Raw genomic sequence first — 54,939 nt, 5'->3', positions numbered from 1 at the left:
CAACGGTCCTGCGTCGCCCGAAATGACTGATCCCCCTGCGCCGGCAGGGGGATCAGTCATATCGGTATTCCGGGGCTTTTCTCAGTCGGTGGGCCGCTTCAGACGGGCCACGAACTTGTACCGGTCGCCGCGGTACACCGAGCGGACCCACTCCACCGGCTCGCCGTCCCCGTCGATCGAATGCCGGGACAGCATGAGCATCGGCAGGCCGACGTCCGTACCGAGCAGTCCCGCCTCGCGCGGGGTGGCGAGAGAGGTCTCGATGGTCTCCTCGGCCTCGGCGAGCCGGACGTCGTAGACCTCCGCCAGCGCCGTGTAGAGAGAGGTGTACTTCACCAGCGAACGGCGCAGCGCGGGAAAGCGTTTGGCCGAAAGGTGGGTGGTCTCGATGGCCATGGGCTCACCGCTCGCGAGCCGGAGCCGTTCGATGCGCAGGACCCGTCCGCCCGCCGTGATGTCGAGCAGCCCGGCGAGCGTGTCGTCCGCTGTGACGTAACCGATGTCCAGCAGTTGGGACGTGGGCTCCAGACCCTGGGCGCGCATGTCCTCGGTGTACGAGGTGAGCTGCAGCGCCTGGGACACCTTCGGCTTCGCGACGAACGTGCCCTTGCCCTGGATGCGCTCCAGCCGGCCCTCGACGACCAGTTCCTGCAGGGCCTGGCGCACGGTGGTGCGCGAGGTGTCGAACTCGGCCGCCAGGGTCCGTTCGGGCGGCACCGGCGTGCCGGGCGGCAAGGTGTCGGTCATGTCGAGGAGATGGCGCTTGAGCCGGTAATACTTCGGGACGCGCGCCGTTCGCGTACCCGCGCCGGTCTCGCTCGTACTGCTGGCCCCGTCGGCACCCATGGCCCGCCTTCCCGACTGCTGCGTTGCTGCCGTCACCGGCTCCTCCGTCTGTCGCGGCTCACATGGTGGCACGGTCCGGTCACGGGTCGTCGCCCTCCCTTAGATGTCGGTCCTATAACGGACGCGAGTGCACTTCTTATACACCCTTGACACCCCTAAAGGTCTAGGCCAAGCTCCCGGTACTGGTCTAAACCATTAAAGACCAGGTCCCAGACCCACAGGCAGTACTGGTCGTACATTTCCGCGGTGGGCGGGGGGTTGCTGGTATCCCTGAGGAGGGTGTGGCATGAAGCGCAAGCTCATAGCGGCAGTAGGCGTCGCAGCGATGATGACCGGTATCGCGGCGTGTGGTGGGGACAGTGGCGACAACGCTTCGAAGGACCCGAAGGACCGTACCGAGAGCCTGACGGTCTGGCTCATGGTCGACGCGCAGAGCACCTGGCCGGAGCTGGTCAAGGATGTCAACGCCCAGTTCAAGGCGAAGTATCCCAAGGTCAAGGTCAACGTCCAGTACCAGCAGTGGGCGGACAAGGCCAAGAAGCTCGACACCGCCCTCGGTGGCGACAAGTTCCCGGATGTCGTCGAGCTCGGCAACACCGAGACGATGCAGTACATCCTGAACGGCGCACTCGCCGAGATCGACCCCAAGAAGTACGACAACTCGGACACCTGGATCAAGGGTCTGAAGGACACCTGCACCTTTGAGGGCAAGCAGTTCTGCGTGCCTTACTACGCCGGCGCCCGTGTCGCCATTTACAACAAGGACATGCTCAAGAAGGGCACCGGCAGCGACGTGCTGCCGCAGACCGAGGACGAGCTGTTCACGGCCCTGGACAAGGTGCAGGCCGAGTACGGCAAGAAGGACAAGCGCTTCTCGTCCCTCTACCTGCCGGGCCGTTACTGGTACGCGGCCGCCTCCTACGTCGCGGCGTACGGCGGCTCCATCGCCGAGTACGACGAGGGTGCGAAGGAGTGGAAGGGCAACCTTTCCTCCGCCGAGTCCCAGAAGGGCATCGAGCACTTCATCAACCTGGTCAAGAAGTACAACAAGGCCGACCAGACGAAGGACGAGCAGGACCACGCCAACGTCATGGCCAACGAGAAGGCGGCCCTGCTGTACGGCAACGGCTGGGAGGCCGGGTCCGTCGTCGACGGTGCGAACAACGGCAACCCGAAGCTCAAGGACAAGATCGGGACGGCCGGCATGCCCGGCCCGAACGGCAAGGCGCTCCCGTCCTTCATCGGTGGTTCCGACCTCGCGGTGACCTCGAAGTCGAAGGTCACCGACCTGGGCCAGGAGTGGATCTCCCTCTTCACCAGTGAGAAGTCGCAGGAGGTGCTCGCCTCCAAGAACATCCTCCCGAACAACGAGAAGCAGCTCGAGCCGCTGAAGGCCAAGCCGGAGACCGCCGCCGTCGCCAACGCGGTGCCGGACGCCTGGTTCACGCCGATCGCGCCGGGCTGGACCTCGATCGAGAAGGAGGAGGTCCTGGAGAACATGCTCCTGGAGATCCTCAAGGGAGCCTCGGTCGCCGACGCCGCCAAGAAGGCCGACGGCAAGATCAACGAGCTGATCAACAAGTAGTCCCTGAGCCTTCGGCTCTCCAGGCGGGGGCCCGCGACACCGGGTCCCCGCCCCCTTTCTTTCTTAGGTAGAGAACGCCGTGATTTCCGGGTGCGCACCCCCGGAATCCCGATGGAAGGTCAGCCACGTGACTGCTGCCGACACCCAGGCCGCCGGTCCACCGGTATCCGTACCGAGTGCCCCGGAGGAGATCGGGACCTCACCCTCCAAGCAGGATGCTGCCGGGCCGCGCCCGAAGAAGCGGCGGAAGAAGGGCGAGCTCCTCCCCTACTTCCTGATCCTGCCGGCGATCCTGGCGATCGCCGCCGTCTACGTCTACCCGCTGATCAAGACCGTGATCATGTCCTTCCAGGACCTGGGGCGCGCGGCTCTGTGGGGCAACGGCGAGACGCCGTGGGTCGGCTTCGAGCAGTTCACCAACATCCTCGGGGACCCCGAGTTCTGGTCGGTCACCGGCCGGACCGTCGTCTTCATGACCATCTGTGTCGTCCTGACCATGGGCATCGGCCTGCTGATCGCCCTGATGATGCTGCGCCTGTCCACCTGGGTGCGGCTCGTCCTGACGGTGGCACTGATCGCCGCCTGGTCCATGCCGCTGATGGTCGCCGCGTCCGTCTTCCGCTGGCTCGCCGACTCGGACTACGGCCTCATCAACACGCTGCTCGCCGACCTCACCGGCGACGAGGGCTGGCTCGGCCACAACTGGTTCCTCGACCCCTGGCAGGGCTTCGGCATCATCACGCTGCTGGTCGTCTGGGGCGCCATCCCGTTCGTCGTCATCACGATGTACGCGGCCCTCACCCAGGTCCCCAAGGAGCTGGAGGAGGCGGCAGCTCTCGACGGAGCCTCCGCGTTCGGTGTCTACCGCTTCGTGACGTGGCCCGTCATCAGGCCGGTCTTCACGATGGTCGCCACCCTGTCGGTCATCTGGGACTTCAACGTCTTCGGCCAGATCTGGCTGCTGCGCGGCAACAAGCCGGAGCCGGACTACGAGACCCTCGGCCTCTACTCCTTCTCCAAGGCGTTCGAGTCCACCTCCTTCAGCCAGGGCAGTGCGATCGCTCTGATCACCGTCCTGATGCTCTCCGGTGTCGCCGTGTACTACCTGCGCCAGCTGATCAAGACGGGAGAGGTCGAATGAGCACCTCCGCACCCTCGAACGCTCCTGCCCAGGTCCTGCGGCCCGACCGCAAGAAGAACCGCCTCGGCTACAACATCCTGGCGCTGGTCACAGCCGGCCTCATGGCCTTCCCGGTCTACTGGCTGATCGTCAGCTCCCTGCGCCCCAACCACGAGATCCGGTCGTACGACCAGACCCTGTGGCCCTCCTCCCTCACCTTCGACAACTTCGCGCGCGCGGTGAAGCAGGACAACTTCGCCACCGCGATCCAGTCGAGCCTGATCGTCTCGGTCACCGCCGTGCTCGGAGGCATGATCATCGCGACGCTCGCCGCGCTCGCCATCGGACGCTTCCGCTTCTTCGGGCGGAAGGCGCTGATGATGATCATGATCCTGGTCCAGATGCTGCCGCCGACCGCGATGCTGATCCCGATCTACCTGCAGCTCAACGCCCTGGGCGGCATCGACGAGTACTGGGGACTCATCGTCGTCTACCTGGTGTCCACGCTGCCGTTCGCGACCATCATGATCCGCGGCTTCGTGATCAACATCCCGGTGGAGCTCGAGGAGTCGGCGATGGTGGACGGCTGTACCCGCATGGGGGCCTTCCGCCGGGTCATCTTCCCGCTGCTGGCCCCGGGGCTCGCGGCCGCGTCCATCTTCGCGCTGGTCAACGCGTGGAACGAGTACCTCTTCGCGTACATCCTGATCAACGACAACTCCAAGTACACGCTCAACGTGTGGCTGATGACCTTCACCACCGAACGGGGCACGGACTACGGCGCGCTGATGGCGGCCTCCACGCTCATCTCCATCCCGGTGGTCATCTTCTTCATGATCATTCAGGGGAAGATGGCCACGGGGCTCACGTCCGGCGCAGTGAAGGGATAACGCGCGCGATGACCACCCTCGTATCCACCACGGACACCGTCACGCGCGATGCCCTCGCCGTGCTGCAGCCCGGGTTCACCGGCACCACCGCCCCCGACTGGCTGCGGCGCAGGGTCGGCGAAGGCCTGGCCTCCGTCGGCCTGTTCGGCCGGAACATCGAATCGCCCGAACAGCTTGCCGCGCTCACCGCGCAGCTGCGGGCCGAGCGGGACGACGTACTCGTCGCGATCGACGAGGAGGGCGGCGACGTCACCCGCCTCGAGGTCCGCAACGGCTCGTCCTTCCCCGGCAACAACGCCCTCGGCTTCGTCGACGACGTGGACCTGACCCGGGCCGTTGCCCGGGAGCTCGGGCGCCGGCTGGCCGAGTGCGGCGTCAACCTCAACTGGGCGCCGTCCGCGGACGTCAACTCCAATCCCAGCAATCCGGTCATCGGCGTCCGGTCCTTCGGCGCCGACACCGCCCTGGTCGCCCGGCACACCGCGGCGTACGTCGAGGGCCTCCAGGCCGCCGGCGTGGCCGCCTGCACCAAGCACTTCCCCGGGCACGGCGACACGGCGGTCGACTCGCACCACGCGATGCCCCGCATCGACGTGGATCTGGACACGCTGCACGCCCGTGAGCTGGTGCCTTTCAGGGCGGCCATCGCAGCGGGTTCCAAATCAGTGATGAGTGCACATATCCTGCTTCCCGCGCTCGACCCGAACCGCCCGGCGACACTGAGCCCCCAGATCCTCACGGGTCTGCTGCGCCAGGAGCTGGGCTACGAGGGGCTGATCGTCACCGACGGCATGGAGATGGACGCCATCGCCGGTACGTACGGCATCGAGCGCGGCTCCGTCCTCGCCATAGCCGCCGGCGCCGACGCCATCTGTGTCGGAGGCGGGCTGGCCGACGAGGAGACCGTGCTGCGGCTGCGCGACGCCCTGGTGGCGGCGGTACGGAGCGGTGAACTTCCCGAGGAGCGGCTGGCCGACGCCGCCGCACGGGTACGGGCTCTCGCGTCCTGGACGCAGCGGGCCAGGGGGGCTGCCTCGGAGCCGGGCGCGGACATGCAGGAGGGGACCGCGCCCGGCACCGGAGCCGACAGCGGCATCGGGCTCGTCGCGGCCCGCCGCGCCGTGAAGGTCACCGGCAGCGCCGAACCGCTCACCGGGCCCGCGTACGTTGCCGCGTTCACCCCGGTCGCCAACATCGCGGTCGGCGACGAGACCCCGTGGGGCGTCGCCGAGGAGCTGGCCCGGTTGGTGCCCGGGACCGGGACGGACACGTACGGCGACGGGACGCAGGCGGCCACGAACCAGGTGCTCAAGGCGGCGGGGGAGCGGCGCATCGTGGCGGTCGTCCGTGACGCGCACCGCCATGCCTGGATGGGGGAGGCGCTCGACGCCCTGGTGGCGGCGCGTCCCGACACCATCGTGGTCGAGATGGGCCTGCCGAAGGCGCCGCCGAGGGGGGCACTGCACATCGCCACCCACGGTGCGGCACGGGTGTGCGGGGTCGCGGCGGCCGAGGCGGTCACGGGCGTACGGAACGTGTGAGGGCGGTCCCGGTCGACGGGCGGAGTTCCGCCGACCGGGACGCGGCCTGTCGGAACGCGAGAGGGCCGGACACCCGCTGGGTGTCCGGCCCTCTTCCGTCGGGGTGTCTCAGATGCCCTGCCACGAGGGCTTCGCCGCATACGTGGCCCGGAAGTAGTCGGCGAGCTTCAGCTTGGACGCCGCCGCCTCGTCGACGACGACCGTGGCGCGCGGATGCAGCTGCAGTGCGGAGGCCGGCACGATCGAGGCGACCGGTCCCTCCACGGTCTGGGCGACCGCGTCGGCCTTGCCCTCGCCCGTGGCCAGGAGGATCGGGTGGCGCGACTCCAGGATCGTGCCGATGCCCTGGGTGATGACGTGGCGCGGCACCTGTTCGATGTCGTTGTCGAAGAAGCGCGCGTTGTCGACGCGGGTCTGCTCGGTCAGGGTCTTGATCCGGGTGCGGGAGGCGAGCGAGGAACACGGCTCGTTGAAGCCGATGTGCCCGTCGGTGCCGATGCCGAGCAGCTGGAGGTCGACTCCGCCGGCCTCGGCGAGCGCCTTGTCGTACGCCTCGCAGGCGGCCTGGACGTCCTCGGCGGAGCCGTCCGGGCCCATGAAGGACGCCTCGGACAGGCCGAGCGGTTCGACGACCTCGCGCAGCACCACGGAACGGTACGACTCGGGGTGGCCGACAGGCAGCCCGACGTACTCGTCGAGCTGGCAGATGCGGGCGCGCGAGGCGTCCACGGCGCCGGAGCGGACCTTGGCCGCCAGGGCCTGGTAAATGGGCAGCGGGGTCGAGCCGGTGGCAACGCCGAGCAGGGCGTCAGGCTTGCGGCTCAGCAGGGCGCCGATGGCACCCGCGATGAGTTTGCCGCCTGCCTTGGCGTCCGGGACGATGACAACTTCCACGCTGTGCCTGCCGATCTGGAGAGTGGCGTCATGTGGTATAGACCAATCGAAGTCCAATCTAGCAGAAGCGGGTAGTCCGGAGGTGAACTGTCCGCGCACGGAAACCCTTGCGTCGCCCCGCTGGCGGAGGTCCGGTTTGTCGTGTTCGACTCGTGCGAGCCAGCACCGACCGGGAGGTACCGTCATGTCCGATCGTCCGGGTGTGATCATGTCCGCAGAGATGTCCGAGCAGCCCGAGGTGCTCAGGCGCATCCTCCGCCGGGGGGCCGGCCCGATCGCTGCCGTGGCTGCCGAGATCGCGGCGAGGAAGCCGCGCTTCGTCCTGCTCACCGCGCGCGGTACGTCGGACAACGCGGCGCTCTACGCGAAGTACCTCCTGGAGATCCGGCTCGGCCTGCCGTGCGGGCTGGCCTCGATGTCCACCACGACGGCGTACGGCGCGAAGCCGGATCTGACGGACGTCCTGGTGATCACCATCAGCCAGTCGGGGGGCTCGCCGGACCTGGTCGCCTCGACGAAGGCCGCGAGGGAGGCCGGTGCGGTCACCCTCGCGGTCACGAACAATCCGGACTCGGGGCTGGCCGCGGTCTCCGAGCACCACATCGACATCCTGGCGGGCCCGGAGCGGGCCCTGCCCGCCACGAAGACCTACACCGCCTCCCTGCTGGCGCTCTATCTCTTCGTGGAGGCCCTGGGCGGTGGTGACGGGGCGGCCGCGGCCGCGGTGCTGCCGGACCTGGCCGACGGGATCCTGGGTCGCAGGGCCGAGGTGGCGGGGCTGGCCTCGCGCTACCGCTTCGCCGAGCGCATGGTCATCACCTCGCGCGGTTACGGCTACCCCACGGCCAAGGAGGCCGCACTCAAGCTGATGGAGACCAGCTACATCCCCGCTCTGTCCTACTCGGGCGCGGATCTGCTGCACGGTCCGCTGGCCATGGTCGACAACATCTCCCCGGTGATCGCCGTGGTCACCGACGGCCGGGGCGGAAAGGCCCTGCAGCCCGTCCTGGACCGGCTCCGTGGCCGCGGCGCCGACCTCTTCGTCGTCGGCCCCCAGGCGCAGGTGGAGGCGGCGTCCGCGGGCTTCGTGCTGCCGACGGCGGGAGTGGCGGAGGAACTGCAGCCGGTTCTGGAGATCCTGCCGCTGCAGATGCTGGCGTACGAGGTGACGATCGCCCGGGGGCAGGATCCGGACGCGCCGCGCGCCCTCGCCAAGATCACCGAGACGAGCTGACGTCCGGGAGCGGCTTCCGGGCGGCTTCCGGGCGGCTTCCGAGCGGTTCCGGGGCGGCTTCCGGGCGGTGCCGGTCCGGTCCGTCGGGCCCCGGAGACACCCGCGGGCCGCGGCGCCGGGACGGGACCCTCAGCCCGTCCGGCACCGCAGCCCGGAGCTACCTGGCCGGCGGTGTGCGGTGCCTCCGGCCACTGGAGACACCGGCGCAGTCAGGGCAGAGAGCGCCGGGTGTCTCGATCCGCTCTCCTGTGCGGGGAGAGCGGAGGTCTGTCTTGTACATGATGCTCTAGTTCCATCATGTGCATACCTGCTGCATTGTGGACTAGACCAATAGTCCGTGTCCATCCGCGGTCGCGGACATTTTTCTGAGCGCGACCGCACTGCACAGTGTCACGCATCGGCGGGCTGATCGGTTCGGAACCTGTCCGTATCCACAGGTACGCTCGCCCTGTGCCCTCCATGAACGACCTTGTCCGCCAGCACACAGCCCTGAGTGACACCGACCTCGAGTGGCTCCATCTGCTGGTCTCGGAGTGGCAGCTGCTCTCCGATCTGTCCTTCGCCGACCTCGTCCTGTGGGTGCCCACCCGCGACGGGACCCGCTATGTGTCCGTGGCGCAGATGCGGCCCAACACCGGGCCCACCTCCTACCAGGACGACATGGTCGGCCATCTGGTGCCGCGGGGCCGCCGGCCCCTGCTGGACGCCGCCCTGGACGAGGGGCGGATCGTGCGCGAGGGCGACCCGGAGTGGCGCGAGGAGGTCCCCGTACGGGTCGAGTCGATCCCCGTACGCCGTGAGGGCCGGGTCCTCGGGGTCATCGCCCGCAACACGAACCTCCTCACCGTGCGTACGCCGTCCCGGCTGGAGCTCACCTACCTCCAGTCCGCCTCCGACCTGGCCCAGATGATCGCCGCCGGGTCCTTCCCGTTCCCGGGCCAGCAGGTCGACATGGATGCTTCGCCGCGCGTCGGCGACGGGCTGATCAGGCTCGATGCCGACGGCGTCGTCCAGTACGCCAGCCCCAACGGCCTCTCCGCCTACCACCGTCTCGGCCTCGCCTCCGATCTCGTCGGCCACCACCTCGGCGCGACGACGGCCGAGCTCGCGCCCTCGCGCGGCCCGGTCGACGAAGCCCTGGTCAAGGTGGCGAGCGGGTACGCGCCCAGGGAGTTCGAGGTCGAGGGCGAAGGCGGCGTGATCCAGCTGCGAGCGATTCCGCTCAAGCCCAAGGGTGTCCGCATCGGTTCGCTGGTCCTGCTCCGTGACGTCACGGAACTGAGGCGTCGTGAGCGGGAGTTGATCACCAAGGACGCCACCATCCGGGAGATCCACCACCGGGTGAAGAACAACCTCCAGACGGTGGCCGCCCTGTTGCGCCTCCAGGCCCGCCGCATGGACTCGGAGCAGGGCCGCGAGGCGCTCAACGAGGCGGTGCGGCGCGTCGGTTCGATCGCCATCGTGCATGAGACGCTGTCCCAGAATCTGGACGAGCGGGTCGAGTTCGACGAGATCGCCGACCGCGTGATCGCGATGGTCTCCGAAATCTCGCCCGGCAAGGTCACCTGCCGCCGCACGGGCCGCTTCGGAGTCCTCGATGCGGAAGTGGCCACTCCGCTCTCGATGGTGCTGACCGAGGTGCTGCAGAACGCACTGGAGCACGCCTTCACCCCGGCCGAGTCCGGCACGGTGGAGGTGTCCGCGGTACGGGGCGGCTCACCCACCGAGGGGCGGCTGCTGATCACCGTGACGGACGACGGCCGCGGCCTGCCCGAGGGATTCGACCCCCAGCGGGCCGGCAACCTGGGTCTGCAGATCGTGCGGACGCTGGTGGAGGGCGAGTTGGGCGGCACCTTCGGCATGGTCCCGGGGCCGGGGCGCGGCACACAGGTCATCCTCGACATCCCGGTCACCAACGACAAATAGAGCGGCACCGCACAGAGCAGTGGGCCCGGACCGTGGTAACGGTCCGGGCCCACTGTGTGGTGCTCACGGTGCGATGCGCTTCGGGGGTACTGCGCGCTGCGACTCGAAGGCGGGGCTGTGCGTACGCTCTGTACGCGCCGCCTGGCTGAGGCTCGTCGTGCGGGGGGCGTCGGTCAGGCGCTGGCGTTACGCGCCCGGTTGCGAGCGGCGCGGCGCTTCATTGCGCGGCGCTCGTCCTCGCTGAGGCCACCCCAGACGCCGGAGTCCTGGCCGGACTCGAGCGCCCACTGCAGGCACTGCTCCATGACGGGGCAGCGACGGCAGACGGCCTTGGCTTCCTCGATCTGCAGCAGCGCAGGACCGGTGTTGCCGATGGGGAAGAACAGCTCCGGGTCTTCCTCACGACAAACGGCGTTGTGACGCCAGTCCATGGCTGCTACCTCTCCTTGGTATTACATGCGGATGCTTGTGAATGTGAACGCTTTCACGAATCCCCCCGCAGACGAAGGTCCGACTCCCAGATGAACTGGTTGTGGTCCTGTTGTGGTGAGGAGGGGTTCTGGCTCTCAGTGGAGGCCGATGTTGCGGGCCGTCCCGATCGCCATGTAGAGATTCGCAAACCTCGGCGGCGGATACAACCCCTTCTGGAAAGTTTTTTTTGATTCCTCGGTGTCGACTAGGTCACAGCCGTACTTCTAAGGGGTGGGGGCCAGCCCAAACGTTCGAGTTAAAGGACTTTGAGCCCTTCCACTCACACAATCACACGCAGTGCACGGCGTACGCCTGTGAACGTCACGCTCGTACGCAGTCCCAGGTGGTCACCGTCCATCTGGAAGGGCAGTGGAGCCTTTGAATGCAAGGTGAAGTCGGTGAGGTCATGGAGGGAGACTGCGTGCTTGCCGTGTGGGCCCTTCTCGGGGCTCGAAGTGAGCAGCTGGGTGGCATACCTCGCCACCGCGGGCGTCGTGAGGCGCTTCAGACCGAGGATGTCCAGGCCGGTGTCGAAGGATGCCTTCGGGGCGGCGTACATCGGACGATTCCCCAGGTAGGTCCAGGGTGCGGTGTTGCAGATTATGGACAGCGCGAGGTCCGTGACGGGGTCCCGGCCGGGCACGTCCAGGGTGATCAGGCCCTTGCGCCGGTGCGGTTCCTCCAGGAACTGGCGGATCACCTGGCGCACGTACAGCGGATGGGTCGAACGCTTGCCCCGCTCGCGTTTCTGTTCGACCCGGCCGAGGACGCCCGCGTCGAATCCGAGTCCGGCACAGAAAGTGAACCAGCGTTCCGGAACGGCTTCGTCCGCCGTGCCCGGGGTGCCGGCCGCCAGGCCGAGGCCGACCGTCCGTTCGCTGCGGTCGGCTAGTGCGTCCAGGATGGCGCCGGTCGCTTCCACGGCGTCGTTGGGAATGCCCAGGGCGCGTGCGAACACATTGGTGGAGCCGCCCGGAACCACGGCGAGACTCGGCAGGCTGTCCACATCGGGCCCCTTGTGCAGCAGGCCGTTCACGACTTCGTTGACCGTGCCGTCGCCGCCGAGGGCGACCACGAGGTCGATGTCGTCGGAGTCGGCCGCGCGTCGTCCCAGGTCCCGGGCGTGGCCGCGGTACTCCGTGGTCACGGCCTCGAGTTTCATCTCGCTCGCGAGGGCGTGGATGAGGACATCACGGGTCCGCGCACTGGTAGTGGTGGCAGCTGGGTTGACCACGAGAAGTGCGCGCATGCACGCCAGACTACCTACCGCGTTGTACCGGCCTGAAGTCCTGATCCGCTCGGTCCGCCGCCCGTAACGGAAAGTGACGACGTCCCGGGTCCGGTTCCGTTCCGGCTCGACCCCGGCTTCGCGTTCGGCGGGCCGGGATGCCAACCTGAATGGCGTGAGTACTCAGCAGAACGCGCCCTCCCCGTCGCCCTCGGCCGGCCCGGAGAGGCAGGGCCGGATCGCCGTCGTGGCCGCACTCAGTGCCCTGGAAGGGGCGGCGCTCGCCATCGGCGGGATCTACATGCTGGTCATGGGGCTGCTCGGCCGGCCCGAGAGCCCCCAGCAGGCCGAGATGGGCGGACTCACGCTGCTGGCACTCGGGCTGATTCCGCTGTTCGCCGCCCGCGGGCTGCTGCTGCGGCGCAGCTGGAGCCGCGGCCCCGCGCTCATCACCCAGCTCATGGCCCTGCCGGTCGCCTGGACGCTGCTGCGTGCGCAGGGCGCCCTGATCCCGGCCGGGATCGTCCTTGCCGCCGTCGCCGTGACAGCGCTCGTGCTGCTGCTCAACCCGGCGACCACGCGGGCGCTGGGCATCCGCGGGCCGCGGGCGACCCCCGAGGCCTGAGCCCGGGGGTGACCCCGGGGCGGAGCCCGAGGGTGACCCCCCGAGGCCCGAGCCCCGGGTCGTTCGTCCCCCGGCGCCCGCTCCGCCTACTCCTCGACGAGCAGCCGCTCGCGCAGCTGTGCGAGCGTGCGCGCCAGCAGTCGGGAGACGTGCATCTGGGAGATGCCGACCTCCTGCGCGATCTGCGACTGCGTCATGTTGCCGAAGAACCGGAGCAGCAGAATCCGCTTCTCGCGCGGCGGGAGGTCCTCGAGGAGCGGCTTGAGCGACTCCCGGTACTCGACACCCTCCAGCGCCTCGTCCTCGGAGCCGAGCGTGTCCGCCACCGCGGGGGACTCGTCATCCGTGTCCGGGACGTCCAGGGAGAGCGTGCTGTAGGCATTGGCCGATTCCAGGCCCTCCAGGACCTCCTCCTCGGAGATGCCCAGGCGCTCCGCGAGCTCGTGCACCGTCGGGGAGCGGCCGTGCTGCTGGGAGAGCTCCGCGGTTGCCGTGGTCAGCGACAGCCGCAGCTCCTGGAGGCGGCGGGGTACCCGTACCGCCCAGCCCTTGTCGCGGAAGTGCCGCTTGATCTCGCCGACGACCGTAGGGGTCGCGTACGTCGAGAACTCGACACCGCGGTCCGGGTCGAACCGGTCCACGGACTTGATCAGTCCGATCGTCGCGACCTGGGTCAGGTCGTCCAGTGGCTCGCCCCGGTTGCGGAATCTGCGGGCCAGGTGCTCGACGAGCGGGAGGTGCATGCGCACCAGCCGGTTGCGCAGCTCCGCCTTCTCCGGCGAGCCGTCGGCGAGCTCGCGCAGCTCGATGAAGAGTGCCCGCGCCCCGCTGCGGTCATGTGGATCGTGGTGCCTGTGCTCGCTCATCTGGCCCGCCCGCTCTGCCTGCGACTGCTTCACCGCGACCGTGCGGCCTTGGGTCCCGTCCGCACCGTCCACCGGGTGCGGCCGGGCCTGTTGCTCCGGGACGGCTGCTGGGCGCACCACCCCGGATCGGATCGTCTCGTCCCGCACAGGACCGTCCCCGTTCCCGTCGCTCACGCCGGCCCGGGTCCCGCGCCGCGCTGTTTGTAGAGGCTGATGCTGACCGTACGGTCGTCGGCGACCGTGGAGTCGACCTTGCCGGCCAGTGCGGAGAGCACCGTCCAGGCGAAGGTGTCGCGCTCGGGAGCGCGGCCGTCCGTGGTCGGGGCCGACACGGTCACCTCGAGGGAGTCGTCCACGAGGCGGAAGACGCAGCTGAGGACGGAACCCGGCACGGCCTGCTGGAGCAGGATCGCGCAGGCCTCGTCGACCGCGATGCGAAGATCCTCGATCTCGTCGAGAGTGAAGTCCAAACGCGCTGCGAGACCGGCCGTGGCCGTACGCAGCACCGACAGGTAGGCACCCGCAGCGGGCAGCCGGACCTCTACGAAGTCCTGATTCCCGGGCTCGCCTGCGATCTGGGACACCCTCACCTCCAAGGTGGCACAAACTCATTCGAGGCTCCGGGACGAGTGCCCGGAGCCATGCGGTCTTCGTCGGTTCTGTGGTTCGGCGACGCTATCGCGATCCATGATGCCGTGTCGCCGAGCCCCCATCCCCTGACCGTCACTCATGGTAAGCCCATGAGTACGCACAGTGGCTAGAGGTCTGCGGTGGTCAATTGCGAAGAACCGGCGCCGGTTTGACGTACCCAGACGTCAGACGATCGAACCGTCCTCGAAGCACCAGCGCCAGTTGTCGCCGCATTCGTAACTTCGCATGACCGGATGACCTGTCTCGTGGAAGTGCGCCGTGGCGTGCTTCAGGGGCGACGAGTCGCAGCAGCCGACGTGGCCGCAGGTGAGGCAGAGCCGCAGCTGCACGGGATGGCTGCCCGCGGCCAGACACTCGAGGCAGGTTTCGCTGAGCGGGGCGGGCTCGGGGCGCGGCATTTCGAGAACATGCAGGCACTCACTCATGATGGCCACGTTACGACGGATGCGAGGACGGTGAGATGGACGCGTTGCCGCTGGTGGCACTCGTAGCGGCCAGCGCGGCGGTCGCGGGGGCCGCGCGGCGGACCCCGGTGCCGGCCCCGTTGGTTCTGGTGGCCGTGGGCCTGCTGGCGGCGTACCTGCCGGGCGTACCGGACTACACGCTGGACGCGCACGTCGTGCTGCCGCTTCTGCTGCCCCCGCTGCTGTACACGGCCGCGGTCGACAGCTCGTACCTCGATCTGCGGGCCAATCTGCGGCCGGTCGCCCTGCTCTCCGTGGGGTACGTGCTCTTCGCCACCGTCGCGGTGGGCTGGCTGGCGTACCTGGTCGTGCCCGACCTGCCGCTGACCGCCGCGCTCGTGCTCGGCGCGGTGGTCGCCCCGCCGGACGCCGTCACGGCCGCCGCGATCGCCCGGCGGGTCGGGCTGCCCGCCCGGGTCACGACCATCCTCCAGGGCGAGTCCCTGGTGAACGACGCCACCGCGATCACCGCGTTCAGGGTCGCCCTTGCCGCCGCGGTCGGCGAGGGCGTCACCTGGGCCGAGGGGATCGGCGAGTTCCTGCTCGCGGCGGTCGGCGGAGTCGGTGTCGGCCTGCTGCTGATGGTGCCGCTGCACTGGCTGCGCACGCACCTCAAGGAGGCGCTGCTGCAGAACACCCTGTCGCTGCTGATCCCTTTCGTGGCGTACGCGGCAGCGGAACGGGTGCACGCCTCCGGAGTCCTCGCCGTGGTCGTCGTCGCGCTCTACCTGGGACACCGCTCCTGGCAGGTCGACTTCGCGACACGGCTCCAGGAAGCAGCCGTCTGGAAGATGGTCGCGTTCATCCTGGAGTCCGCGGTCTTCGCGCTCATCGGGCTGCAGCTGCCCTTCGTCCTGAGAGGGCTCGGCACCTACGGCGTCATCGAAGCCCTCTGGTACGCGGCCGCCGTGTTCATCGCAGTGGTCGTGGTGCGCTTCGTCTGGGTCTACCCCGCGAGCTACCTCCCCCTGTGGCTCTCCCGGCGCATCAGGGAACGCGAACCCGACCTGCCGTGGACCTCGCCGCTGATCGTGAGCTGGGCGGGGATGAGAGGCGTCGTCTCGCTGGCCATCGCGTTCTCCATCCCGCTCGTCACACACGACGGGGAGGACTTCCCGGCCCGCAACCTGGTCCTCTTCCTGACCTTCACGACCGTCATCGCGACCCTGGTCATCCAGGGCCTCACCCTGCCGCTCCTCGTGCGGGTGCTGAAGCTCCCGGGGCGTGACCCGCAGACCGAGACGCTGGCCGAGGCCCAGGCGCAGAGCGAGGCCTCCACGGCTGCGGAGACGCGTCTGGAGGAGTTGCTGTCCGATCCGCGCAACGCACTGCCCGACCCGCTCACCGAACGTCTGCGGACCGTCATGGAACGGCGCCGCAACGCGGTGTGGGAACGGCTCGGCGCGGCCAATCCGGTCACCGGGGAGTCGGCGGACGAGACCTACCGGCGACTCGCGCGGGAGATGATCGGCGCCGAGCGCGAGGTGTTCGTGCAGCTCAGGGACGAGCGCCGGATCGATGACGAGATGCTGCGCGCACTGCTGCGCCGGCTCGACCTCGAAGAGGCAGCGGCCTACCGGGAGTCGGACGGAGACTGAGTGTCCCAGGGCCCCGAGGACTCCCGGGGCCCTGTCGGCCCGGCTGCCCCGTCAGTCCGGCCGCCCGGTGATCACGGCGGTCACCGTGGATCCCCGGGCGAAGGCTCCCTCCTGGGCCAGTGCGGTCAGGGCGTACAGCAGCTTGGCCACGTAGAGCCGCTCGACCGGCAGGCCGTGGCGGTCCTCGAAGTCGTCGGCGAACGCGTGCAGCTCCGGGGTCGTACGCGCGTAGCCGCCGAAGTGGAAGCGCTCGTCCAGGGACCACTGCCCGGCCCGTGCGCCGAACGCCTCGTGCTGCAGGTTCAGCACGACGTCCTCCAGGAAGCCGCCGCGCAGCACAGGAATGCCCAGGGCGCGCTGCCCCGGACCGAGTCCGGCAGCAAGCCCCGCCAGGGTGCCGCCGGTCCCGCAGGCCACCGCGACCGTGTCGCCCCGCCCGCGCAGCTCGTGGCCGAGCGCTGTGCAGCCCTGTGCGGCGAGAGCGTTGCTGCCACCCTCCGGGAGGACGGTGCACGCCCCGAAGAGGCCCAGCAGCCCGTCCAGGACCTCGGGAGCGGCCTTCGAGCGGTACGTCGCCCGGTCCACGAAGTGCAGACGCATGCCGTCGGCCGCACACCGGGCGAGGGAAGGGTTGAGAGGGCGGTCGGCAAGTTCGTCGCCGCGTACGACCCCGACCGTGGGGAAGCCGAGCAGCCGTCCTGCGGCGGCCGTGGCGCGCAGGTGGTTGGAGTAGGCCCCGCCGAAGGTCAGAACGGTGCGTCCGGCGGCCGCCCGGAGATTGGGGGCGAGCTTCCGCCACTTGTTGCCGGGCAGGTCGGGGTGGATCAGATCGTCGCGTTTGAGGAGCAGTGTCACGCCGTGACGCGCGAAGCGCTCGTCCTCGGCCGGCTGCAGGGGCGAGGGGAGAGCCGGCTGCAGCCGGGAGAGGTCGAGCGCTTCGTGGTGCATGCACTCATTGTGCTGCCGGTGCGGCCTGTGCGGATGGCCGGCCGCTACTTGAGCCGGTCGTGGATCCGGGTGCGCATGCCCGTCATCGAGAAGCCGCGCGGGTCGACCTTCCCCGGCTGCCACTCCAGGTGGCCGATGACCGAAGGCGCGTCCCAGTGGTGGAAGCGGCAGACGGCCGCTGCCGCCTTCTCGACGGCTTCGAGCTGGACGGCGGGCCAGGGGTCCTTCCCGTCGCCGAGGTTCTCGCACTCGAACCCGTAGAAGTGCCGGTTTCCGTCGGTGTTGGCCTCGTTGTCCGTCGGGAGTCCCTTCTCCGCGATGACTGCGCGCAGGACGTCGTCGTCGCCGAGGCCGGCGTGGTTGGCGCGGCCGTAGCCGACCAGATGGACCCGGCCGTCCTTGGCGATCACGCCGTGGCAGAGCGGGCCGGGCAGGCCCGAGTAGCCGTCACGGCAGATCTCGACGGTGCGGGCGGTGCCCTTGGTGACGGTGTGATGGATCATCACGCCGTGCACCGGTCCCCAGGGACCTTGGTGATTGCGGTTGTGAGTACGCCAGTCGCCGACCTGGACGACGGTGAGCCCCTCGTCCTTCAGGGCTTTGAGGAAGTTGCTCGCGGACATGGGTGAGGACATGGCCGACTCCTTTGGTGCGTGGGGAGTGTGTCCGTACAGCGCTTGTACCGGAACGCGGGCCTCCGGGCCACCTGTTCGGGCAAAGTGCGAGTCGTTCCGGACAGTTCCGCGAGCTGCGGGGCGCCGCATCCGCCGGTGGTCAGCCCCGGGCGAGCCAGAGGTCGGGGCCGAACACCTCGTAGTGGATGTCGGCCGCGCGCACATCCTTGGCGAGCAACTGGGAGCGGACGGCGCGCATGAAGGGCAGCGGGCCGCAGAGGTAGGCGCGGGTTCCGGAAGCGACCGGAAGGGCGGTCAGGTCGACCGTACCGGTGCGCTCCCGGGGGTGGCCCGGCTCCGGGTGCTCGTACCAGAAGTGCGCGGTGGCGTCGTGGAGCCTGCCGGTGAACAGGGCGTGGTCCCTGCGCAGGGCGTGGTCGGCGGCCGAACGGTCGCCGTGCACCACGGTGACGGGGGAGCGGTGGTCCTTCGCCGCCAGGTGCTCCAGCATCGACAGCATGGGGGTGCAGCCGATGCCCGCCGACGCGAGGAGCAGCGGGGCGCCGCTGTCGTCGAGCACCAGGTCGCCGTACGGGGCCGAGACGCGCAGCCGGTCGCCCTCCCTCACGTGGGTGTGCAGGTACTGCGAGACCTCGCCGTCGGGAGTGCCTTGGCCCCGTACCCGCTTGACGGTGAGCGAACGCAGGGCGGAGCCCGGCGCGCGGGAGAGGCTGTACTGGCGTATCTGGTGTGCGCCGTCGGGGAGTGCGACCTGTACGGAGACGTACTGGCCCGGGTGGAAGTCCGGAGCCGGAGTGCCGTCGGAGGGGGTGATCCCGAACGTGGCGACGTCCTTCGTCTCCTCGGTCCGTGAGGTCACCGTCCACTCACGCCACACGTCACCTGCGACAACGCCCTGCTGGGCGTACAGCCGGCTCTCGATGGTGATCAGGGCGTTGGCCATCAGCCAGTAGACCTCGTCCCAGGCGGCGGCGACCTCCGGCGTGACGGCGTCACCGAGTACCTCGGCGATGGCCGCGAAGAGATGGGTGTGCACGACCTCGTACTGCTGTGGCGTGATGCCGAGCGATGCGTGCTTGTTGGCGATGCGGATGAGCATCGCGTCGGGGCGGACGTCCGGGTGTTCGACCAACTGGGCGGCGAAGGAGGCGATGGAGCCCGCGAGAGCCTGGCGCTGTGCGCCCGACGCCTGGTTGCCGCGGTTGAACAGGTCGCGGAGCAACTCGGGCCGGGCGTCGAACAGCTTCCGGTAGAAGAGGTCCGCGATGTCGTCGATGCCTGCCCCGACGGCGGGCAGGGTGGCACGGACGGTGGCGGTCGACGTCTCGGAGAGCATCGGGTGACTCCTCAGGTGTGGGTGGAGCAGGACGAGCAGGCAAGGGATAGAACTGGTATTTAAGATGCGTATTTCAGGGCGACGAAATCGGCGCACGGTGGAACGTGCGCGGATCAGTCCGGCGCGGGACGGCTGCCGCTGATGCCGATCAGCAGGGGACCGGTGGGGGAGGAGACGAGATCGGTGACGGCGATGGGGTCGAGCGAGGCGTAGAAGGCCTCTTCCGCCGCCCGGAGCGCGGAGCGCAGCCTGCAGGCGGAACGCAGCGGGCAGGGGGTGGCACCCTCGCACTCGACCACCTCGCCGGGCCCTTCCAGCTGGCGCACGAGAGCGCCGACCGATGCGGACCGGCCGGCTCCGGTGAGGGTGAGACCGCCGCCTCGGCCGCGGCGCGCGTCGACGAGGCCGAGGTGCTGGAGCCGGGCGACGACCTTCGCGGCGTGGGTGTACGGCACCTGCATGGTGGCCGCGACCTCCCGGGTGGTCGGCGGGTCCTCGTCCCCCGTCGCGACAGCCAGGCGCATGAGCACGCGGAGTGCCACGTCGGTGAATCTCGTCAGGCGCATGGGCTCAGCGTAGGTATGTTGCATGAAGGATGCAAATTAAAGACGACGCGCGGCGACGCAGAGCAACGTGCCCCGACGCGAGCCCGAATAGTCACACTCTTTTGTGTAATAGCGCGCGGTGTCCTTCTGCTGAAAGGCTTCTTCTCGCAGGTCAGTCCATGATCGAGAGGATGTCGGATGTCCGTTGGTGAAGAGGTTCGCGACACGCAGCCGCCGCCGCAGCAGAGTCTCGGCACAGCGGCTGCGCGGAACCTCGCGACAACGACCAAGTCCGCCCCGCAGATGCAGGAGATCACCTCGCGGTGGCTGCTGCGCATGCTGCCGTGGGTGCAGGTGCAGGGCGGGACGTACCGGGTGAACCGCCGGCTCAGCTATTCGGTCGGAGACGGCCGGTTGACCTTTGTCCAGACCGGCGACCGGGTCACGGTCATCCCCGCGGAGCTCGGCGAACTGCCCGCCCTGCGGGACTTCGGGGACGAAGAGGTGCTGGGCGAGCTGGCGCGCAGGTGCGAGCAGCGCGACGTGGCGGCCGGGGAGGTGCTCGCCGCTTCGGGGGACGCGGCGGACCGCGTCTTCCTGCTGGCCCACGGCAAGGTCGAGAAGGTCGGGTCCGGCCCGTACGGCGACGAGACGGTGCTCGGAGTCCTCGCCGACGGCGCCTACTTCGGCGACCAGGCGCTGATCGACGGCGACGCGGCCTGGGAGTACACGGCCCGGGCCGTCACCGCCTGCACGCTGCTGACGCTGCGCCGTTCGGACGTGCTCAACCTCGCGGCCCGCGCCGACTCGCTGCGCGACCACCTCGCCGGACTGCTCTCCATCCCGCACCAGCGCACCAACCGCTACGGCGAGGCGGAGATCGATCTGTCCGCCGGGCACGTGGGGGAGAGCGTCGTCCCGCACACGTTCGTCGACTACGAGTCGGCCCCCCGTGAATACGAGCTGAGCGTCGCCCAGACCGTGCTCAAGGTGCACAGCAGGGTCGCCGATCTCTACAACCAGCCGATGAATCAGACCGAGCAGCAGCTGCGGCTCACCGTCGAGGCGCTGAGGGAGCGCCAGGAGCACGAGCTGGTCAACAACCGCGAGTTCGGACTGCTCAACAACTGCGACTACGGGCAGCGGCTCCAGCCCCACGACGGGGCCCCCGGCCCCGACGACATGGACGAACTGCTGTCGCGCCGGCGCGGGTCGAACCTGTTCCTGGCCCATCCCCGGGCCATCGCCGCCTTCGGGCGCGAGTGCAACAAGCGCGGTCTGGTGCCGGAGAGCGTGGAGGTCGGCGGGCACCATGTGCCTGCCTGGCGCGGAGTTCCGATCTTCCCGTGCAACAAGATCCCGGTCACCGATGCCCGCACCACATCGATCATCTGCATGCGTACCGGTGAAGCCGACCAGGGCGTCGTCGGACTTCAGCAGAGCGGCATCCCGGACGAGATCGAGCCGAGCCTGTCGGTCCGCTTCATGGGCATCGACGAGCAGGCGATCATCTCGTACCTGGTAACGGCCTACTACTCCGCCGCCATCCTGGTGCCGGATGCCCTCGGTGTCCTGGAGAACGTCGAGGTCAGCCGCTGGCGGTGATCCGCCCGGGGCCCGGGCGACGCCCGCCCGGGCCCCGTACGCGCAGGGCCACGACAGAGGTGCCTCCGGGGCACCCGGAAGGAGTGACCGTGACCATGACGAGTACGGATGCCGCGACGGAAGGCCACGAGGCCGCCGCGCTCCTGGAGCGCACCCGCGGCGTCGTCGACCCGCATCTGCGAGCTGCCGTGGAATCGCTGCCCGGAGGCATACGCCAGGTCGCGATGTACCACTTCGGCTGGCAGAACGCGGACGGAAGCCCGGCTTCGGGACTGGCCGGCAAAGCCATCAGGCCCGCACTGGTCCTGGCCGCCGCCCGCGCGCTGGGCGGCGATCCGGACCACGCGGTACGGGCCGCCGTGGCCGTGGAACTGGCGCACAACTTCACCCTGCTCCACGACGACGTGATCGACGAGGACGCCACCCGCAGGCACCGGCCCACGGCGTGGGCGGTGTTCGGTGTGCCGGACGCCGTCATCACCGGGGACGCCATGCTCGCCCTCGCGCAGCGGCTGCTGTCCGACGACCCGCACCCGGCGTCCGCACGTGCTTCGGCCCGGCTGTCCACCTGCATCATCGAACTGTGTGCGGGGCAACAGGCCGACTGCGCCCTGGAGAAGCGCGGCCCCGACGACGTCACGCTGGACGAGTGCCTCACCATGGCCACGGCCAAGACGGGTGCGCTGCTCGGCTGTGCCTGTGCCCTCGGCGCCCTGTACGCGGGGGCCGGGGAGCGGGCTGTGGGGGCCATGGACGGCTTCGGGAGGGAGGCGGGTCTCGCTTTCCAGCTCATCGACGACCTGATCGGGATCTGGGGGGACACGGACCGTACGGGCAAACCGGTCGGGGCGGACCTGTCGGCCCACAAGAAGTCCCTGCCGGTGGTGGCCGCTCTCACCTCGGGCACGCCCGCGGCCGCCGAACTGGCCGCGCTCTACCGGGGAGCCATGAACACTCCGGACGAGGTGAGCAGGGCGGCCGGCGCGGTGGACCGGGCGGGCGGGCGTGACTGGGCGCAGATGTGCGCGGCGGACCGGATGGCCCGGGCGGTCCACCATCTGTCCCGTGCGGTGCCCGATCCGGCCGCCGCCGGGGACCTGCTCGCCCTGGCCGAGTTCGTGACCCGCAGGACGCACTGAGCCGAGGCCTCCGTGACCGGCACCCCGGTTCAACTCTAGGATCCCGAAGGTCGGTTGGGACCATCACATCGGGGACGAAGGGGCGGGGCCGGTCATGGGTGTACGCATACGGCAGGCGGACGAGCGGGACAGGGACCAGGTCGTACGGATCCTGGACGAGGCGTTCCACAACGACCCGGTGAGCGGATGGGTCTTTCCGGACGAGGAGCACCGGCGCTCGGTGCACGGGAAGTTCCTCGGTGTCTTCGCCGACATCACGCTCGCGGGCGGCCGGATCGACATGCTGGAGGACGGCACGGCCGTGGCCCTCTGGCTCTCGGTGCCGGCGGGGGCACCCGAGGGGGACGACGGCACGCCCGCACTCATGAGGGAGACCGCGGACCCCGACAACGAACGGGCCGAACTGATCGGCCGGCTGACGGGCGCCGTCCATCCGCACGACCGCGCCCATGAGTACCTGCTGATGATCGGCGTCTCGCCGGAGCGCCAGGGGGAGGGGATCGGGGAAGCGCTCATCACCGAGGTGCTGGAGCGGTGCGACCGCGATGGAGTCCCGGCCTATCTGGAGGCGAGCAGCGAGCGCAGCCGAGGTCTCTACGAGCGGCTCGGGTTCACCTTCATGGGGCGGACCGTGGACCTTCCGGACGGTCCCTCCATGTGGCCCATGTGGCGTGATCCGTACACAGTCTGAACAGCGGTCAGGGCGCGGTACGGGAGAAGGGGAGGGTGCCACCGGGGCGGCACCGGGCACGGGCTACAGTCCCTGCACATGACAGATGAGTCGTGGGCAGGCTGGTACCGGGACCGTCACGGTTCCGAGCCGGTCATCCTCACCACGGACGGGCAGCAACTCCGGATCCGCGTCAGGGGTTCCGCCTTCGAGGGCGAGAGCTTCGACAGCCTGAGCCCCGTGGCCGCCGTGCCGCCCGAAGACGGGGCGTTCGACCTGGTGGACGGTGCGCTCAGCGACTGCGTCCTCGAGTGGGACCTGCCGCTTCCGGTCCTCGTCTCCGGCACGCTCCGCCAGGTCACGCTCAGTTGCCTGCTGTCGCTGCGCCGCGCCGACCCGGATCTGTACCTCGTCCTCCACCTGGACGGTGCGGCGTACGAATCGAACCGGGCCGAGAGCGACTTCGCGTCCGCCCTGGCGACCATCCAGCGCATCCTGCCGCCCGGGATCCGTCTCCAGACGTGCATCGCCTGCGCCTTCTCGGACTATTTCCCCGCACCGGTCCGCGGGCTCTCCGGCGGGCTCGCCTGCTTCCGCGGGGCGAAGGACGCGTACCGCGACGCGGCGGGCGGCGGAGATGTCGCCGACCTGTGGGACAGGCGGACGGGACTGGTCCAGGAGATCTGGAGCTGCCCGGAGTTCGAGCCGCGTCCAGCCGAGGGGGCGGGGACCGGCCATCGTGGCGCCTTCCCGCTGGAACTTGCCTGATTCCCGACGTCGGGCATGCGCGTAGGGGCCGCTCCGGAGCGGCCCCTACGGCAAAGGATCCGACGGTGTCAGGAGGCGGTGCGGGCGAGCGCCGCCGCGAAGCCGTTCTGCCACAGGGTGTTCACCCGCGAGCGCTCGGTCGCGTTCGGGTAGGCGTTCGTGCAGGACGTGCCGGGGCCTCCGCCCGACATGAGCTCACTGCACGGTCCGGTGTAGTGGTCCGGCAGACCGAGCACGTGCCCGGTCTCGTGAGCGGTCACACGGGTCGAGTTGTACTGCTGGTTCTGGGCGTAGTCGAGGAAGATGTAGCCGCTGCCGTGCCCGTCGGTGCTCGCGTACGAGCCCCGTGAGTCGTTGCCCTCGTAGTAGCTGAAGTCGGCGTTGGAGCCCTCCTGCAGCTTGACGTTGCTGACGGAGCTGTTCCAGATGCTGGTGCTGCTCGCTATCTGGCTGCGGAAGCTGGGGGCGTTGGCGGTGCTGTAGATCACGGTGACGGCCAGGGCGCCCGGCTTGGCGGCGCGCTTCTCGGCGACCGACTTCATGACGGCGTCGAAGAAGGCCTTGTTCGCTGCGGCGTTCTCGCTGGAACCGGCGTACGCGGCGTAGCCGGCCTGAGCGGTCGTGACGGAGGTGGAGGGAGCGACAGGGGCCGGGGCCGCGGCGGCGGGCGTGGCGCCCAGTGCGGCGGCGAGGGTGAGGCCGAGACCGGCCACAGCCGACATGATGGCTGTCCTGGGGTGTCTCATGGGGGGTTCTCCTACCTGTCCGATGAACCCTGTCCGGTGGGCCGGACAGGGAACGGGTGGGGGGTACGGAGAGAGTGTGTTGCGCGGCCGGGCCGCAGCGGATGATGTCAACCGGCGATAACGCCGCCCTATCGCCCCCACAGCACCAGCACAGCAACCGCACATACACGGCGCCCCAACAGTCCCTGAATTGAGGCTGTTTAGTGGGGTTGAGCCGTCTGGTGCACCGCGTACGGACAGCCATACGCTCCTCGCCATGGAGCTCGAGGTGAGACACCTCAAGGCGCTCTGCGCCATCGCCGACACGGGCAGCCTGCACCAAGCTGCCCGACGGCTCGGCGTGAGCCAGCCCTCCCTGACGACCCAGCTGCAGCGCATCGAGAAGTCCCTGGGGGCGGAGCTCTTCCGGCGTGAAAGGACCGGCTGCCGGCCGACCTTGCTCGGACGCGCCGTCCTCAGCAGGGCCCGCCCCCTGGTCGACGGCATGACCGCCCTGGTCGGAGCCGCCCTGGCAGAGGCCGAGGCGGCCCGCGCGGAAGGCCCGCGGCTCCGCATCGGATCCACCGCGAGCCGGGTCATCGGCGGCTGGCTGCGCAGGCTGCGGGTGCGGCTGCCCGGCACGGACATCTCGCTGCGCGTCGACGTCTCTGCCCGGACGCTGCTGCGCACGGTCGCGGCGGGCCGCCTCGACGTCGCGTTCGTGCACGAGGTGGAGGGCTTCCCGCTGGACATTCCGGAGGGCCTGGACCGGCGCGTACTCCTGGACCGGGAACCGCAGTTCATCTCGTTGTCCCGCGACCATCCCGCGGCGGGCAGCTCCGTGGTGGACCTCGGCGACCTGGCGGCCGACCGCTGGATGGTCGACCCGTCGGTGGACGGCGAATGGGACGGCGTACGCCGGGTGCTCGGCGCCGCAGGCCTCGACCCGCCCGTCCTGCACGGGGACTACCTCACGGCGGCCTCCCTGGTCGTACTGGGCGAGGCGGTCGCTCCCTGCCAGCCCACCTCGGGCCCGCGCGACGACATGGCGATCCGGCCCCTGCGCGGCGATCCCCTGGCTGTGCGGCTGATCCTGGTCTCCCGCCCGGGTGCCGACACGGACGTGGTCTACGGGGAGCTGGAAGCGGCGTACCGCGAGGCGGCCCAGCGGGCGGCGGGCTACCACCAGTGGCTGCTGCGCAACCGCAGCCCGCTCGCGCATACGCTCTGAACCGCGGAGAGTTCCCGGTTCTGCCGACAGCGAGGCACCGTTTCCCGCAGGCGTCACGACGGGCAAGGTCATCCCATGAAGATCCTGATGCTGGGCGGCACCGAATTCGTCGGCCGGGCCGTGACCGACGCGGCGCTCACCCGTGGCTGGCAGGTCACTGTGTTCCACCGCGGCCGCCATGCGGCACCGCCGGGTGTGCGGGTACTGACCGGCGACCGTACGACGGGCGGGGACGGCCTCGCCTCCCTGGCCGATGGCACCTGGGACCTGACCGTCGACACCTGGAGCGACGCCCCCTCCGCCGTACGGGACGCGGCCCGTCTGCTGGCCGGCCGGACCGGGCACTACACCTATGTCTCCAGCCGTTCCGTGTACGAATACCCCACCCCTGCCGGGCTGCCCGAGGACGGCCCGCTGGTCGCCGGTGCCTCTCCCGACGCGGGCGCGGACGTCCCCTACGCCCTGGCCAAGCGCGGCGGTGAGCTTGCGGCGCTCGACGCCTTCGGCGACCGGGCGCTGCTGGCCCGGGCCGGCCTGATCCTCGGTCCCGGCGAGAACGTGGGCCGGCTGCCGTGGTGGCTGGAGCGGACGGCCCGCGGCGGCCCCGTCATAGCCCCGGGGCCACGGGACGCCGCTCTCCAGTACATCGACGCCCGCGACCTGGCGAGCTGGATCCTGGACGCCGCGGCGAACGGCCTGGGCGGCGCCTACAACACCGTCAGCCACCCCGGGCACACTACGATGGGCGAGTTGCTCGACACCTGTGTCCGGGTCACCGGCTCCCGTGCCGAACTGCGCTGGACCGACCCGGACGTGCTCCTCGCCGCAGGAGTCGAACCCTGGAGCGATCTGCCGGTCTGGCTGCCCGCCGGCGAGCTCTACGACTCCTTGCACCGGGGCGACGTCGCCAAGGCCCATGCCGCCGGGCTGCGGTGCAGACCCGTGGGCGAGACGGTGGCGGACACCTGGGAGTGGATGCGCGAGCGGGGCGGCAAGGCCCCGCAGCGGCCGGACAGGCCCCTGGTCGGCCTCGACGCGCGGACCGAGGCGAAGCTTCTGGCGGCAACCGACAGCCCTTAGCGTGGCCCGATGACCGAACAGTTGCTGCACCTCGCCGAAGAGCCCCTGTGGCAAGCGGCCCGCGGGACCGGGACGTACGAGATGTCCACCCGCGGCCGCACCCTGCGCGAAGAGGGCTTCATCCACTGCTCACTGCCGCACCAGCTCCCCGGTGTCGCGCGGATGCTGTACGGCTCCGACGACCGGGACCTGGTGGTGCTGGTCATCGACCCGGACCGGCTCCAAGTCCCCGTGCGCTACGAGGCCATGAAGCCCGGCGGTGAGGAGTTCCCGCACATCTACGGACCGCTTCCGGTGTCCGCGGTCGTGGAGGTACGCCCGTGGTCCCACGCCGCGGCACAGAAGGAGGGCGAGGCGCTGTGATCGGCCCCCTCATCGCGGTGACCGGGGCGAGCGGAGCGGTGGGCGGCCGGGTCGCCGAGCGGCTCGCCCGTACCGGCGGCCCCGTACGGCTGCTCGGGCGCGACCCGGCACGGCTGCCCCGGCTGCCGGGTGCGGTCCTCGCGCCGCCCGCCCCGTACGGTGACGGGGAGGCCATGCGCCGCGCGCTGGACGGCGCGCACACGCTGTTCCTCGTCTCCGCCCACGAGGGACCCGACCGGGTCGGCGAGCACATCACGGCCGTCGACGCGGCCGTGGCCGTAGGGGTCGAGCGCATCGTGTACGTGTCGTTCCTCGCCGCCGCGCCCGCCGCGACGTTCACCTTCGGGCGCGACCACTGGCACACCGAGGCGCACATCAGGATGACCGGGGTGCGGTACACCTTCCTGCGCGACAGCTGGTACCTGGCGGCGCTTCCCGCGATGACGGGAACCGACGGGATCCTGCGCGGTCCGGCAGGAGAGGGCCGGGTGTCGGCCGTGGCGCACGAGGACATCGCGGACGCCGCGTCAGCCGTCCTGCTGGACCAGGGAGTCGGCCACGACGGTGCGACGTACGACCTCACGGGTCCGGAGGCCTTCACCCTCGCCGAGGCGGCCCAGGAGCTGAGCCGCAGCACGGGCCGCACCATCCGCTACGTCCCCGAGACCAGGGAAGAGGCCTATTTCTCGCGCGCGCACTACGGGGCCGAGGACTGGGAAGTGGCCGGCTGGGTCACGTCGTACGAGGCCATCGCGGCCGGCGAGATGGCCGCGCTCTCGGACGCCGTGCCCACCCTCACGGGGCACCCGGCCAAGAACCTGGCCACCTACCTCCGGGAGAACCCGGACAGCTACCGCCACCTCCTCCCCGGAGCCTGACCCGGGCAGGCGGGCGGGGAAGGGGGTCGGGATGTCGGACCCCCGCGTTACGTTGACGCCATGGCGAACTTCGTACTGGTGGCGGGAGCATGGCTCGGAGCGTGGGCGTGGGACGAGGTGGTCCCGGAGCTGCGCGCCGCCGGCCACGGCGCCCATGCGTTGACCCTCTCCGGCCTCGGAGAAAGGCAGGGCCTGCCGGCCGGGCAGCAGACCCATGTCAGGGACATCGTCGACGAGGTGGAACGCCTCGATCTGCGCGATGTCGTCCTTGTCGGCCACAGCTACTCGGGCATCCCGGTCGGCCAGGCCGCCGAGCGGATCGGCGACCGGCTGGCCCGGGTGGTCTTCGTCGACGCCGGCATCCCGGCGCAGGGCGAGTCGTTCGCCTCCGCCTGGTGGCAGGGCAGCGGGGTCCTGGAAGCCGCGATCGAGGCGAACGGCGGTTTCTGGGCACCGCTGACCGCCGAGGGCTTCGACGGCCAGGGACTCACCGACGAGCAGGTCGGACGCATCGTGAAAGGCGCCGTACCGCACCCCGGCGCCACGCTCACCGAGCCGGCCGCGCTGGAAAGGCCCCTGGGCGAGCTTTCGGCGACGTACATCAAGTGCCTGCTCGACGGGCCCGAGCCGACCGACGACGTGGCCGCACTGCTGACCGGCGCACGCTGGGAACTGGTCGAGATGAACACCGGGCACTGGCCGATGCTCTCCGAGCCGCGCGAGCTGGCGCGGATCCTCGACCGTGCGGTCGCGGAGGCCTGAGCCCCCGGAAACGCCCGCACCCGGTCCGCAGGGCCTCCCGAGGGGAAGCCGAGCGGACCGGGTGCGGACACATCGGTCCTGCTGATCCGAAGACCGCAGATCAAGCCTTCTTGGTCTCCCAGAAGATCTTGTCGATCTGGGCGATCAGGTCCAGAGCCTTCTGGCCCGTGGCCGGGTCGTTCGAGCCCTTGGCCGCGGAGAGCGCCTTCAGGGTGTCGTTGACCAGCTGGTGCAGCTCCGGGTACTTCTCGAAGTGCGGGGGCTTGAAGTAGTCGCTCCAGAGCACCGAGACGTGGTGCTTCGCGAGCTCGGCACGCTGTTCCTTGATCAGAACGGCGCGCGTGCGGAAGTCCGCGTCCTCATTGGCCTGGTACTTCTCCTGGACGGCCTTGACGGACTCCGCCTCGATGCGGGCCTGGGCCGGGTCGTACACACCGCAGGGCAGGTCGCAGTGGGCGCTGACCTTCACCTTGGGGGCAAACAGGCGGGAAAGCATGGAGCTGTCCTTCCTCGTGATCGTCTTCTCAGGTGGGACATTACTCCGTGGGGGGCGGGTTTTTGCGGCTGCCCCCATGGGCTTAGGTCAAAAGTCCAGGGTGACGATGGGACCAGTGGCCGAATGTACGGAGCGGTGCGCGGCGGTGTACTGGAGGACGGACCGGGAGGTGCCACAGATGCCGGAACTGACGCAGGATCCGGGAAACGGGCGGGCGGCGCGGGGCTCGTTCCAGGTGGTGGAGGTGACGGGGCCCTCGATGGTGCCCACCCTCTACCACGGGGACTGGCTGCTCGTGCAGCACGGGGCGCCGGTGCGCCCGGGGGACGTGGTGATCCTGCGTCACCCGTTCCAGCAGGACCTGCTGGTCGTGAAGCGGGCGGCCGAGCGCCGCGGCAGGGGCTGGTGGGTGCTGGGTGACAACTCGTTCGCGGGCGGGGACAGCACGGACTACGGAACGGTGCCCGAGGAGCTCGTACTCGCCCGGGTGCGCGCCCGTTACCGGCCGCTGAAGAAGGATCAGAGGTCCGTGTTCGGCGTGCTGGGCTGGGCGGTGTCCGCGCTGCGGCCGGTCTCCTCGGACCGTTCCGTCTCCAGGCGCTTGCGGGCCCGGTAGGCCGCCACGTTGGCCCGGGTCGCACAGCGGTCCGAGCAGTAGCGCCGCGAACGGTTGGTGGAGGTGTCGAGGTAGGCGTTGCGGCACGGCGCCGCCTCGCACAGGCCGAGCCGGTCCACGCCGTGCGAGGTGAGGTGGAAGGCCAGGCCCATCGCCGCGATGGCGGCGAAGCCGGCCGTCGCGTTCGACGGATGGTCGGCCAGGTGCATGTGCCAGTCCGGCTTGTCGTCCTCGTCGCGGATGTCGTGGCCGGAGATCTGCGGGCTCACCGGGAACTCCAGCAGCAGTGAGTTGAGCAGGTCCACCGCGAGGGTCTCGTCGCCGCCGTCCGCCGCCTCGAAGACCGCGCGCAGCCGTGCCCGTACCGACCGGAAACGGGTCACGTCCGCGTCGGTGGCGCGGCGGGCGGCCTGGGCGTTGGCGCCGAACAGGTCGCGGACGGACTCGACGGTGGTGAGGGAGTCCTTGTTGCGGGCCGGCTCCTCGGTGTTGACCAGACGCACGGCGTAGTCCGAGTAATAGGCCAGTTCCACTTGTAGTCCTTACGGCGTCGGTCTATGGTCGATGTGTCCGCCAGTGTAATGGGTGGACGCGATCATTGGGTATTACGGCATTACGTGGAGGTTCGTGTGACGGAGACGGCGACGGGCACCGACTGGCAGTCCTGGCAGGAGAGCTGGGACCGTCAGCAGGAGTGGTACATGCCGGACCGCGAGGAGCGGTTCCGGGTCATGCTGGACATGGTCGAGGCCGTCGTGGGGCCCGAACCGAGAGTGCTCGACCTGGCGTGCGGTACGGGAAGTATTACGGACCGGCTCCTCAAGCGGTTCCCGAAGGCCACCAGCACCGGTGTCGACCTCGATCCCGCGCTGCTCGCCATCGCCCGCGGCACCTTCGACGGCGACGACCGGGTCACCTTCGTCACCGCCGACCTGAAGGACCCCCGCTGGACCGAGCGGCTCCCGCACGCCTCGTACGACGCCGTCCTCACGGCCACGGCCCTGCACTGGCTGCACAGCGAGCCGCTCGCCGCGCTGTACGGGCAGGTCGGGCAACTGGTCAGGGAGGGAGGCGTGTTCATGAACGCCGACCACATGATCGACACCGACACGCCTCGGATCAACGCCGCCGAACGCGCCCATCGGCACGCCGCGATGGACCGCGCCCGGGCGGGCGGCGCGCTCGACTGGACGGAGTGGTGGGCCCTCGCCGCCAAGGACCCGGTCCTCGCCGGACCGACGGCGGAGCGCTTCACGATCTACGGCGAGCACGCGGACGGAGACATGCCCTCCGTCCGGTGGCACGCCCGCACGCTGCGCGAAGCCGGTTTCGGGGAGGCACGTGCGGTCTGGTCCTCACCGTCGGACTCCCTGGTGCTCGCGGTGAAGTAGGCGAGAAGCAGTACCAGCAGCAGAAGAAGAGGGGCGGCCGCGGCCGCCCCTCTTCCGCGCTGTACGCCTTCGTCGAGGACCGACGCACCGCCGCACACAAGCGGAAGGGCGGTACGGGCCCTGGGGCCCGTACCGCCCTTCCTTCGCAGAGCGAGGCTCTACAGAACCTTGGACAGGAACGACTTCGTTCGGTCGTGCTGCGGGTTCGTGAGGACGTCCCGCGGGTGGCCCGATTCGACGACGACGCCGTCGTCCATGAAGACCAGCGCGTCGCCGACCTCACGGGCGAAGCCCATCTCGTGGGTGACGACGATCATCGTCATGCCGTCCTCGGCCAGTCCGCGCATCACGTCCAGGACGTCGCCGACCAGCTCCGGGTCGAGCGCCGAAGTCGGCTCGTCGAAGAGCATCAGCTTCGGCTCCATGGCCAGGGCGCGGGCGATGGCCACCCGCTGCTGCTGTCCGCCGGAGAGCTGGGTCGGGTAGTTCTTGGCCTTGTCGGACAGGCCGACCCGGTCCAGGAGCCGCTCCGCACGGGCCCTGGCGACGGCCTTGGCCTCGCCCTTGACCTGGATCGGCGCCTCCATGACGTTCTCGAGGGCCGTCATGTGCGGGAACAGGTTGAAGCGCTGGAAGACCATGCCGATGTCCCGGCGCTGGAGCGCGACTTCGCTGTCCTTGAGCTCGTAGAGCTTGTCGCCCTTCTGCCGGTAGCCGACCAGGTCGCCGTCGACGTACAGCCGCCCGGCGTTGATCTGCTCCAGGTGGTTGATGCACCGCAGGAACGTCGACTTGCCGGAACCGGACGGGCCGATCAGACAGAAGACCTCACGCGGGGCGACCTCCAGGTCGATGCCCTTGAGGATGTGCGCGGCGCCGAAGGACTTGTGTACGCCTTCGGCCTTCACCATGGCGGTCATGCGGAACCACCCTCCGAGGGACGATTGCTGAAGGAGGCGAGGTTGACCTTGACCCGCTGCCACGGGGTGAGCGGCAGACTGCGCAGGCTGCCCCGGGCGTAGCGGCGCTCCAGGTAGTACTGGCCCACGCTGAAGACGCTGGTCATGATGATGTACCAGATCGAGGCGACGAAGAGCATCTCCATCACCGCGTAACTGGTCGAGCCGATCTGCGACGTGGAGCGCAGCAGTTCGTTGTAGGTGACCGCGTAGACCAGGGACGAGGTCTTCAGCATGTTGATGAACTCGTTGCCGGTCGGCGGGATGATCACCCGCAGCGCCTGCGGGAGCACCACACGGCGCATGGTCTTCGCCTGGGTCATGCCGAGCGCGTGCGAGGCCTCGGTCTGGCCCTCGTCGACCGACTGGATGCCGGCCCGGACGATCTCCGCCATGTACGCGGCCTCGTTGAGGGCCAGCCCCAGCAGGGCGCACATGAACGGGGTCATCACATCGGTCATCTCGTCCTTGTAGATGAACGGGATGTTGAGGACCGGGAAGATCAGCGCCAGGTTGAACCAGAGCAGCAGCTGCACGTAGACCGGAGTGCCGCGGAAGAACCAGATGTAGAGCCAGGCGACCCAGCTGGTCACCGGGTTCTTCGAGAGGCGCATGACGGCGAGCACCACGCCCAGGATCACGCCGAGGACCATCGCCAGCACGCTGATCAGCAGCGTGCGGCCGGCGCCCGCCAGGACGGTGTCGTCGAACACCTTGTCCTGGACCGCCTGCCACTGGATGTTGCCCTGCGAGAAGGCGTACACGACGGCGGCGAGCAGACCTACGACGACCACGCCGCTGATCCAGCGGCCGTAGTGCCGGACGGGAATGGCCCTGATGGTCTCCGGTGCGACGGTGGTTGCCTTGGAGACGGGTGCGGCGACGGCTGATGTGCCGCCGGGCACCTTGTCGATACTGTCAGTCACGGTGACTGCCCTTCGGTGGTGCGACGGTCACTTGCCGCCGTTGACGGCGGCCTTGTCGATCGCTCCGGTGCCGGCGCCCCACTTGTCGAGCACCTTCTTGTAGGAGCCGTCGGCGATGATCGCGTCGACGGCCTCCTTGAGCACGTCACGCAGTTCGGTGTTGTCCTTGTTGACCGCGATGCCGAACGGGCCGGCGTCGACCTGCTCGCCGACGACCTCGAAGTCGTTGCCGCCACCGGCCTTGCGGGCCAGGTCGACCGCGACCGGGTAGTCGTTGACACCGGCGACGGCGCCGCCCGACTTCACGCGGGTCTGGGCCTCGGTGTCGTTCTCGAAGGACTCGATCTTGATGGCCTTCTCACCACCGGCGGTGCAGGCCTTGGACTGCTTCTTCAGGGCCTCCTCGTACGTGGTGCCGCGCTGGACCGCCGCGACCTTCCCGCACAGGTCCTCGATGGACTTGATGCCCTCGGGGTTGCCCTTCTTGGTGTAGACGGCGGTGCCGGCGAGGAAGTAGTCGACGAAGTCGACGCCCTTGCCGAGCTTCTTGCCCTTGTCGTCCAGGCCCTCCTGACGCTGCTTGTTGTCCGTGATGGACGACATGGCGATGTCGTGGCGACCGGTGTTCAGGGCGGTGATCAGACCGTCGAAGGAGCCGGAGGTGAACTCGAACTTCACGCCCAGCTGCTTGCCGAGCGCCTCGGCGATGTCGGGGTCGACGCCGACGATCTTGCCGTTCTCGACGGACTCCATCGGGGCGTACTCGGCGTTCGTGCCGACCTTGATGACGCCGGACTTCTGGTACTTCGCCGGGAGCTTGTCGAACAGCGGGGCACCGCTCTTCGACGCGGTGCCGTCGCCGGCCTTCGTCGAGCCGCTCTCTGTCTGGTCGCCACAGGCGGTCAGCAGCAGGGTGCCCGCGACCGCGACAGCGCAGACCGCGGCAATCCGGGACTTCGCGGTCGTACGACGCGTGGTGCTTGCGGTCATGGTCGGAATCCTCCGGCGGTGAGAAGAACGCTGGTCATCGGGTTGGCACGCACCATCGGGTGTCGCAACCTTGTGTGATTACGGCATCTTGCCATTCGGACTAGCCCATTCAGGGGACCCGGCATGTCAAAATCGGGTAACGGGCGACCCCCGAACCCCAACGGGCCGGTACTGCAAGGCCGGACCATCTGTTGGAAATCGAGCATTCTTCCGGAGAATCTCCGGTGCGTCTCGACCGGCGGACGACCTTTATGACCCTTAGTGGACTTGTCCAGATATTCGACTATGAGTCATGTCACCGAGGCGGTATGGACTCGTCCGGGGCACCGTCCGTCAGGTAAGAAAGACCTTTACACCCCTCATCCGGGGCCCAGGGCGCGTGTGCGGCGCGCCCGCGCGTACGTACCTCCCTTGCGGAGCGGGCCAACCGCTCAGTGCCGGGAACGTACGCGGTGCCCGCCCACCCCTCCTCAACCAGGAGTGGCCACCCTCAAACGATGAAGACTTAAGGGGTCAACACAATGGCAGCGGAGATCGTCAATCCTCGCAGCGACGAAAGCAAGACGCACGGTGCGGCCAGTGCGAACGACATCAGCGGTGCGGACGAGCTCTTCGATCCGGCCTTCGCCCTCCACCGCGGCGGGAAGATGGCCGTGCAGGCCACCGTGCCCATCCGCGACAAGGACGACCTGTCCCTCGCGTACACGCCCGGCGTGGCCAAGGTGTGCAGCGCCATCGCCGAGAATCCCGAGCTCGTCCACGACTACACCTGGAAGTCGCAGGTCGTGGCCGTCGTGACGGACGGCACCGCCGTGCTCGGCCTCGGGGACATCGGCCCCGAGGCATCCCTCCCGGTGATGGAGGGCAAGGCGATCCTGTTCAAGCAGTTCGGCGGCGTCGACGCGGTTCCGATCGCGCTCGCGACCACCGACACGGACGAGATCATCGAGACCGTGGTGCGCCTCGCGCCGTCCTTCGGCGGGGTCAACCTGGAGGACATCTCGGCCCCCAGGTGCTTCGAGATCGAGCGCAAGCTCCAGGAGCGCCTGGACATTCCGGTCTTCCACGACGACCAGCACGGCACGGCCGTCGTGACGCTCGCGGCACTGCGCAACGCCGCGAAGCTCTCGGGGCGGACCCTCGGTGATCTGCGCGGCGTCATCTCCGGCGCCGGTGCGGCCGGAGTGGCGATCGCGAAGTTCCTGCTGGAGGCGGGCATCGGTGACGTCGCCGTCGCTGACCGCAAGGGCATCGTCAGCCGGGACCGCGACGACCTCACGGACGTCAAGCGCGAGCTGGCGGAACTGACGAACAGGGCGGGCCTCTCCGGTCCGCTGGAGACGGCCCTCGCGGGCGCGGACGTCTTCATCGGGGTCTCCGGCGGTACGGTCCCCGAGCCGGCCGTCGCCTCGATGGCGCCCGGCGCGTTCGTCTTCGCCATGGCGAACCCGAACCCCGAGGTCCACCCCGACATCGCGCACAAGTACGCGGCTGTGGTGGCGACCGGGCGCTCGGACTACCCGAACCAGATCAACAACGTGCTGGCGTTCCCCGGCATCTTCGCGGGCGCGCTACAGGTCCGGGCCTCCCGGATCACCGAGGGCATGAAGATCGCCGCGGCGAACGCCCTGGCGGACGTCGTCGGCGACGAACTGGCGGCGGACTACGTGATCCCCTCGCCGTTCGACGAGCGGGTCGCTCCGGCGGTCACGGCCGCGGTGGCCGCGGCCGCGCGGGCCGAGGGCGTGGCACGCCGCTGATGCGGTGAGGCGGGGGTGGGTCGGGGAGCGGGTCCGCTGCGCGGGTCTGTTCCCCCACCCGCCCCTGTTCCGCCTGTGGCGTGTGGGGCGAGCCTGTTGGGGCGAGCGTCACACCATCGGACAGTTACGTCACGGCGCGTCACCGCCTATCGTCGGGGCCATGTTCGCCGCCTACGCCGCACGCATCGACCGGGACCAGCCCCTCAACGGACTTGAGCTGGGCGAACGCCCCGCTCCCGAGGCGCGACCCGGCTGGACCACCGTCTCCGTCAGGGCCGCCTCCCTCAACCACCACGATCTCTGGTCCCTGCGGGGCGTCGGTCTCGCGGAGGACAAGCTGCCCATGATCCTCGGCTGCGACGCCGCCGGGATCGACCAGGACGGCAACGAGGTCGTCCTGCACTCGGTGATCGGCCAGACCGGGCACGGGGTCGGCCCCCGGGAGCCCCGCTCCATCCTCACCGAGCGCTACCAGGGGACGTTCGCCGAGCAGGTCACGGTCCCGAGCTGGAACGTGCTGCCCAAGCCGAAGGAGCTCACCTTCGAGGAGGCCGCCTGCCTGCCGACCGCCTGGCTCACCGCGTACCGGATGCTGTTCACCAACGCGGGCGTCCGGCCCGGCGACTCCGTCCTCGTCCAGGGGGCGGGTGGCGGTGTGGCCACCGCGGCGATCGTGCTCGGCAAGGCCGCCGGACTCAGGGTGTACGCCACGAGCCGTGACGAGGCCAGGCGCAAGCGGGCCGTCGAGCTGGGTGCGATCGAGGCGTACGAGCCCGGCGCCCGGCTGCCGCAGCGCGTCGACGCCGTCATCGAGACCGTCGGCGCCGCGACCTGGTCCCACTCGGTGAAGTCCCTCCGTCCCGGCGGCACCCTGGTCATCTCGGGTGCGACCAGCGGCGACCGTCCCGCGCATGCGGAGCTGACCCGGATCTTCTTCCTGGAGCTCAAGGTCGTCGGCTCGACCATGGGCTCCAAGGACGAGCTGGAGGACCTGCTGTCGTTCTGCGCGGCCACCGGCGTACGTCCCGTCATCGATGAGGTCCTTCCGCTGGACCGGGCCCGTGAGGGCTTCGAGCGGCTCGCTGCCGGAGATCAGTTCGGGAAGATCGTGCTGACCACCACGTGACCGGCGGGACCGGGCCGTACGCGGGGGAGGGGCTGTCGCTGCGCCCCTGGCAGCCGTACGACGCCCCTGCCGTCCTCCGGGCCTTCGCCCCGGCCGAGATGTCGCGGCAGTCGGGCCGGCCGGTCACCTCCCCGGCCGAGGCACTGGACTGGATCGCCGACCGTGAGAAGGAGCGGGCGGCCGGCACCGGGTACGCGTGGGCCGTCGTCCGGGACGACGTGGTGCTCGGGTGCGTTGCCGTGACCGCGGTGAACCATGTCCACGACACCGGCTGGGTCTCGTACTGGACGGTCGAGGGGGCGCGTGGCGGGGGTGTCGCCGCCGCGGGCGTACGGGCGCTCGCCCGCTGGGCCTTCGACGACCTGGGGCTCCACCGGCTGGAACTCGGACACCGGACGAACAATCCGGCCTCCTGCAAGGTGGCCGAGCGGGCCGGCTTCGCGGTGGAGGGCCTCGAACGGGGGAAGCTCCGCTACGGCGAGGTCCGGTACGACGTGGAGCGTCACGCCCGGCTGGCCACCGATCCTGTCAACTTTGATTGACGTTGCCCGGGTGTCAATGTAGGTTGACATCATGACCGAAGCAACGGATCTCGCCGCACGTGCCGGTGATCACGACCCGCGCGTGGGGTTGCGGGCCGTCGCCGCGCTGCGGCGGCTGCTTGAGCAACTCGAAGCCGTGCAAGTGAGAAGTGCCCGCGCCCAGGGCTGGTCGTGGCAGGAAATCGCTGCCGAGCTGGGTGTCAGCCGGCAGGCCGTGCACAAGAAGTACGGGAGGCATTGATGTTCGAGCGATTCACCAAGGGTGCCCGGGCCACGGTGACGGGCGCCGTGGTTCATGCCGAGCGGGCCGGCTCGGACTCCGTCAGCGAGGAACACCTGCTGCTCTCGCTGCTGGACCGGACGGGCAGCCGGGCGGCCTTCGCCGTCGCCTCCCTCGGACTCGTCGACCGACGCTCCTCCCTGGAGTCGGCTCTCGCCGAGGCCAGGCGTCGCGGCGGCCTCACCAAGGCCGATACGGAGGCGCTGGCCGGCCTCGGCATCGACGTCACCGAGATCGTGGCCAGAGTCGAGGGCGCCCACGGCGAGGGAGCCCTGGAGGGTGACCGCAGGAGCCGCCGGTGGTGGTCGGCGCAGCGCCCGTTCACCGGGGGAGCGAAGGGCATCCTGGAGAAGTCCCTGCGCGTCGCCCTCGGACGAGGCGACAAGTTCATCGGCGAGGAGCACGTCCTTCTGGCGCTGACGGCCTGCCCCGGAGTGGTCGCCGACGTGCTCGCGGATCACGGCGCGACGTACGCCACGGTGGAGCGTGCCCTGTACGGGGACGAGGGAGAAGGCCGGGCCAAGGCGGGCTGACCCACACCGGGCTTGTCCCGGCCTGCGCGCCGGGCCGCAGGGCCGGGACGGACCCGGTCGGTCTTCCCCTGCGGCCCGGACAGCCTGGGCGGTCAGCCCTTCCTGGTGTTCTCGGCCTTGCCGTCGGCGTTGCCTCGGAGCAGCGTGCCGATGTGTGTCGCAGCCGTCGCGAGGTGGCGGCGGGCCTCCGTCAGCTGGTCCTCGGTGACTCCCCGGTCCCGTGCCGCGTCCCGGATGTCGTCGCGGAAGCGGTCCAGCAGGCGGTCCAGGTCACGGGACGGGTCACCCGTGGCCGCCGCGTCGGCGGCCCACTCGACGTCGGGAGCGGCGGGGTCGGGCCTCGTGTACGAGGGCCAGCTGCCGGTCTTGGCGAAGTTGCCGAGCTGGCCGGTGATCTCGGCCAGGCCTTCGCGTACGCCCGTGGGCCAGTCGCCCCGAGCGAAATGCTCCTGCACCTGGCGTGCGGCGTTCTGCATCTGCTCGCGCGCCTTCTCATGGGCCTCCCGGGCCTGGCGGCGGGCCTGCTCGGCGTCCTCGCGGGCGCGGCGGGACTCGTCCTTCGCCCGGCGGGCCTGTTCCTTCCACTCCTGCTTGGCCTTGCGGAGCTCCTCCTTCGCCGTGCGCCACGTCTCGCTGTCCCCGAAGTCGGCGTCCCAGCCGCTCCGGGCACCGCCCGTGGCCTGCCGCGACTCGGACGCCGCCGCCCGCATCTCGCTGCGCACCTTGCCCGCCGCGCCGCGTACGTCGTCGCGGATCTCCGCGGCCAGCTCGGAGACCGATTCGCGGATCTCCAGCTCCAGGTCGGCCAGCTCGCCGCCCCGGCCCGCCAGCTCGGCGCGCCCGGCGTCGGTGATCGAGTAGACCTTGCGGCCGCCTTCGGTGGCATGGGTGACCAGGCCTTCGGCCTCCAGCTTCGCCAGGCGCGGGTACACGGTGCCGGCCGACGGCGCGTACAGCCCCTGGAAGCGTTCCTCCAGCAGACGGATCACCTCGTAGCCGTGCCGCGGGGCCTCGTCCAGCAGCTTCAGGAGGTACAGGCGCAGGCGGCCGTGGGCGAAAACGGGGGGCATGTCAGAGCACCTTTCCGGTCGGCTCGGCGTCGTACTGGTCGTCCTCGGCCGGTGGGCGGCGCAGCAGGGCGATCGAGCCGGAGACGGTCGTCGCCTTCAGTTTCCCCGTCCCGGCGCCGAGCGTGCCTGTGATCTTCTTCGCCCCCCACTGGCCGCCGACCCGCAGGTCCTCGAAGGCGTTGGAGACCGCGCCGCTCGCGGTGTTCGCCTCGACCTTCGCGTCCGCCGGGTGCGGCAGCCGGATGGCGATCTCTCCGGAGACCGTGGTCAGTCTGATGTCCGTGGGCTTCGGGGACGCATCGACGTCCAGGACCATGTGGCCGCTGACCGATTCCGCCCGTACGGACGTCCCGGCACCCTCGACGACCGTCAGGTCACCCGACACGGACTGGAAGCGGAGGTCGCCGGTGACGGCCTGGGCCTCCAGGTTGCCGGAGACGGTCTCCGCGCGGACCACGCCGGCGAGTCCCACGAGGGTCGTGTCACCGGTGACACCCCGCAGCTCCGTGCGGCCCCGGATCCCGGAGACGACCGCCCCGGCGCCGACGACGCCGACCTCCACCGCCGCACCGGAGGGCACGGCGAGCGAGACGACGGCGTGACGCCGCGGCGTCTTCCGGTCGAGCCAGCTGAGGAACCCCTTCCACGGCAGATCCTCGTAGGTCACGGTCAGGGTGCCGTCGCGTTGGGTCACGATCAGCGGGGGGCCCTCGATGCCGGAGACCTCCAGGCGTGCGGTGGCCTCCTCGGTGCCGACGACATTGACCGCCCCGTTGACGATGCGCACACTCAGCGCCGTCACGGGGGCGTCGAACGTGAGCCTCTGGGGCTCGGCGACGGACCACGTCGACTCAGGCATGGATCGGACCTCCCGGAGAACGTGACGCAACATATCGCGTCTCTTGAGAACACGATATATCGCGGATTGCGGAAGTCAAGGGGCTGCGCATGGGCGGCGGGAGTGGGCAAATCGAGTCATGTACGGGCGAATTGCCCTAGCGTATGGACCATGACCGCGACATCCGTGGGCGCTCTGCTGCTGTGCCGGGCCGACCCCGAGACCGTACGGCCCCTGGCGCATCTCCTGCGTGAGCCGATGGTGCTCACCCCGGCCGGCGACGGGTGGACCGCCGTCGTTCCCGAAGGGAAGCCCTGGCGCAGTGAGGGCGGCGAGCCGGTCGACCGGGTCCTCGGCGGCTGGGCGACCGCGCTCGCGGTGGGTTCGGCCTGGCCGGTGCTCGCCCTGTGGTGGGACGGCGACCGCTCCGGCTACACCCTCGCCTCGGGCTTCCGCCGCCCGGTCGGCTACATCTGGCTGGCCGACGGCACCCCGGCGGGCGAGGACGAGGCCATGCGGACGTTCGCGGTACGGCTGGGCCTCGATCCGGTCCTGGACGTCCAGGAGCTGGAGGCGCTGACCCGGCCGGATCCGGAGGCGGACGCCGACGCCCGGCTGCGCGGACTTCTCTCCGTCCTCACCCGTACCGGAGTCGCGCTCCCGGCCGGCCTCACCCCCGGAGAGTCCGCCGACCGGCTGCGCAGCGTGGCCGGGGCGCACCCCCGAGCGGAACAGATCGAGTGGGCCGGCTGGCGCGATGCCGTACGGGTGGAGCTCGACGCGGTCGAGAGCGGGAGCCTCGGGCCGTGGGTGCTCGGTCCCCGGGCCCGCGCGGCGGCCGCGGCGCAGGTCGCGGTAGGAGTGCCGCTCACCCTGTGGGGTGCCGGCCGGCGCAGCGGGGGCTGGGTCGCGGCGGGCCTGATCCTGCTGGTGCAGGGTGCCCTGGGGCTCGCCTACAACCGGTTCAGACGCGAAGCGGAGGCAGCGGGAACGCCCCGGCGGTGACTACTCGTCCTCGTCCTCGTCGTCCAGCCGGGCCAGCCAGGTCGCCAGGCGCTCGACAGGAACCTCGAAGTCGGGGTTGAGGTCGACGAACGTACGCAGCTGCTCGGCGAGCCACTCGAAGGTGACTTCCTCCTCGCCGCGCCGCTTCTCAAGTTCCTCGATGCCACGGTCCGTGAAGTACATGCGACCAGAATAACGAGGCCGGAACGCCGCGGTGCCCGGCCCCGCGATGATCTCGCGGGACCGGGCACCGACGGTGCGTACAGCAGCCGGTCAGGCCTCGAAGACCTCGTTGACCAGCTGGGTCTGCTCGGCCTGGTGACGCTTGGCCGAACCGACCGCCGGGGACGAGCCGTGCCGGCGCGAGATACGGCGCAGGCGCTCACCGTGCGGCACATCGGCGCCGACGGCCAGGTCCAGGTGGTCGATCAGGTTGAGCGCGATGAACGGCCACGCACCCTGGTTGGCCGGCTCCTCCTGGGCCCAGAGGTACTTCTCCGCGTTCGGGTACTTGGCGATCTCGGCCTGGATCTCCGCACCCGGCAGCGGGTACAGGCGCTCCAGACGGATGATCGCCGTCTCCGTGTCGCCACGCTTCTCGCGCTCGGCGTCCAGGTCGTAGTAGAGCTTGCCGGCGCAGAAGACGACCTTGCGGACCGCTTCGGCCTTGACCGACTCGTCGCCGATCACCGGACGGAAGCCGCCGGTGGTGAACTCCTCGGCCTTCGACGCCGCCGCCTTGAGACGGAGCATCGACTTCGGCGTGAAGACGATCAGCGGCTTGTGGTGCGGGTTGTGCACCTGCCACCGGAGGAGGTGGAAGTAGTTCGACGGCAGGGTCGGCATCGCGACCGTCATGTTGTCCTGCGCGCACATCTGCAGGAAGCGCTCCGGGCGGGCGGACGAGTGGTCCGGGCCCTGGCCCTCGTAACCGTGCGGCAGCAGCAGCGTGACGCCGGACGTCTGGCCCCACTTCTGCTCGGCCGAGGAGATGAACTCGTCCACGACCGTCTGCGCGCCGTTGACGAAGTCACCGAACTGGGCCTCCCAGATGACCAGCGACTCCGGGCGGGCCAGCGAGTAGCCGTACTCGAAGCCCATCGCCGCGTACTCGCTGAGCAGCGAGTCGTAGACGTTGTAACGGGCCTGGTCGTCGGAGAGGTAGAGCAGCGGGGTGTAGTCCTCGCCGGTCTTCTGGTCGACGAGGACCGCGTGGCGCTGGCCGAACGTGCCGCGGCGGGTGTCCTGGCCGGCGAGCCGGACCGGAGTGCCCTCCATCAGCAGCGATCCGATGGCCAGGGTCTCGCCCATGCCCCAGTCGATCGTGCCGTTGTCCACCGAGGCCGCGCGGCGCTGCATCTGCGGCATCAGACGCGGGTGGACGGTGATCCCGTCGGGGATGTTGACCTGGGACTCGGCGATCAGCTTCACGACCTCCGAGGAGACCGCGGTGTTCACCGCCACCGGGAACTCGGCCTGGACGTCCGGGACATGCGGCTGGGACGGCGCGGAGGTGGCTTCGCGGACCTCCGCGAAGACCTTCTCCAGCTGGCCCTGGAAGTCCTGGAGCGCCTGCTCGGCCTCCTCCAGCGTGATGTCGCCGCGACCGATGAGGGACTCGGTGTAGAGCTTGCGCACCGAGCGCTTCTTGTCGATCAGGGTGTACATCTGCGGGTTGGTGAACTCCGGGTTGTCGCCCTCGTTGTGACCGCGGCGGCGGTAGCAGATGAGGTCGATGACGACGTCCTTGTTGAACGTCTGCCGGTACTCGAAGGCGAGCCGCGCGACGCGGACCACGGCCTCCGGGTCGTCACCGTTGACGTGGATGATCGGCGCCTCGATCATGCGCGCCACGTCAGTGGCGTACATCGAGGAGCGCGACGCCTCCGGGGCGGCGGTGAAGCCGACCTGGTTGTTGATGACGACGTGGACCGTGCCGCCGGTGCGGTAGCCGCGCAGCTGCGACATGTTGAGCGTCTCGGCGACGACGCCCTGGCCCGCGAAGGCCGCGTCGCCGTGGAGCGCGACGGGCAGGACCGTGAAGTCCGTGCCGGCCTTGTTGATGATGTCCTGCTTGGCGCGGGCGATGCCCTCGAGAACCGGGTCGACCGCCTCCAGGTGCGAGGGGTTGGCGGCCAGCGAGACCTTGATCTGCTCGCCGTCCAGACCGGTGAAGGTGCCCTCGGCGCCAAGGTGGTACTTGACGTCGCCGGAGCCGTGCATCGACCGCGGGTCGAGGTTGCCCTCGAACTCCCGGAAGATCTGCGCGTACGACTTGCCGACGATGTTCGCCAGGACGTTCAGCCGGCCGCGGTGGGCCATACCGATGACGACCTCGTCGAGGCGCGCCTCGGCGGCCGAGTCGATGACCGCGTCGAGCAGCGGGATGACGGACTCGCCGCCCTCCAGCGAGAACCGCTTCTGGCCGACGTACTTGGTCTGCAGGAACGTCTCGAAGGCCTCCGCGGCGTTCAGACGGCGCAGGATCCGCAGCTGCTCCTCGCGCTCCGGCGCGGGGCGCGGACGCTCCACCCGGTCCTGGAGCCACTTGCGCTCCTTCGGGTCCTGGATGTGCATGAACTCGATGCCGGTCGTGCGGCAGTACGACTCACGCAGCACACCGAGGATGTCGCGGAGCTTCATCAGCGTCTGCCCGGCGAAACCGCCGACCGCGAAGTCCCGCTCCAGGTCCCACAGGGTGAGGCCGTGCTCGTTGATGTCCAGGTCGGGGTGCTTGCGCTGGCGGTACTCCAGCGGGTCGGTGTCGGCCATGACGTGGCCGCGGACCCGGTAGGAGTGGATCAGCTCGAAGACCCGTGCGGCCTTGGTGACGTCGTCGTCGTGCGAGGCGTCGATGTCCTTGAGCCAGCGGACCGGCTCGTAGGGGATGCGCAGCGCCTTGAAGATCTCGTCGTAGAAGTCGTTCTCGCCGAGCAGGAGCTGGGACAGGACACGCAGGAACTCGCCGGACGCGGCGCCCTGGATGACCCGGTGGTCGTACGTCGAGGTCAGCGTCATGACCTTCGAGATGCCCAGCTTGTTCAGGGTGTCCTGCGAGGTGCCCTGGAACTCCGCCGGGTAGTCCATCGCGCCGACGCCCATGATGAGGCCCTGTCCGGGCATCAGGCGGGGCACCGAGTGAACGGTGCCGATGCCGCCGGGGTTGGTCAGCGAGGCGGTGACCCCGGAGAAGTCGTCCATGCCGAGCTTGCCGACACGGGCGCGGCGGACGATGTCCTCGTACGCCTGCCAGAACTCGAAGAAGTTGAGCGTCTCGGCCTTCTTGATGGCCGCGACGACCAGCTGGCGGTCGCCGTTCGGCTTCACCAGGTCGATGGCCAGGCCGAGGTTGATGTGCTCCGGCTTGACCAGGGTCGGCTTGCCGTCCTTGACCGCGAAGGAGTGGTTCATCGACGGCATGGCCTTGAGGGCCTGCACCATCGCGTAGCCGATGAGGTGGGTGAAGGAGATCTTCCCGCCGCGGGCCCGCTTGAGGTGGTTGTTGATGACGATGCGGTTGTCGAAGAGCAGCTTCACCGGAACGGCGCGGACGGACGTGGCCGTCGGCAGCTCCAGCGAGGCGTTCATGTTCTTCGCGACGGCGGCCGAGGGGCCGCGCAGCGTCACGTACTCCGGGCCGGCCGGAGCCTCGGTCGCCTCGGCGGCCTTGGCGGGCGCCGGTGCGGCCTTCGCGGGCGCTGCCTTCGCCGGGGCGGGCGCTGCCGGAGCAGGGGCCGCCGCCTTCGGCGCCGGAGCGGCGGGTGCGGGCACCGCGGCCGTGGCCGGGGCCTTCGCCACCGGCTCGGCCGGAACGGCGTTGTTGACGGTGGTCGCGGCGGGAGCCGGGGTCACCGCAGCCCCCGCGGCTGCGGGGCCGGGCTTGTCCGCCGTGCCGGACGTGCCCGGCTTGTAGTCGGCGAAGAAGTCCCACCAGGCGCGATCGACCGAACTGGGGTCCTGGAGGTACTGCTGGTAGATCTCGTCGACAAGCCACTCATTGGGGCCGAATGCGGCCGCCGGGTTGGACCCGGAGCCTGCTTCTTGATCGGTCGAGATGCTCGAGTTACTGGGGGACTGAGACGACACGGCGGCAACCGCCCTCTTCCGCTTCACAAGGTGATGGACAGCGGAAATCAAGGCTACGCCTCCCCAGCCGTTACGTGCAGGCCGGGCCGGTCTTCGTCGTGCACATCACATCGGAAGCCGGGTTTCGGCGCATGAAATGGCGGGAAACAAGCGGGGTTCCGCTGCACTTCGGGTACGCGAGGCCGTGGACACGGCCCCTTGGACCGTATCTCTTTCAGGGCCGCAGCGTAGAACGCCGCCTTCCGGTTCGAACTCTAGGTCAACTGCGGAACTGAGATGTCCCCGGAAGAGTGACCTGGATCCGGCATCCGCGGGCTGATTCGGCCACGCCGATATGACCGCCGTGCAGATCCACCGCCCAGCGGGCGATCGCCAGCCCCAGCCCCGTACCGCCGTCGTTGCCTGAGCCGTGCGGGTAGGGAGCCTGGCCGCGGTTGAAGCGCTCGAAGACCCGGTGGCGCTCCGCCTCCGGAATACCGGGGCCCTCGTCGACGACCTCCAGTTCGAGCGACTCGGGGTAGTCCCCGCGCCGGGCCAGCACCGTGACCCGGCCGTGCGGAGGGCTGTGCTTGACCGCGTTGTCGATGAGATTGGCGACCACCTGGTGCAGCCGTTCCGCGTCCGCGTGCGCCGTCAGCTCCGGCGGCGAGACATCGAGGTGCAGATGGACGTCCGTACGGGAGTGGTTGCCGGAGCCCGAGGAGAGCCTGCGGTGCGAGGCCGCGAGGTTCGCCTCCTTGAGGACCCCCGACAGGTAGGGCCACACCTCGAAGCGGCGGGCCTTCAGCGTCACCACGCCGTTGTCCAGCCGTGAGAGGTCCAGCAGCGTCTCCACCAGCCTGCCGAGGCGCTCGGTCTGCTTCAGGGCCGTACGCATCGTCTCGGGATCGGCGGCGGACACCCCGTCCACCACGTTCTCCAGCACGGCTCTCAGCGCCGCGATGGGGGTGCGCAACTCGTGCGAGACGTTGGCCACCAGCTCCTTGCGGTGCCGGTCCTCTGCCTCCAGGTCGTCCGCCATGCGGTTGATCGTCTGCGCCAGGTCACCGAGCTCGTCACGGCGTCCGGCGCCGCTCACGCGTCTCGTGTAGTCGCCGTGCGAGATCGATCTGGCGACAGCTCTCATCTCGTCCAGCGGCGCGGTCAGGCCGTGGGCCACGAACTGGGTGATCAGCAGCGTGGCGATCACGGAGAAGACCGTGATGAACCTGAATTCGGTCCTGGTGCGCAGTGCGACGATCAGCAGACCCGTCGTGATGAACACCGAGACCACGACGAGCGTGCCCAGCTTGGCCTTGATCGAGAAGGGCCGCAGTCCGGAGCCGGGCCGCGTCATGGCGCGGGAGTCTCCAGGGCGTAACCGACGCCGTGCACCGTACGGATCCGCTCCGCGCCGATCTTCCGGCGCAGCGCCTTGATGTGGCTGTCGACCGTGCGGGTGCCCGAGGCGTCCGCCCAGTCCCACACCTCTGCCAGCAACTGTTCCCGGGACAGCACCGCGCGCGGTGTGTTGGCCAGGCAGACCAGCAGGTCGAACTCGGTCGGCGTCAGGTGGACGTCGTCGGCGCGCACGCGGACCCGGCGCTGCGCGTGGTCGATCTCCAGCTCGCCGAGACGCAGGATGCCGCTGCGCGGGGTGACGGCGGCCAGCGCGGCCCGCTCCACCCGCCGCAGCAGGACGTGCACCCGCGCCGCCAGCTCACGCATGGAGAACGGCTTGGTCATGTAGTCGTCGGCGCCGACCCCGAGCCCGACCAGCATGTCGGTCTCGTCGTCGCGTGCGGTGAGCATCAGCACCGGCACGGGGCGCTGGGCCTGCACACGGCGGCAGACCTCCAGGCCGTCGAAGCCGGGAAGCATGATGTCGAGCACCATCAGATCGGGCTGCCAGGCCTCGGCCGCATCCACGGCCGCCGGCCCGTCCAGTGCGGTCTGCACCAGAAAGCCCTCGGCCCGCAGACGGGCGGAAATGGCGTCGACGATTGTCGCGTCGTCCTCGACCACCAGGACCCGGCGCTGAGCCCCGGGGGTGGCCGCGACGCCGTTGTGGGTGGTGTGTGTCTGTTCCATCGCCCCGCCCCTGCCCGTTCTCGCGGAGGCCATTCCCCCGGAGGCACGGTTATCGCTTGTGGATTTCGTGGGTGATCCCTTGTGCCGGTCAGAGCGTAAAGGCAGAAGACGGCTCCCGGCTACGCAGGGTGTTGACCGAGGTGAAGGTGTTACCTCCGCGGGAGAGGCGGTTCGTCGGCCTTGTGCCGCTTGGCCCGTGGGATACCGGGGCTGTGGATACCGGGTGGGGGTTCAGACACTCCGGAGTGCGAGATGGACCACGTCGGGCACACCTCGGGCAACGGCTACTTCTTCGGTCCGTACCGCGTGGAATCCGGCATTCCGCAAGGCTTTCTCGAAGTCCGCGGACGGCTGCGCAGACCACACGGCCAGGACTCCGCCGGGCGTCAGGCGTGCCAGGCAGGCCGCGAGACCGGCCGGTGAATAGAGGCTTCCGTTGTCCTCCGTGACGGTCCAGTCGGGCCCGTTGTCGATATCCAGGCACAAGGCGTCGTAACGCTCCGTGGTCGTGAGGAGGTGCTCGACGAGGTCCGTACGGAGGATCTCGGTCCGCGGATCGGCGAGGGCGGCACCCGAGATCCGGCCGAGCGGCCCCTCCAGGTGCCAGTCCACGATCGCCTGCTCCCGCTCGACGACCACGATCCGTCCCCACCGCTCGCCGGCCGCCGCGCGAACCAGCGAGAAGCCGACGCCGAGCCCGCCGATGAGCACGGCAGGGTCCGGCCGCCCGTCGGGCAGCGCGTCGAGCGCCGCGTCGATCAGCAGCCGCTCGGAGCGCCCGTCGGAGGTGTCCATGAGGAAGCAGCCGTTGGCGATGATCTCGAAGTCGTCGCCGCGCTCCCGCAGGACGACTTCGCCGTAGGGCCCTTCGCGCCGGTCGAGCGTGACGGGGCGGTGGGCGTCTGTGACGGACATGTGGGTGGTCTCCGGTCGGCGGCAGGGCGGTCGGCCGGTCCATCATCCCCAGGTGCCGCCACCGGGACCAGCCGATTTCCGCCAGTTTCACGCTCCCGCCCGGTCGGACGCGGCGTTCGATTCCGCCGCCCGAACGCAGCCCGTCGGGAATGGGGGTGCCACGCGGAATGCTGGCGTAGAGGCAGGCGCCGTACGGCCTGCGGGCCCCGGTGCGGGGGCAGGGCCCCAGGGTGATCGCTGAGAGCGAACGCACGGTGGGGAACATTCGGCAGCGCAGGAGCATTGAGTCCACATAACTCAACTTGCCTGCCGAAGGGGAGATCATGACTGCTGAGTCCAATGCGTCCCAGGCGTTCACGCCGATCGACCTGCCCGTGCTGCCGCTCGACGACGAGGTCGTGCTTCCCGGAATGGTGGTGCCGCTCGATCTGTCGGATGCGGAAGTACGTGCCGCCGTCGAGGCGGCCCAGGCCGTCGCGCGTCCCGGCGGCGGCAAGCCCGAGGTGCTGCTCGTCCCCCGTATCGACGGGAACTACACGGGGACCGGTGTCCTCGGAACCGTCGAGCAGGTCGGGCGGCTCTCGGACGGGGACCCGGGCGCGCTCATCCGCGCCCGTGACCGGGTACGGATCGGTGCCGGGACCAGCGGGCCCGGCGGAGCGCTGTGGGTGGAGGGCACGCGGATCGACGTGTCCCTGCCCGATCCTCTGCCCGGCTCCGCCGCCGAACTCGCCAAGGAGTACAAGGCGCTCGCCACCAGCTGGCTGAAGAAGCGCGGCGCCTGGCAGGTCGTGGACCGGGTGCAGCAGATCGAGGACATCTCGGCTCTCGCCGACAATTCCGGCTACTCGCCCTTCCTCACCACCGCCCAGAAGGTCCAGCTGCTGGAGACCGTGGACGCGGTCGCCCGGCTCAAGCTCGCCGTCCAGTGGCTCGGCGAGCACCTCGCCGAACAGGACGTCGCCGAATCCATCGCCAAGGACGTCCAGGAGGGCGTCGACAAGCAGCAGCGCGAATTCCTGCTGCGGCGCCAGCTCGACGCCGTACGCAAGGAGCTCTCCGAGCTCAACGGTGATCCGGAGGACGAGTCCGACGACTACCGGGCGCGCGTCGAGGCCGCCGAGCTTCCCGGGAACGTCCGCGAGGCCGCACTCAAGGAGGTCGAGAAGCTGGAGCGCGCGTCCGACCAGAGCCCCGAGGGCTCCTGGATCCGCACCTGGCTGGACACCGTCCTGGAACTGCCGTGGACCGAGCGGACCGAGGACGCGTACGACATCAGGGGTGCCCAGGAGATCCTGGACGCGGAGCACGCGGGCCTGCAGGACGTGAAGGAGCGCATCACCGAGTACCTCGCGGTGCGCAAGCGGCGTGCCGACCGCGGACTCGGTGTGGTCGGCGGGCGGCGCGGCGGTGCCGTGCTGGCGCTGGTCGGTCCGCCCGGGGTGGGCAAGACCTCGCTCGGTGAGTCCGTGGCGCACGCCATGGGCCGCAAGTTCGTCCGCGTCGCACTCGGCGGTGTCCGGGACGAGGCGGAGATCCGCGGCCACCGGCGTACGTACGTCGGCGCGCTCCCGGGACGCATCGTCCGCGCCATCAAGGAGGCCGGTTCGATGAACCCGGTCGTCCTGCTCGACGAGATCGACAAGGTCGGCTCGGACTTCCGGGGCGACCCGGCCGCCGCCCTGCTCGAAGTGCTCGACCCGGCGCAGAACCACACCTTCCGCGACCACTACCTGGAGGTCGAACTCGACCTCAGCGACGTGGTGTTCCTGGCCACGGCGAACGTGCTCGAAGCCATCCCGGAAGCCCTGCTCGACCGCATGGAGCTGGTCAGGCTGGACGGCTACACCGAGGACGAAAAGGTCGTCATCGCCCGTGACCACCTGCTCCCGCGCCAGCTGGAGCGGGCCGGACTGGAGAAGGACGAGGTGAGCCTCGACGAGTCGGCGCTGCGCAAGCTGGCCGGCGAGTACACGAGGGAGGCCGGGGTGCGGAACCTGGAGCGGGCGGTCGCACGGCTGCTCCGCAAGGTCGCGGCCCAGCACGAACTGGGCGACCGGGAGCTCCCGTTCACGGTGACCGACGAGGATCTGCGGGGCCTGATCGGACGCCCCCACCACGTTCCCGAGTCCGCCCAGGTCCCGGCCGAGCGCCGCACCGCGGTGCCGGGCGTGGCCACCGGGCTCGCGGTGACCGGGGCGGGCGGCGACGTGCTGTTCGTCGAGGCGTCGCTGGCCGACCCGGAGACCGGGGCGTCTGGACTGACCCTCACCGGTCAGCTCGGCGACGTGATGAAGGAGTCCGCCCAGATCGCGCTGAGCTTCCTGCGGTCGCACGGCGCGGAGCTGGAACTGCCGGTCGCGGACCTGAAGGACCGCGGCGCGCACATCCACTTCCCGGCGGGCGCCGTTCCCAAGGACGGCCCGAGTGCCGGCATCACGATGACGACGGCGCTGGCCTCGCTGCTCTCCGGGCGGCTCGTCCGGACGGATGTGGCGATGACCGGTGAGGTGTCGCTGACGGGACGGGTGCTGCCGATCGGCGGTCTGAAGCAGAAGCTGCTGGCCGCGCACCGGGCGGGCATCACCACGGTGGTGATCCCCAAGCGGAACGAGGCCGACCTGGACGACGTCCCGGCCGAGGTCCTCGACACCCTGGAGGTCCACCCGGTCACCGATGTCCGCCAGGTGCTGGAGATCGCGCTCGCCCCGGCGTCGGTCGGGGCCGAGGAGAGGATCCCGGCTGCGGCGTAGGTGTCATGCAGTGACGGGCGTGGCACCACGGACACGGCCGGTACGGACGGCCCGCTCCTCCCGCGAGGGAGGGGCGGGCCGTTCCGCGTTCCCGGGGGCGGCTCAGGGGCGGTAGACCGTGCCGGGTTCAGGCTCCGCGGGGGCCATCAGCTGGGGGACGGTCACGAAGGTGTAGCCGCGGTGTTTGAGCGCGTCGATGATGCCCGGCACCGCGGGGACCGTCCCCCGGTAGATGTCGTGCAGCAGGATGATCCCGTCCCTGCCGGCCTGGTCGAGTATCCGCTTCCTGATCAGCGCGGAGTCGTTCGTGGAGTAGTCCTTGGCGGTCGCGCTCCACAGGATCTGGGAGAGCCCGAGTTCCGCGCAGATCCCGGAGACGGTGTCGTCGGTACGGCCCTGCGGGGGGCGCATCAGACGCGGCTTCCTCCCGGTGATCCTCTCGATCGCGAGCTGCGTCTTCTCCAGCTCGGCTCGTATCTCGTCCGGCTCCCTGTCCGTCAGGATCTCGTGCGTCCACGTGTGGTTGGCGACCTCGTGCCCCTCGGCCTCTATGCGCCGCACGGTGCCGGGGTGCTTCAGGACGTGGTCCCTGCCCAGCAGGAAGAACGTGGCCGGCACCTTCTTCTCCTTGAGGATGTCCAGGAGGTGCGGGGTGTCCTTCGCCGGGCCCGCGTCGAAGGTCAGCGCGATGCACTTCGCCCTGCGGCAGTCCACCTGGCCGAACCGCCCCTTCGCGTCGGATGCGGCTTCCCGGCGCGCGGACCCCGGGGCGGTGGTCTGCATCGAGCAGCCGCTGAGCGTCAGCGTGAGCGCGGCGACGAGGGCGGCGGCCAGTCCCGTACCGAACGGCGACATCTTTTTGGGCACGGCAGGCTCACTTCTTCGTGGCTGAGCCGCACCGGGCGGTGCGGCACGCCGCGACTATACATAGTGTGTATACGCATTATGTATAGTGAGTGTCGGGACAGCACGGAGCCCCGGTGACGTGGGGCTTGTCACCGGGGCCCGGTCGTGCGGGGTGGGGTCCTGTCAGCCGTTCGCGAGCGCCTGTACGCGGTCGAGGGCGCCGTTGAAGTGGTTGTGGTCGCCGACCGTGGGGCCGGACGAGGTGTACTGCCACATCGTGTAGAAGCCCCAGCCGGCCGGGAGTTCACCGACCGTGGTGTTGTAGCGGGCCACCCAGAGCGGGTTGGTGGCGCCGAAGCTCGCGTTGTTGCCCGTGCAGTCCTTCCACCAGCTGGTGGCGGTGTAGATCACCGGGTCGCGCCCCGTGCGCGCCTTGTAGGTGTTCGCGAAGTCGCGGATCCAGGAGACCATGGCGGCCTGGGTCTTCCCGTAGCACTGCGCGCCGTACGGATTCCACTCGATGTCGAGCACGCCCGGAAGCGTCCGGCCGTCCCTGGACCAGCCGCCGCCGTTGTCCACGAAGTAGTTGGCCTGGGTCGCACCGCTGGTCGTGTCCGGGGTGGCGAAGTGGTACGTGCCGCGGATCATGCCGACGTTGTACGAGCCGTTGTACTGCTGCGTGAAGTAGGTGTTCTTGTAGTACGTGCCCTCGGTGGCCTTGACGTAGGCCCACTTCACGCCGCTGTTCCACAGGGTCTGCCAGGCGACGTTGCCCTGGTGGCCGCTGACGTCCACTCCTTCGGTCTGGACGGCGGAGGGGCCGGTGGGGCTGCCCCCCTGCTGTCCGTCGTGGGCGATGACGCCCTGGCCCATCCTGGCCGTACCGCGCTGGGGAATGTCTGCGGCGCCGGCCGCGCCGGGCAGCGCGAGCAGGAGGGCGAGGGCTGCGAGGAGGGATCCCGCTACGGCGAGGCGCGAGCGGCGGGTCGTTCCGGATCCGGATCTGTGCACGGGCATCTGCGTGCCTCCGAGGACTCGGTGGGGGGAACTGCTGGCCCAGGAGCGGGTGCGGGACACTCCTGCAGTGCGTGCCGCCATGGTGTGGGCATGCCACCCGTGACACTCATGAAGCTACGCACGTAGACCCGCCCGGCGGAAGGGGGACCGGCCGCTGCCGATGGTCTACGCCTGCGAAATACTGGCCCAGCTGCGGCGATGGCCGGGGCTGAAAGAAACTTTCATCGGCGGGAAAGCGTATGAAGGGTGCTGACGTGCACGGGAGTGGAAGCGCAAGTGAACCCGGTGCCGCGGCCGGGAGTGGTGTGGACCACGAATTCCTTGCGCTGGAGCGCGAGTTGGCGGTGTTCCTGCGCCGGGCGCGGGCCAGCTCGGGGGAGATGGCCCGTGAGGTCCACCCGGACCTGGAGTCGGCGGCCTACGGGCTCTTCGTGCGGCTGGAGTCGGCCGGCCGCCAGCGTGCCACCGAGCTCGCCGCCTACTTCGGTGTCGGCAAGGCGACCATGAGCCGTCAGCTGCGCGCACTGGAGGCCCTGGGGCTGGTGGCGCGCGAGAGCGACCCGGCGGACGGCCGTGCCTCGCTCGTCCGGCTCACCGAGGAGGGGCTCGCCCGCTTCCGGAGTGTCCGGGATGCCCGTCGCGGACGTTATGCCCGCAAACTGGCGGACTGGGACCGTGCCGAGGTCGCGGAACTGGCGCGACTGCTGCACCACTTGAACGAGCGCGCCGAGGACTGAGGGCGTCGGGCGGACACGGGCGGACACCGCGGGGCCGGCGACGGGCGGGGCCGCGGCCCGCGTCGGCCTACAGCTCGACCAGGACGGCTGTCGCGTCGTCATGCGTCTTGCTGCGGCGCAGGTACGTGCGGTCCGTGTCGGCCCTCTCCAGCTCCCTGACCCGGTCGATCAGTCCCTGCGGCCCCGCCTTGCGCAGCAGCCCCAGCGTCGCCGTCCAGTCGCCCTCACGGAACGTCTCCGTCCAGCGGCTCGCTCCGTCGGTCAGCGCCGCCAGCGTCCGGACCTCTGCGCGCGGGGTGCGGCCGGTCACTGCGCGTGATGCCACCGCGGGGTCGGCGGCTGCCGTGAAGAAGCCGCCCTCCTTGTTCCGCACACGCGCGTCGGCGATCGCCTCGGAGGCGAGAGAGCCCGGTGGCAGCCGGTCGAGGCGGTCGTCGAGGACCGCCCGCACCGCGCCGTCGGGCGCCTCGAGGAGCAGTGCGGAGTCGGAAAGCACCAGGTACTCGATCTCCTGTTCGTCCCAGCGTGCCACGACCACCGTCGCCTGCGGTGTTCGTACGTGAGAAAGGTCACACAGGGAACGGTGCGTGTCGGCGGTGCGCCGAATGGACATCGAGAGGATCTCGGTCAGCGTCAGATCCCGCCGCGAAGCGGACAGTTCGGCCAACGAGCCACCCAGTCTCGCGGTGAACCAGGGCACCGAGTGCACACATCCGTCGTCACCCCCGGGCGGCGTGACGCCGTCGAGCAGGACGAGCACCCCGCCCAGGCCGGCTGCCGGGAGGGCGGTGGATACCCAGTCCTCGTTGGGACGTTCGGGGCTACCCGGCGCGGTGGCGAGTTCGATGCGCATGCGATCAGTCTGCACGATGTCTTCACGGGGGCTGCACGAAGCACGGGTTGGACCGTACCGGCAGGTCAGAGCGGCCTCCCCGGGAGGAAGGAGAGGCTCCGTGCATATGCGGGCGGGCATCCTGCCAAAGCCTGGGCCGAAGTTCCACCCAAGGGGCCGCGCATGGCCTGGAGCGCCCGTGGGGAGACTTGTTCGCCAACTCCGGAGTGATGTTCACTCGTTCGAGTGGCGGAGCGGTTGATGCGCGCCCCCCTCTCAAAAGCACTGGAATGGTCAGAAGCCGTACCAGGGCGGGGGCGCCTTTTCATGTGACCGTATGTCACCTCTGCTTCAAGGGTGGACGAGTCAAGATTGCGAGCACCGGTGCAGAAGAAGCGGCCTCGGAGCAAGGACAGCACGCGCGACGGTTCCGGGGCGACGCCTCCGGCAGCGGGTGCTGACAAGCGGACCGTGCGGGTGCGCAGTCGGCTCGTCGCCGGCGTCGCCGTCGTAGGGATCACCGTCAT

Annotated in this window: 55 protein-coding genes (1 of these 55 cut by a window edge); 28 read left to right on the top strand and 27 right to left on the bottom strand. The window is 69.8% G+C overall.

Annotation, left to right across the window (positions count from 1 at the left end; translation table 11 throughout):
* Positions 1-81: 81 nt before the first annotated feature.
* A complete protein-coding gene (locus OG257_RS13290; protein ID WP_329215064.1) occupies positions 82-846 on the bottom strand; it encodes a GntR family transcriptional regulator in 765 nt (254 codons plus the stop codon).
* A gap of 286 nt (positions 847-1,132) precedes the next feature.
* Between OG257_RS13290 and OG257_RS13285 the strand changes: the two genes are divergently transcribed.
* The 4 genes from OG257_RS13285 to OG257_RS13270 all read left to right on the top strand — a co-directional run bounded on the left by OG257_RS13285 (position 1,133) and on the right by OG257_RS13270 (position 5,982).
* Positions 1,133-2,431, top strand: a complete 1,299-nt coding sequence (locus tag OG257_RS13285; RefSeq protein WP_329207542.1) for a sugar ABC transporter substrate-binding protein — start codon at positions 1,133-1,135, stop codon at positions 2,429-2,431.
* 127 nt (positions 2,432-2,558) lie between these two features.
* A complete protein-coding gene (locus tag OG257_RS13280; protein ID WP_329207541.1) occupies positions 2,559-3,572 on the top strand; it encodes a carbohydrate ABC transporter permease in 1,014 nt (337 codons plus the stop codon).
* Positions 3,569-4,441 (top strand): carbohydrate ABC transporter permease, encoded by an 873-nt coding sequence (locus OG257_RS13275; RefSeq protein WP_329207539.1) that lies wholly within the window; start codon positions 3,569-3,571, stop codon positions 4,439-4,441. The genes OG257_RS13280 and OG257_RS13275 overlap by 4 nt, the downstream gene beginning before the upstream one ends.
* Positions 4,442-4,449: 8 nt before the next feature.
* Positions 4,450-5,982, top strand: a complete 1,533-nt coding sequence (locus OG257_RS13270) for a glycoside hydrolase family 3 protein (protein WP_329207537.1) — start codon at positions 4,450-4,452, stop codon at positions 5,980-5,982.
* A gap of 108 nt (positions 5,983-6,090) precedes the next feature.
* Here OG257_RS13270 and nagB read toward each other — a convergent pair whose 3' ends face one another.
* Entirely contained in the window at positions 6,091-6,876 is a 786-nt protein-coding gene (gene nagB, locus OG257_RS13265) for a glucosamine-6-phosphate deaminase (protein ID WP_329207535.1), read from the bottom strand.
* A 184-nt stretch (positions 6,877-7,060) separates the two neighbouring features.
* Here nagB and OG257_RS13260 point away from each other — a divergent pair, with 184 nt between their 5' ends.
* Positions 7,061-8,110, top strand: coding sequence for an SIS domain-containing protein (locus tag OG257_RS13260; RefSeq protein WP_329207534.1), 1,050 nt, complete (start codon positions 7,061-7,063; stop codon positions 8,108-8,110).
* A 459-nt stretch (positions 8,111-8,569) separates the two neighbouring features.
* A complete protein-coding gene (locus OG257_RS13255) occupies positions 8,570-10,036 on the top strand; it encodes a sensor histidine kinase (RefSeq protein ID WP_329207532.1) in 1,467 nt (488 codons plus the stop codon).
* Between the two features lie 173 nt (positions 10,037-10,209).
* On the opposite strand, the gene OG257_RS13250 is transcribed toward OG257_RS13255, so the two are convergent.
* On the bottom strand, positions 10,210-10,467 hold the full coding sequence (locus tag OG257_RS13250; RefSeq protein ID WP_003953983.1) for a WhiB family transcriptional regulator: 258 nt from the start codon (positions 10,465-10,467) through the stop codon (positions 10,210-10,212).
* Positions 10,468-10,787: 320 nt separating this feature from the next.
* Positions 10,788-11,756, bottom strand: coding sequence for a diacylglycerol/lipid kinase family protein (locus OG257_RS13245; RefSeq protein ID WP_329207530.1), 969 nt, complete (start codon positions 11,754-11,756; stop codon positions 10,788-10,790).
* A gap of 154 nt (positions 11,757-11,910) precedes the next feature.
* On the opposite strand from OG257_RS13245, the gene OG257_RS13240 reads away from it, so the two are divergent.
* Positions 11,911-12,360 carry a hypothetical protein gene (locus tag OG257_RS13240; protein ID WP_329207528.1) on the top strand — a complete coding sequence of 150 codons (450 nt, stop codon included), beginning with the start codon at positions 11,911-11,913 and terminating at the stop codon, positions 12,358-12,360.
* 86 nt (positions 12,361-12,446) lie between these two features.
* Here OG257_RS13240 and OG257_RS13235 read toward each other — a convergent pair whose 3' ends face one another.
* The 3 genes from OG257_RS13235 to OG257_RS13225 form a co-directional block, all read right to left on the bottom strand.
* The gene (locus tag OG257_RS13235) at positions 12,447-13,400 is read right to left on the bottom strand and encodes an RNA polymerase sigma factor SigF (protein ID WP_443054382.1); all 954 of its coding nucleotides are present in this window, start codon (positions 13,398-13,400) and stop codon (positions 12,447-12,449) included.
* Positions 13,397-13,810, bottom strand: a complete 414-nt coding sequence (locus tag OG257_RS13230) for an anti-sigma regulatory factor (protein WP_003966375.1) — start codon at positions 13,808-13,810, stop codon at positions 13,397-13,399. Before OG257_RS13230 ends, OG257_RS13235 begins: the two co-directional genes overlap by 4 nt.
* Before the next feature lie 231 nt (positions 13,811-14,041).
* Entirely contained in the window at positions 14,042-14,302 is a 261-nt protein-coding gene (locus OG257_RS13225) for a UBP-type zinc finger domain-containing protein (RefSeq protein WP_329207527.1), read from the bottom strand.
* Positions 14,303-14,337: 35 nt separating this feature from the next.
* On the opposite strand from OG257_RS13225, the gene OG257_RS13220 reads away from it, so the two are divergent.
* Positions 14,338-15,939 (top strand): Na+/H+ antiporter, encoded by a 1,602-nt coding sequence (locus tag OG257_RS13220; RefSeq protein ID WP_329207525.1) that lies wholly within the window; start codon positions 14,338-14,340, stop codon positions 15,937-15,939.
* 51 nt (positions 15,940-15,990) lie between these two features.
* Here the strand turns inward: OG257_RS13220 and OG257_RS13215 are convergent, their stop codons facing one another.
* The 4 genes from OG257_RS13215 to OG257_RS13200 all read right to left on the bottom strand — a co-directional run bounded on the left by OG257_RS13215 (position 15,991) and on the right by OG257_RS13200 (position 19,424).
* Positions 15,991-16,887, bottom strand: coding sequence for a 1-aminocyclopropane-1-carboxylate deaminase/D-cysteine desulfhydrase (locus OG257_RS13215; protein WP_329207524.1), 897 nt, complete (start codon positions 16,885-16,887; stop codon positions 15,991-15,993).
* 44 nt (positions 16,888-16,931) lie between these two features.
* Complete coding sequence (locus OG257_RS13210) at positions 16,932-17,522, bottom strand: N-acetylmuramoyl-L-alanine amidase (protein ID WP_329207523.1); 591 nt, start codon at positions 17,520-17,522, stop codon at positions 16,932-16,934.
* A 139-nt stretch (positions 17,523-17,661) separates the two neighbouring features.
* Positions 17,662-18,858, bottom strand: coding sequence for a globin domain-containing protein (locus OG257_RS13205; RefSeq protein WP_329207522.1), 1,197 nt, complete (start codon positions 18,856-18,858; stop codon positions 17,662-17,664).
* A 113-nt stretch (positions 18,859-18,971) separates the two neighbouring features.
* Complete coding sequence (locus tag OG257_RS13200) at positions 18,972-19,424, bottom strand: RrF2 family transcriptional regulator (RefSeq protein ID WP_329207520.1); 453 nt, start codon at positions 19,422-19,424, stop codon at positions 18,972-18,974.
* A gap of 177 nt (positions 19,425-19,601) precedes the next feature.
* On the opposite strand from OG257_RS13200, the gene OG257_RS13195 reads away from it, so the two are divergent.
* The 4 genes from OG257_RS13195 (at position 19,602) to OG257_RS13180 (ending at position 23,585) form a co-directional block, all read left to right on the top strand.
* The gene (locus OG257_RS13195; protein WP_329207519.1) at positions 19,602-21,008 is read left to right on the top strand and encodes a family 2B encapsulin nanocompartment shell protein; all 1,407 of its coding nucleotides are present in this window, start codon (positions 19,602-19,604) and stop codon (positions 21,006-21,008) included.
* Between the two features lie 95 nt (positions 21,009-21,103).
* Positions 21,104-22,147 carry a family 2 encapsulin nanocompartment cargo protein polyprenyl transferase gene (locus tag OG257_RS13190; RefSeq protein WP_329207517.1) on the top strand — a complete coding sequence of 348 codons (1,044 nt, stop codon included), beginning with the start codon at positions 21,104-21,106 and terminating at the stop codon, positions 22,145-22,147.
* Between the two features lie 94 nt (positions 22,148-22,241).
* The gene (locus tag OG257_RS13185; RefSeq protein WP_329207515.1) at positions 22,242-22,838 is read left to right on the top strand and encodes a GNAT family N-acetyltransferase; all 597 of its coding nucleotides are present in this window, start codon (positions 22,242-22,244) and stop codon (positions 22,836-22,838) included.
* Between the two features lie 78 nt (positions 22,839-22,916).
* Complete coding sequence (locus OG257_RS13180; protein ID WP_329207514.1) at positions 22,917-23,585, top strand: DUF6304 family protein; 669 nt, start codon at positions 22,917-22,919, stop codon at positions 23,583-23,585.
* A gap of 68 nt (positions 23,586-23,653) precedes the next feature.
* On the opposite strand, the gene snpA is transcribed toward OG257_RS13180, so the two are convergent.
* A complete protein-coding gene (gene snpA, locus OG257_RS13175) occupies positions 23,654-24,331 on the bottom strand; it encodes a snapalysin (protein WP_383803363.1) in 678 nt (225 codons plus the stop codon).
* Positions 24,332-24,587: 256 nt separating this feature from the next.
* Between snpA and OG257_RS13170 the strand changes: the two genes are divergently transcribed.
* The 5 genes from OG257_RS13170 to OG257_RS13150 all read left to right on the top strand — a co-directional run bounded on the left by OG257_RS13170 (position 24,588) and on the right by OG257_RS13150 (position 28,624).
* Positions 24,588-25,541, top strand: a complete 954-nt coding sequence (locus OG257_RS13170) for a LysR family transcriptional regulator (RefSeq protein WP_329207513.1) — start codon at positions 24,588-24,590, stop codon at positions 25,539-25,541.
* A 75-nt stretch (positions 25,542-25,616) separates the two neighbouring features.
* The gene (locus OG257_RS13165; RefSeq protein WP_329207511.1) at positions 25,617-26,621 is read left to right on the top strand and encodes an NAD-dependent epimerase/dehydratase family protein; all 1,005 of its coding nucleotides are present in this window, start codon (positions 25,617-25,619) and stop codon (positions 26,619-26,621) included.
* A gap of 9 nt (positions 26,622-26,630) precedes the next feature.
* Positions 26,631-26,984 (top strand): DUF952 domain-containing protein, encoded by a 354-nt coding sequence (locus tag OG257_RS13160; protein WP_329207509.1) that lies wholly within the window; start codon positions 26,631-26,633, stop codon positions 26,982-26,984.
* Positions 26,981-27,862: an NAD(P)H-binding protein gene (locus OG257_RS13155; RefSeq protein WP_329207508.1), complete on the top strand. Its 882-nt coding sequence runs from the start codon at positions 26,981-26,983 to the stop codon at positions 27,860-27,862. Before OG257_RS13160 ends, OG257_RS13155 begins: the two co-directional genes overlap by 4 nt.
* 60 nt (positions 27,863-27,922) lie before the next feature.
* A complete protein-coding gene (locus OG257_RS13150; protein WP_329207506.1) occupies positions 27,923-28,624 on the top strand; it encodes an alpha/beta fold hydrolase in 702 nt (233 codons plus the stop codon).
* 100 nt (positions 28,625-28,724) lie between these two features.
* Here OG257_RS13150 and sodN read toward each other — a convergent pair whose 3' ends face one another.
* Positions 28,725-29,120: a superoxide dismutase, Ni gene (gene sodN / locus OG257_RS13145; protein ID WP_033298259.1), complete on the bottom strand. Its 396-nt coding sequence runs from the start codon at positions 29,118-29,120 to the stop codon at positions 28,725-28,727.
* 178 nt (positions 29,121-29,298) lie between these two features.
* Here sodN and sodX point away from each other — a divergent pair, with 178 nt between their 5' ends.
* The gene (gene sodX / locus OG257_RS13140; protein WP_329207504.1) at positions 29,299-29,736 is read left to right on the top strand and encodes a nickel-type superoxide dismutase maturation protease; all 438 of its coding nucleotides are present in this window, start codon (positions 29,299-29,301) and stop codon (positions 29,734-29,736) included.
* Here the strand turns inward: sodX and OG257_RS13135 are convergent.
* Positions 29,640-30,269, bottom strand: coding sequence for a CGNR zinc finger domain-containing protein (locus tag OG257_RS13135; RefSeq protein WP_329207502.1), 630 nt, complete (start codon positions 30,267-30,269; stop codon positions 29,640-29,642). The two genes, sodX and OG257_RS13135, sit on opposite strands and share 97 nt — an antisense overlap.
* Before the next feature lie 96 nt (positions 30,270-30,365).
* On the opposite strand from OG257_RS13135, the gene OG257_RS13130 reads away from it, so the two are divergent.
* Positions 30,366-31,127 carry a class I SAM-dependent methyltransferase gene (locus OG257_RS13130; protein WP_329207500.1) on the top strand — a complete coding sequence of 254 codons (762 nt, stop codon included), beginning with the start codon at positions 30,366-30,368 and terminating at the stop codon, positions 31,125-31,127.
* Positions 31,128-31,285: 158 nt separating this feature from the next.
* Here the strand turns inward: OG257_RS13130 and OG257_RS13125 are convergent, their stop codons facing one another.
* The 3 genes from OG257_RS13125 to OG257_RS13115 are packed head-to-tail and all read right to left on the bottom strand — an operon-like array spanning position 31,286 to position 34,002.
* Positions 31,286-32,047, bottom strand: coding sequence for an amino acid ABC transporter ATP-binding protein (locus tag OG257_RS13125; RefSeq protein ID WP_329207499.1), 762 nt, complete (start codon positions 32,045-32,047; stop codon positions 31,286-31,288).
* Complete coding sequence (locus OG257_RS13120; protein WP_443054381.1) at positions 32,044-33,012, bottom strand: amino acid ABC transporter permease; 969 nt, start codon at positions 33,010-33,012, stop codon at positions 32,044-32,046. Before OG257_RS13120 ends, OG257_RS13125 begins: the two co-directional genes overlap by 4 nt.
* A 27-nt stretch (positions 33,013-33,039) precedes the next feature.
* Entirely contained in the window at positions 33,040-34,002 is a 963-nt protein-coding gene (locus OG257_RS13115; protein WP_329207498.1) for an ABC transporter substrate-binding protein, read from the bottom strand.
* 521 nt (positions 34,003-34,523) lie between these two features.
* Here OG257_RS13115 and OG257_RS13110 point away from each other — a divergent pair.
* The 5 genes from OG257_RS13110 (at position 34,524) to OG257_RS13090 (ending at position 38,243) form a co-directional block, all read left to right on the top strand.
* A complete protein-coding gene (locus tag OG257_RS13110) occupies positions 34,524-35,762 on the top strand; it encodes an NAD(P)-dependent malic enzyme (RefSeq protein WP_329207497.1) in 1,239 nt (412 codons plus the stop codon).
* Positions 35,763-35,922: 160 nt separating this feature from the next.
* Positions 35,923-36,888, top strand: a complete 966-nt coding sequence (locus OG257_RS13105; RefSeq protein ID WP_329207496.1) for a zinc-binding dehydrogenase — start codon at positions 35,923-35,925, stop codon at positions 36,886-36,888.
* Complete coding sequence (locus tag OG257_RS13100; RefSeq protein WP_329207494.1) at positions 36,885-37,430, top strand: GNAT family N-acetyltransferase; 546 nt, start codon at positions 36,885-36,887, stop codon at positions 37,428-37,430. The genes OG257_RS13105 and OG257_RS13100 overlap by 4 nt, the downstream gene beginning before the upstream one ends.
* Before the next feature lie 31 nt (positions 37,431-37,461).
* Entirely contained in the window at positions 37,462-37,671 is a 210-nt protein-coding gene (locus tag OG257_RS13095; RefSeq protein WP_329207492.1) for a helix-turn-helix domain-containing protein, read from the top strand.
* Positions 37,671-38,243, top strand: coding sequence for a Clp protease N-terminal domain-containing protein (locus OG257_RS13090; protein WP_329207490.1), 573 nt, complete (start codon positions 37,671-37,673; stop codon positions 38,241-38,243). Before OG257_RS13095 ends, OG257_RS13090 begins: the two co-directional genes overlap by 1 nt.
* Before the next feature lie 92 nt (positions 38,244-38,335).
* Here the strand turns inward: OG257_RS13090 and OG257_RS13085 are convergent, their stop codons facing one another.
* Both OG257_RS13085 and OG257_RS13080 read right to left on the bottom strand, forming a co-directional pair.
* Positions 38,336-39,313 (bottom strand): PadR family transcriptional regulator, encoded by a 978-nt coding sequence (locus tag OG257_RS13085; protein ID WP_329207488.1) that lies wholly within the window; start codon positions 39,311-39,313, stop codon positions 38,336-38,338.
* 1 nt (position 39,314) lies between these two features.
* Positions 39,315-40,172 (bottom strand): DUF4097 family beta strand repeat-containing protein, encoded by an 858-nt coding sequence (locus tag OG257_RS13080; RefSeq protein ID WP_329207487.1) that lies wholly within the window; start codon positions 40,170-40,172, stop codon positions 39,315-39,317.
* Between the two features lie 150 nt (positions 40,173-40,322).
* On the opposite strand from OG257_RS13080, the gene OG257_RS13075 reads away from it, so the two are divergent.
* Entirely contained in the window at positions 40,323-41,156 is an 834-nt protein-coding gene (locus OG257_RS13075; protein WP_329207486.1) for a hypothetical protein, read from the top strand.
* Here OG257_RS13075 and OG257_RS13070 read toward each other — a convergent pair whose 3' ends face one another.
* The 5 genes from OG257_RS13070 to OG257_RS13050 all read right to left on the bottom strand — a co-directional run bounded on the left by OG257_RS13070 (position 41,157) and on the right by OG257_RS13050 (position 48,227).
* Positions 41,157-41,339 (bottom strand): DUF6104 family protein, encoded by a 183-nt coding sequence (locus OG257_RS13070; protein WP_003961784.1) that lies wholly within the window; start codon positions 41,337-41,339, stop codon positions 41,157-41,159. It lies immediately after the preceding gene.
* A 90-nt stretch (positions 41,340-41,429) separates the two neighbouring features.
* On the bottom strand, positions 41,430-45,242 hold the full coding sequence (locus tag OG257_RS13065) for a multifunctional oxoglutarate decarboxylase/oxoglutarate dehydrogenase thiamine pyrophosphate-binding subunit/dihydrolipoyllysine-residue succinyltransferase subunit (RefSeq protein ID WP_329207484.1): 3,813 nt from the start codon (positions 45,240-45,242) through the stop codon (positions 41,430-41,432).
* A 259-nt stretch (positions 45,243-45,501) separates the two neighbouring features.
* Positions 45,502-46,578: a HAMP domain-containing sensor histidine kinase gene (locus tag OG257_RS13060; protein WP_329207483.1), complete on the bottom strand. Its 1,077-nt coding sequence runs from the start codon at positions 46,576-46,578 to the stop codon at positions 45,502-45,504.
* The gene (locus OG257_RS13055; RefSeq protein ID WP_014154105.1) at positions 46,575-47,312 is read right to left on the bottom strand and encodes a response regulator transcription factor; all 738 of its coding nucleotides are present in this window, start codon (positions 47,310-47,312) and stop codon (positions 46,575-46,577) included. Before OG257_RS13055 ends, OG257_RS13060 begins: the two co-directional genes overlap by 4 nt.
* 231 nt (positions 47,313-47,543) lie before the next feature.
* Positions 47,544-48,227 (bottom strand): spermidine synthase, encoded by a 684-nt coding sequence (locus tag OG257_RS13050; protein WP_329207481.1) that lies wholly within the window; start codon positions 48,225-48,227, stop codon positions 47,544-47,546.
* A 323-nt stretch (positions 48,228-48,550) separates the two neighbouring features.
* On the opposite strand from OG257_RS13050, the gene lon reads away from it, so the two are divergent.
* Positions 48,551-50,980 carry an endopeptidase La gene (gene lon, locus OG257_RS13045; RefSeq protein ID WP_329207479.1) on the top strand — a complete coding sequence of 810 codons (2,430 nt, stop codon included), beginning with the start codon at positions 48,551-48,553 and terminating at the stop codon, positions 50,978-50,980.
* A gap of 102 nt (positions 50,981-51,082) precedes the next feature.
* Here the strand turns inward: lon and OG257_RS13040 are convergent, their stop codons facing one another.
* Entirely contained in the window at positions 51,083-51,835 is a 753-nt protein-coding gene (locus tag OG257_RS13040; RefSeq protein ID WP_443054560.1) for a polysaccharide deacetylase family protein, read from the bottom strand.
* 174 nt (positions 51,836-52,009) lie between these two features.
* Positions 52,010-52,843, bottom strand: coding sequence for a lysozyme (locus OG257_RS13035; RefSeq protein WP_329207476.1), 834 nt, complete (start codon positions 52,841-52,843; stop codon positions 52,010-52,012).
* A 239-nt stretch (positions 52,844-53,082) separates the two neighbouring features.
* Here OG257_RS13035 and OG257_RS13030 point away from each other — a divergent pair, with 239 nt between their 5' ends.
* Entirely contained in the window at positions 53,083-53,580 is a 498-nt protein-coding gene (locus OG257_RS13030; RefSeq protein WP_383185841.1) for a MarR family winged helix-turn-helix transcriptional regulator, read from the top strand.
* Between the two features lie 67 nt (positions 53,581-53,647).
* Here the strand turns inward: OG257_RS13030 and OG257_RS13025 are convergent, their stop codons facing one another.
* Positions 53,648-54,433, bottom strand: a complete 786-nt coding sequence (locus OG257_RS13025; RefSeq protein ID WP_329207472.1) for a hypothetical protein — start codon at positions 54,431-54,433, stop codon at positions 53,648-53,650.
* Between the two features lie 363 nt (positions 54,434-54,796).
* Between OG257_RS13025 and OG257_RS13020 the strand changes: the two genes are divergently transcribed.
* Positions 54,797-54,939, top strand: partial view of a sensor histidine kinase gene (locus tag OG257_RS13020; RefSeq protein ID WP_329215055.1) — the 5' portion only. 2,770 nt of this gene lie beyond the right edge of the window; 143 of the gene's 2,913 nt are visible here — the first part of the coding sequence; the start codon lies at positions 54,797-54,799; its stop codon lies off the right edge, out of view.

Source organism: Streptomyces sp. NBC_00683 (assembly GCF_036226745.1).
Taxonomy (GTDB): Bacteria; Actinomycetota; Actinomycetes; order Streptomycetales; family Streptomycetaceae; genus Streptomyces.
This window is presented reverse-complemented; position numbering and strand designations above follow the sequence as displayed.

Bases quoted from the DNA above. Each gene is read 5' to 3' on its own strand.
- OG257_RS13270 (WP_329207537.1), top strand. From the start codon at position 4,450: ATGACCACCCTCGTATCCACCACGGACACCGTCACGCGCGATGCCCTC.
- OG257_RS13040 (WP_443054560.1), bottom strand. From the start codon at position 51,835: ATGTCGCCGTTCGGTACGGGACTGGCCGCCGCCCTCGTCGCCGCGCTC.
- OG257_RS13105 (WP_329207496.1), top strand. From the start codon at position 35,923: ATGTTCGCCGCCTACGCCGCACGCATCGACCGGGACCAGCCCCTCAAC.
- OG257_RS13285 (WP_329207542.1), top strand. From the start codon at position 1,133: ATGAAGCGCAAGCTCATAGCGGCAGTAGGCGTCGCAGCGATGATGACC.
- OG257_RS13200 (WP_329207520.1), bottom strand. From the start codon at position 19,424: ATGCGCCTGACGAGATTCACCGACGTGGCACTCCGCGTGCTCATGCGC.
- OG257_RS13215 (WP_329207524.1), bottom strand. From the start codon at position 16,887: ATGCACCACGAAGCGCTCGACCTCTCCCGGCTGCAGCCGGCTCTCCCC.
- OG257_RS13165 (WP_329207511.1), top strand. From the start codon at position 25,617: ATGAAGATCCTGATGCTGGGCGGCACCGAATTCGTCGGCCGGGCCGTG.
- OG257_RS13205 (WP_329207522.1), bottom strand. From the start codon at position 18,858: ATGCTCTCCGAGACGTCGACCGCCACCGTCCGTGCCACCCTGCCCGCC.
- snpA (WP_383803363.1), bottom strand. From the start codon at position 24,331: ATGAGACACCCCAGGACAGCCATCATGTCGGCTGTGGCCGGTCTCGGC.
- OG257_RS13075 (WP_329207486.1), top strand. From the start codon at position 40,323: ATGACCGCGACATCCGTGGGCGCTCTGCTGCTGTGCCGGGCCGACCCC.
- sodN (WP_033298259.1), bottom strand. From the start codon at position 29,120: ATGCTTTCCCGCCTGTTTGCCCCCAAGGTGAAGGTCAGCGCCCACTGC.
- OG257_RS13160 (WP_329207509.1), top strand. From the start codon at position 26,631: ATGACCGAACAGTTGCTGCACCTCGCCGAAGAGCCCCTGTGGCAAGCG.
- OG257_RS13070 (WP_003961784.1), bottom strand. From the start codon at position 41,339: ATGTACTTCACGGACCGTGGCATCGAGGAACTTGAGAAGCGGCGCGGC.
- OG257_RS13085 (WP_329207488.1), bottom strand. From the start codon at position 39,313: ATGCCCCCCGTTTTCGCCCACGGCCGCCTGCGCCTGTACCTCCTGAAG.
- OG257_RS13210 (WP_329207523.1), bottom strand. From the start codon at position 17,522: ATGTCCTCACCCATGTCCGCGAGCAACTTCCTCAAAGCCCTGAAGGAC.
- OG257_RS13150 (WP_329207506.1), top strand. From the start codon at position 27,923: ATGGCGAACTTCGTACTGGTGGCGGGAGCATGGCTCGGAGCGTGGGCG.
- OG257_RS13170 (WP_329207513.1), top strand. From the start codon at position 24,588: ATGGAGCTCGAGGTGAGACACCTCAAGGCGCTCTGCGCCATCGCCGAC.
- OG257_RS13185 (WP_329207515.1), top strand. From the start codon at position 22,242: ATGGGTGTACGCATACGGCAGGCGGACGAGCGGGACAGGGACCAGGTC.
- OG257_RS13255 (WP_329207532.1), top strand. From the start codon at position 8,570: ATGAACGACCTTGTCCGCCAGCACACAGCCCTGAGTGACACCGACCTC.
- OG257_RS13245 (WP_329207530.1), bottom strand. From the start codon at position 11,756: ATGCGCGCACTTCTCGTGGTCAACCCAGCTGCCACCACTACCAGTGCG.
- lon (WP_329207479.1), top strand. From the start codon at position 48,551: ATGACTGCTGAGTCCAATGCGTCCCAGGCGTTCACGCCGATCGACCTG.
- OG257_RS13260 (WP_329207534.1), top strand. From the start codon at position 7,061: ATGTCCGATCGTCCGGGTGTGATCATGTCCGCAGAGATGTCCGAGCAG.
- OG257_RS13250 (WP_003953983.1), bottom strand. From the start codon at position 10,467: ATGGACTGGCGTCACAACGCCGTTTGTCGTGAGGAAGACCCGGAGCTG.
- OG257_RS13180 (WP_329207514.1), top strand. From the start codon at position 22,917: ATGACAGATGAGTCGTGGGCAGGCTGGTACCGGGACCGTCACGGTTCC.
- OG257_RS13195 (WP_329207519.1), top strand. From the start codon at position 19,602: ATGTCCGTTGGTGAAGAGGTTCGCGACACGCAGCCGCCGCCGCAGCAG.
- OG257_RS13050 (WP_329207481.1), bottom strand. From the start codon at position 48,227: ATGTCCGTCACAGACGCCCACCGCCCCGTCACGCTCGACCGGCGCGAA.
- OG257_RS13125 (WP_329207499.1), bottom strand. From the start codon at position 32,047: ATGACCGCCATGGTGAAGGCCGAAGGCGTACACAAGTCCTTCGGCGCC.
- OG257_RS13220 (WP_329207525.1), top strand. From the start codon at position 14,338: ATGGACGCGTTGCCGCTGGTGGCACTCGTAGCGGCCAGCGCGGCGGTC.
- sodX (WP_329207504.1), top strand. From the start codon at position 29,299: ATGCCGGAACTGACGCAGGATCCGGGAAACGGGCGGGCGGCGCGGGGC.
- OG257_RS13190 (WP_329207517.1), top strand. From the start codon at position 21,104: ATGACGAGTACGGATGCCGCGACGGAAGGCCACGAGGCCGCCGCGCTC.
- OG257_RS13035 (WP_329207476.1), bottom strand. From the start codon at position 52,843: ATGCCCGTGCACAGATCCGGATCCGGAACGACCCGCCGCTCGCGCCTC.
- OG257_RS13225 (WP_329207527.1), bottom strand. From the start codon at position 14,302: ATGAGTGAGTGCCTGCATGTTCTCGAAATGCCGCGCCCCGAGCCCGCC.
- OG257_RS13025 (WP_329207472.1), bottom strand. From the start codon at position 54,433: ATGCGCATCGAACTCGCCACCGCGCCGGGTAGCCCCGAACGTCCCAAC.
- OG257_RS13090 (WP_329207490.1), top strand. From the start codon at position 37,671: ATGTTCGAGCGATTCACCAAGGGTGCCCGGGCCACGGTGACGGGCGCC.
- OG257_RS13060 (WP_329207483.1), bottom strand. From the start codon at position 46,578: ATGACGCGGCCCGGCTCCGGACTGCGGCCCTTCTCGATCAAGGCCAAG.
- OG257_RS13080 (WP_329207487.1), bottom strand. From the start codon at position 40,172: ATGCCTGAGTCGACGTGGTCCGTCGCCGAGCCCCAGAGGCTCACGTTC.
- OG257_RS13115 (WP_329207498.1), bottom strand. From the start codon at position 34,002: ATGACCGCAAGCACCACGCGTCGTACGACCGCGAAGTCCCGGATTGCC.
- OG257_RS13110 (WP_329207497.1), top strand. From the start codon at position 34,524: ATGGCAGCGGAGATCGTCAATCCTCGCAGCGACGAAAGCAAGACGCAC.
- OG257_RS13275 (WP_329207539.1), top strand. From the start codon at position 3,569: ATGAGCACCTCCGCACCCTCGAACGCTCCTGCCCAGGTCCTGCGGCCC.
- OG257_RS13095 (WP_329207492.1), top strand. From the start codon at position 37,462: ATGACCGAAGCAACGGATCTCGCCGCACGTGCCGGTGATCACGACCCG.
- OG257_RS13055 (WP_014154105.1), bottom strand. From the start codon at position 47,312: ATGGAACAGACACACACCACCCACAACGGCGTCGCGGCCACCCCCGGG.
- OG257_RS13030 (WP_383185841.1), top strand. From the start codon at position 53,083: ATGAAGGGTGCTGACGTGCACGGGAGTGGAAGCGCAAGTGAACCCGGT.
- OG257_RS13290 (WP_329215064.1), bottom strand. From the start codon at position 846: ATGGGTGCCGACGGGGCCAGCAGTACGAGCGAGACCGGCGCGGGTACG.